52 protein-coding genes, 1 tRNA gene and 3 pseudogenes (2 of these 56 only partly in view) are annotated in these 56,669 nt (G+C 62.4%); 28 read left to right on the top strand and 28 right to left on the bottom strand.

Annotated elements, in window-relative coordinates:
* Positions 1-63: the 5' end (the start) of a hypothetical protein gene (locus tag P6U29_RS05605; RefSeq protein WP_407116682.1), read on the bottom strand. The gene continues 129 nt to the left of window position 1, outside the view; only the first 63 of its 192 coding nucleotides appear in the window; the start codon lies at positions 61-63; the stop codon falls past the left edge of the window.
* 131 nt (positions 64-194) lie between these two features.
* On the opposite strand from P6U29_RS05605, the gene P6U29_RS05600 reads away from it, so the two are divergent.
* The 6 genes from P6U29_RS05600 (at position 195) to P6U29_RS05575 (ending at position 6,746) form a co-directional block, all read left to right on the top strand.
* Positions 195-470 (top strand): hypothetical protein, encoded by a 276-nt coding sequence (locus tag P6U29_RS05600; protein ID WP_407116681.1) that lies wholly within the window; start codon positions 195-197, stop codon positions 468-470.
* Positions 471-627: 157 nt separating this feature from the next.
* Complete coding sequence (locus P6U29_RS05595) at positions 628-1,455, top strand: response regulator transcription factor (RefSeq protein WP_407116680.1); 828 nt, start codon at positions 628-630, stop codon at positions 1,453-1,455.
* A 1,040-nt stretch (positions 1,456-2,495) separates the two neighbouring features.
* The gene (locus P6U29_RS05590) at positions 2,496-4,421 is read left to right on the top strand and encodes a hypothetical protein (protein ID WP_407116679.1); all 1,926 of its coding nucleotides are present in this window, start codon (positions 2,496-2,498) and stop codon (positions 4,419-4,421) included.
* A 54-nt stretch (positions 4,422-4,475) separates the two neighbouring features.
* A complete protein-coding gene (locus P6U29_RS05585; RefSeq protein WP_407116678.1) occupies positions 4,476-5,513 on the top strand; it encodes a TAXI family TRAP transporter solute-binding subunit in 1,038 nt (345 codons plus the stop codon).
* The gene (locus P6U29_RS05580; protein ID WP_407116677.1) at positions 5,510-6,142 is read left to right on the top strand and encodes a hypothetical protein; all 633 of its coding nucleotides are present in this window, start codon (positions 5,510-5,512) and stop codon (positions 6,140-6,142) included. The genes P6U29_RS05585 and P6U29_RS05580 overlap by 4 nt, the downstream gene beginning before the upstream one ends.
* 34 nt (positions 6,143-6,176) lie before the next feature.
* A complete protein-coding gene (locus tag P6U29_RS05575; RefSeq protein ID WP_407116676.1) occupies positions 6,177-6,746 on the top strand; it encodes a hypothetical protein in 570 nt (189 codons plus the stop codon).
* Positions 6,747-6,962: 216 nt separating this feature from the next.
* Here P6U29_RS05575 and P6U29_RS05570 read toward each other — a convergent pair whose 3' ends face one another.
* Both P6U29_RS05570 and P6U29_RS05565 read right to left on the bottom strand, forming a co-directional pair.
* Positions 6,963-7,667 carry a Crp/Fnr family transcriptional regulator gene (locus tag P6U29_RS05570; protein ID WP_407116675.1) on the bottom strand — a complete coding sequence of 235 codons (705 nt, stop codon included), beginning with the start codon at positions 7,665-7,667 and terminating at the stop codon, positions 6,963-6,965.
* Between the two features lie 772 nt (positions 7,668-8,439).
* A complete protein-coding gene (locus P6U29_RS05565; protein ID WP_407119623.1) occupies positions 8,440-8,937 on the bottom strand; it encodes a hypothetical protein in 498 nt (165 codons plus the stop codon).
* Here P6U29_RS05565 and P6U29_RS05560 point away from each other — a divergent pair.
* The gene (locus tag P6U29_RS05560; protein WP_407119248.1) at positions 8,857-9,249 is read left to right on the top strand and encodes a response regulator transcription factor; all 393 of its coding nucleotides are present in this window, start codon (positions 8,857-8,859) and stop codon (positions 9,247-9,249) included. The two genes, P6U29_RS05565 and P6U29_RS05560, sit on opposite strands and share 81 nt — an antisense overlap.
* 532 nt (positions 9,250-9,781) lie before the next feature.
* Entirely contained in the window at positions 9,782-10,336 is a 555-nt protein-coding gene (locus tag P6U29_RS05555) for a hypothetical protein (RefSeq protein ID WP_407116674.1), read from the top strand.
* Between the two features lie 87 nt (positions 10,337-10,423).
* Here P6U29_RS05555 and P6U29_RS05550 read toward each other — a convergent pair.
* A pseudogene (locus tag P6U29_RS05550) lies at positions 10,424-10,555 on the bottom strand (DUF3606 domain-containing protein); the annotation flags it as partial.
* A 288-nt stretch (positions 10,556-10,843) separates the two neighbouring features.
* On the opposite strand from P6U29_RS05550, the gene P6U29_RS05545 reads away from it, so the two are divergent.
* From P6U29_RS05545 to P6U29_RS05535, 3 genes are all read left to right on the top strand, one after another.
* Positions 10,844-11,296 (top strand): (2Fe-2S)-binding protein, encoded by a 453-nt coding sequence (locus P6U29_RS05545; protein WP_027576485.1) that lies wholly within the window; start codon positions 10,844-10,846, stop codon positions 11,294-11,296.
* Position 11,297: 1 nt separating this feature from the next.
* Positions 11,298-13,613, top strand: a complete 2,316-nt coding sequence (locus tag P6U29_RS05540; RefSeq protein ID WP_407116673.1) for a molybdopterin cofactor-binding domain-containing protein — start codon at positions 11,298-11,300, stop codon at positions 13,611-13,613.
* 65 nt (positions 13,614-13,678) lie between these two features.
* On the top strand, positions 13,679-13,939 hold the full coding sequence (locus P6U29_RS05535; protein WP_407116672.1) for a hypothetical protein: 261 nt from the start codon (positions 13,679-13,681) through the stop codon (positions 13,937-13,939).
* Between the two features lie 57 nt (positions 13,940-13,996).
* Here P6U29_RS05535 and P6U29_RS05530 read toward each other — a convergent pair whose 3' ends face one another.
* The 4 genes from P6U29_RS05530 to P6U29_RS05515 form a co-directional block, all read right to left on the bottom strand.
* The gene (locus P6U29_RS05530) at positions 13,997-15,724 is read right to left on the bottom strand and encodes a methanol/ethanol family PQQ-dependent dehydrogenase (protein WP_407116671.1); all 1,728 of its coding nucleotides are present in this window, start codon (positions 15,722-15,724) and stop codon (positions 13,997-13,999) included.
* 71 nt (positions 15,725-15,795) lie between these two features.
* Positions 15,796-16,380, bottom strand: coding sequence for a ubiquinol-cytochrome c reductase iron-sulfur subunit (locus tag P6U29_RS05525; RefSeq protein WP_407116670.1), 585 nt, complete (start codon positions 16,378-16,380; stop codon positions 15,796-15,798).
* Positions 16,381-16,491: 111 nt separating this feature from the next.
* Positions 16,492-16,770, bottom strand: a complete 279-nt coding sequence (locus tag P6U29_RS05520) for a hypothetical protein (RefSeq protein ID WP_156952260.1) — start codon at positions 16,768-16,770, stop codon at positions 16,492-16,494.
* A 300-nt stretch (positions 16,771-17,070) separates the two neighbouring features.
* Complete coding sequence (locus P6U29_RS05515) at positions 17,071-18,255, bottom strand: MFS transporter (RefSeq protein ID WP_407116669.1); 1,185 nt, start codon at positions 18,253-18,255, stop codon at positions 17,071-17,073.
* A gap of 213 nt (positions 18,256-18,468) precedes the next feature.
* On the opposite strand from P6U29_RS05515, the gene P6U29_RS05510 reads away from it, so the two are divergent.
* The 4 genes and pseudogenes from P6U29_RS05510 to groL all read left to right on the top strand — a co-directional run bounded on the left by P6U29_RS05510 (position 18,469) and on the right by groL (position 21,405).
* Positions 18,469-18,702, top strand: coding sequence for a hypothetical protein (locus tag P6U29_RS05510; RefSeq protein WP_407116668.1), 234 nt, complete (start codon positions 18,469-18,471; stop codon positions 18,700-18,702).
* Between the two features lie 367 nt (positions 18,703-19,069).
* Positions 19,070-19,366, top strand: coding sequence for a sigma factor-like helix-turn-helix DNA-binding protein (locus P6U29_RS05505; protein WP_407116667.1), 297 nt, complete (start codon positions 19,070-19,072; stop codon positions 19,364-19,366).
* 39 nt (positions 19,367-19,405) lie between these two features.
* A pseudogene (locus P6U29_RS05500) lies at positions 19,406-19,732 on the top strand (GroES family chaperonin).
* A 38-nt stretch (positions 19,733-19,770) separates the two neighbouring features.
* On the top strand, positions 19,771-21,405 hold the full coding sequence (gene groL / locus P6U29_RS05495; RefSeq protein ID WP_407116666.1) for a chaperonin GroEL: 1,635 nt from the start codon (positions 19,771-19,773) through the stop codon (positions 21,403-21,405).
* A gap of 130 nt (positions 21,406-21,535) precedes the next feature.
* On the opposite strand, the gene P6U29_RS05490 is transcribed toward groL, so the two are convergent.
* From P6U29_RS05490 to cpdR, 6 genes and pseudogenes are all read right to left on the bottom strand, one after another.
* Positions 21,536-21,694 (bottom strand): hypothetical protein, encoded by a 159-nt coding sequence (locus P6U29_RS05490; protein ID WP_407116665.1) that lies wholly within the window; start codon positions 21,692-21,694, stop codon positions 21,536-21,538.
* Between the two features lie 561 nt (positions 21,695-22,255).
* A complete protein-coding gene (locus P6U29_RS05485; protein ID WP_407116664.1) occupies positions 22,256-22,615 on the bottom strand; it encodes a hypothetical protein in 360 nt (119 codons plus the stop codon).
* Positions 22,616-22,687: 72 nt separating this feature from the next.
* A complete protein-coding gene (locus tag P6U29_RS05480; protein ID WP_407116663.1) occupies positions 22,688-23,056 on the bottom strand; it encodes a VOC family protein in 369 nt (122 codons plus the stop codon).
* Positions 23,057-23,095: 39 nt separating this feature from the next.
* Positions 23,096-23,326 (bottom strand): annotated as a pseudogene (locus P6U29_RS05475) (Ku protein); the annotation flags it as partial.
* A gap of 119 nt (positions 23,327-23,445) precedes the next feature.
* Positions 23,446-23,520 (bottom strand) — tRNA-Val (locus P6U29_RS05470).
* A gap of 72 nt (positions 23,521-23,592) precedes the next feature.
* Positions 23,593-23,952: a cell cycle two-component system response regulator CpdR gene (cpdR, locus tag P6U29_RS05465; RefSeq protein ID WP_007597092.1), complete on the bottom strand. Its 360-nt coding sequence runs from the start codon at positions 23,950-23,952 to the stop codon at positions 23,593-23,595.
* A gap of 330 nt (positions 23,953-24,282) precedes the next feature.
* On the opposite strand from cpdR, the gene P6U29_RS05460 reads away from it, so the two are divergent.
* From P6U29_RS05460 to P6U29_RS05450, 3 genes are all read left to right on the top strand, one after another.
* Positions 24,283-25,173, top strand: a complete 891-nt coding sequence (locus P6U29_RS05460; RefSeq protein ID WP_407116662.1) for an N-formylglutamate amidohydrolase — start codon at positions 24,283-24,285, stop codon at positions 25,171-25,173.
* Between the two features lie 528 nt (positions 25,174-25,701).
* Entirely contained in the window at positions 25,702-26,484 is a 783-nt protein-coding gene (gene hisN, locus P6U29_RS05455) for a histidinol-phosphatase (RefSeq protein WP_407116661.1), read from the top strand.
* A 20-nt stretch (positions 26,485-26,504) separates the two neighbouring features.
* The gene (locus P6U29_RS05450) at positions 26,505-27,482 is read left to right on the top strand and encodes a Bug family tripartite tricarboxylate transporter substrate binding protein (protein WP_407116660.1); all 978 of its coding nucleotides are present in this window, start codon (positions 26,505-26,507) and stop codon (positions 27,480-27,482) included.
* A gap of 162 nt (positions 27,483-27,644) precedes the next feature.
* Here the strand turns inward: P6U29_RS05450 and P6U29_RS05445 are convergent, their stop codons facing one another.
* The gene (locus P6U29_RS05445) at positions 27,645-28,535 is read right to left on the bottom strand and encodes a LysR substrate-binding domain-containing protein (RefSeq protein WP_407116659.1); all 891 of its coding nucleotides are present in this window, start codon (positions 28,533-28,535) and stop codon (positions 27,645-27,647) included.
* Positions 28,536-28,624: 89 nt separating this feature from the next.
* On the opposite strand from P6U29_RS05445, the gene P6U29_RS05440 reads away from it, so the two are divergent.
* On the top strand, positions 28,625-29,377 hold the full coding sequence (locus tag P6U29_RS05440) for a sulfite exporter TauE/SafE family protein (protein WP_407116658.1): 753 nt from the start codon (positions 28,625-28,627) through the stop codon (positions 29,375-29,377).
* Positions 29,378-29,383: 6 nt separating this feature from the next.
* On the opposite strand, the gene P6U29_RS05435 is transcribed toward P6U29_RS05440, so the two are convergent.
* Positions 29,384-30,016, bottom strand: a complete 633-nt coding sequence (locus P6U29_RS05435) for a LysE family translocator (protein ID WP_407116657.1) — start codon at positions 30,014-30,016, stop codon at positions 29,384-29,386.
* Positions 30,017-30,232: 216 nt separating this feature from the next.
* On the opposite strand from P6U29_RS05435, the gene P6U29_RS05430 reads away from it, so the two are divergent.
* Both P6U29_RS05430 and P6U29_RS05425 read left to right on the top strand, forming a co-directional pair.
* A complete protein-coding gene (locus P6U29_RS05430; protein WP_407116656.1) occupies positions 30,233-32,029 on the top strand; it encodes an adenylate/guanylate cyclase domain-containing protein in 1,797 nt (598 codons plus the stop codon).
* 180 nt (positions 32,030-32,209) lie between these two features.
* Complete coding sequence (locus P6U29_RS05425; RefSeq protein WP_407116655.1) at positions 32,210-35,020, top strand: di-heme-cytochrome C peroxidase; 2,811 nt, start codon at positions 32,210-32,212, stop codon at positions 35,018-35,020.
* Positions 35,021-35,226: 206 nt separating this feature from the next.
* Here the strand turns inward: P6U29_RS05425 and P6U29_RS05420 are convergent, their stop codons facing one another.
* Complete coding sequence (locus P6U29_RS05420; RefSeq protein ID WP_407116654.1) at positions 35,227-36,174, bottom strand: alpha/beta fold hydrolase; 948 nt, start codon at positions 36,172-36,174, stop codon at positions 35,227-35,229.
* A 204-nt stretch (positions 36,175-36,378) separates the two neighbouring features.
* Between P6U29_RS05420 and P6U29_RS05415 the strand changes: the two genes are divergently transcribed.
* Both P6U29_RS05415 and P6U29_RS05410 read left to right on the top strand, forming a co-directional pair.
* A complete protein-coding gene (locus tag P6U29_RS05415; RefSeq protein ID WP_271545705.1) occupies positions 36,379-36,843 on the top strand; it encodes an Hsp20 family protein in 465 nt (154 codons plus the stop codon).
* Between the two features lie 149 nt (positions 36,844-36,992).
* Positions 36,993-37,763, top strand: a complete 771-nt coding sequence (locus P6U29_RS05410) for an alpha/beta fold hydrolase (protein ID WP_407116653.1) — start codon at positions 36,993-36,995, stop codon at positions 37,761-37,763.
* A gap of 92 nt (positions 37,764-37,855) precedes the next feature.
* On the opposite strand, the gene P6U29_RS05405 is transcribed toward P6U29_RS05410, so the two are convergent.
* A complete protein-coding gene (locus P6U29_RS05405) occupies positions 37,856-38,623 on the bottom strand; it encodes a hypothetical protein (RefSeq protein ID WP_407116652.1) in 768 nt (255 codons plus the stop codon).
* Between the two features lie 491 nt (positions 38,624-39,114).
* Between P6U29_RS05405 and gltB the strand changes: the two genes are divergently transcribed.
* Both gltB and P6U29_RS05395 read left to right on the top strand, forming a co-directional pair.
* Complete coding sequence (gene gltB, locus P6U29_RS05400) at positions 39,115-43,848, top strand: glutamate synthase large subunit (RefSeq protein ID WP_407116651.1); 4,734 nt, start codon at positions 39,115-39,117, stop codon at positions 43,846-43,848.
* A gap of 145 nt (positions 43,849-43,993) precedes the next feature.
* Positions 43,994-45,445 (top strand): glutamate synthase subunit beta, encoded by a 1,452-nt coding sequence (locus P6U29_RS05395; protein ID WP_407116650.1) that lies wholly within the window; start codon positions 43,994-43,996, stop codon positions 45,443-45,445.
* Between the two features lie 188 nt (positions 45,446-45,633).
* On the opposite strand, the gene P6U29_RS05390 is transcribed toward P6U29_RS05395, so the two are convergent.
* Positions 45,634-47,376, bottom strand: a complete 1,743-nt coding sequence (locus P6U29_RS05390; RefSeq protein WP_407116649.1) for an outer membrane beta-barrel protein — start codon at positions 47,374-47,376, stop codon at positions 45,634-45,636.
* 190 nt (positions 47,377-47,566) lie between these two features.
* Here P6U29_RS05390 and P6U29_RS05385 point away from each other — a divergent pair, with 190 nt between their 5' ends.
* On the top strand, positions 47,567-48,574 hold the full coding sequence (locus P6U29_RS05385; protein ID WP_407116648.1) for an SIS domain-containing protein: 1,008 nt from the start codon (positions 47,567-47,569) through the stop codon (positions 48,572-48,574).
* Positions 48,575-48,692: 118 nt separating this feature from the next.
* Here the strand turns inward: P6U29_RS05385 and P6U29_RS05380 are convergent, their stop codons facing one another.
* Entirely contained in the window at positions 48,693-49,244 is a 552-nt protein-coding gene (locus P6U29_RS05380; RefSeq protein ID WP_407116647.1) for a carboxymuconolactone decarboxylase family protein, read from the bottom strand.
* A gap of 71 nt (positions 49,245-49,315) precedes the next feature.
* Here P6U29_RS05380 and P6U29_RS05375 point away from each other — a divergent pair, with 71 nt between their 5' ends.
* The gene (locus tag P6U29_RS05375; RefSeq protein ID WP_407116646.1) at positions 49,316-49,642 is read left to right on the top strand and encodes a winged helix-turn-helix transcriptional regulator; all 327 of its coding nucleotides are present in this window, start codon (positions 49,316-49,318) and stop codon (positions 49,640-49,642) included.
* A 177-nt stretch (positions 49,643-49,819) separates the two neighbouring features.
* Here P6U29_RS05375 and P6U29_RS05370 read toward each other — a convergent pair whose 3' ends face one another.
* The 5 genes from P6U29_RS05370 to hemH all read right to left on the bottom strand — a co-directional run bounded on the left by P6U29_RS05370 (position 49,820) and on the right by hemH (position 54,255).
* Complete coding sequence (locus P6U29_RS05370) at positions 49,820-50,263, bottom strand: NfeD family protein (protein ID WP_407116645.1); 444 nt, start codon at positions 50,261-50,263, stop codon at positions 49,820-49,822.
* A gap of 26 nt (positions 50,264-50,289) precedes the next feature.
* A complete protein-coding gene (locus tag P6U29_RS05365; RefSeq protein ID WP_407116644.1) occupies positions 50,290-51,288 on the bottom strand; it encodes an SPFH domain-containing protein in 999 nt (332 codons plus the stop codon).
* Between the two features lie 219 nt (positions 51,289-51,507).
* Positions 51,508-52,209, bottom strand: a complete 702-nt coding sequence (locus P6U29_RS05360; protein WP_407116643.1) for a 2-hydroxychromene-2-carboxylate isomerase — start codon at positions 52,207-52,209, stop codon at positions 51,508-51,510.
* A gap of 26 nt (positions 52,210-52,235) precedes the next feature.
* A complete protein-coding gene (locus P6U29_RS05355; RefSeq protein ID WP_407116642.1) occupies positions 52,236-53,207 on the bottom strand; it encodes an ABC transporter substrate-binding protein in 972 nt (323 codons plus the stop codon).
* 10 nt (positions 53,208-53,217) lie between these two features.
* On the bottom strand, positions 53,218-54,255 hold the full coding sequence (hemH, locus tag P6U29_RS05350; protein WP_407116641.1) for a ferrochelatase: 1,038 nt from the start codon (positions 54,253-54,255) through the stop codon (positions 53,218-53,220).
* A gap of 83 nt (positions 54,256-54,338) precedes the next feature.
* Here hemH and P6U29_RS05345 point away from each other — a divergent pair, with 83 nt between their 5' ends.
* Positions 54,339-54,737, top strand: coding sequence for an MAPEG family protein (locus P6U29_RS05345; protein ID WP_407116640.1), 399 nt, complete (start codon positions 54,339-54,341; stop codon positions 54,735-54,737).
* On the opposite strand, the gene P6U29_RS05340 is transcribed toward P6U29_RS05345, so the two are convergent.
* From P6U29_RS05340 to P6U29_RS05330, 3 genes are all read right to left on the bottom strand, one after another.
* A complete protein-coding gene (locus P6U29_RS05340) occupies positions 54,629-55,180 on the bottom strand; it encodes an acyl-CoA thioesterase (RefSeq protein WP_407116639.1) in 552 nt (183 codons plus the stop codon). The genes P6U29_RS05345 and P6U29_RS05340 overlap by 109 nt on opposite strands.
* A 226-nt stretch (positions 55,181-55,406) precedes the next feature.
* Positions 55,407-56,537, bottom strand: coding sequence for a nickel/cobalt transporter (locus tag P6U29_RS05335; protein ID WP_407116638.1), 1,131 nt, complete (start codon positions 56,535-56,537; stop codon positions 55,407-55,409).
* Positions 56,534-56,669: the 3' portion of a DUF1007 family protein gene (locus tag P6U29_RS05330; protein ID WP_407116637.1), read on the bottom strand. It continues 503 nt past the right edge of the window; only the last 136 of its 639 coding nucleotides appear in the window; the start codon falls outside the window, past its right edge; its stop codon occupies positions 56,534-56,536. Before P6U29_RS05330 ends, P6U29_RS05335 begins: the two co-directional genes overlap by 4 nt.

The raw sequence follows: 56,669 nt of genomic DNA, 5'->3' as shown, positions 1-56,669 counted from the left end.
ACACACTGCATCCAGTTCCTTATCGGCCAACTCACGCATTCCATTGTTGCTAGTCATGGTCATTGCAGCCTCCTGTTTCAGTCGGTCTGACGCAATAGATTGCCCGTGTCGGCAGTCTTCTTGCGACACAAAACCGTACGTAGATTTCAGTGTTGCGCAACGCTGCATGAGGTGTACGACATTTGAATGGTCCAATGAGCAATATCGCCGTGTACGAGCGTTGCCTCGAGAGCGGCGATACGACCTTCGACCTAAAACCATTTTCGCTCTGTTGCGATGCGCGATCGAGTGATGACGATCCGATCAATTGCACGCTGCGCGCCGCGCTGCTGCATCGTGCGGTCGATGGCTTCGATGCGCACCGACCTGAACGCACCCGCCGCTCGCTGTCCTCACACCTGATCTGGCTGAACCTGATACGTGATCTGAAGGCGCGTCTGGCCTCGCCGCCGCCGTCACCATTCTTTTGATGGGCGCTTCATGTCTGATGGGGCTTCATATCCCATCCCTCTCTGAGGTGATGGACTCTACCCATTTTGAAGGGGATTGCGGGACTCGGGCCAATTGAGTTATCTGATTTACCAATCGCAATGTAAGTGTGTGGGGCGCAGACGCATGAGTTGCGAAATGTCTATCCCTCACGGGAAACCGCTAGTTGCGATTATAGACTCAAAAAGCCTGCGACGCGCGAGCTTGATAAGCTTCTTTCAGCATTGGGCAAACTCGGAAGATCTGAGGTTGACATCCTTCGATGTCGATCAGGCCTGCGAAGCACTTCACGCACAAACAGACATTCGGATGCTGATTGTCAACGTAGGCGGCGACTCCGTCGCTGAGCCGGGAAACTTGCAAACATTTATGATGCTGCGTGGGCAATCAGGTGATGTACCTCTAATCATTATCTCGGATAGAGATGATCCTCAAGAGATCGCTGCCGCAGTCGCCGCTGAGATAACGGGCTTTGTCCCTACCGGTATAGACGCCAATCTCGCGTGCGAGGCATTATCATTTATCCTACATGGTGGTTCGTATTTTCCACAAGCCGCTATTCGTCAGCTTCAGCGGCAATCAGCGCAAAACCAATCACAGGAAGAGAGACCGCGATCACACTGCAATGCTGACCCTGTACTGAAATCCGATCAGAACGGGCGCAGGATGAAAAACAAGCTGACGGGACGAGAAGGAGAGGTGCTTGAGCGTGTCCGCCTCGGAGACTCTAACAAGATGATCGCGCGGGAGCTCGGAATGACCGAAGCAACTGTGAAGGTATACGTAGGCCATTTGATGAGGAAATTTGGTGCAGCAAACAGGACGCAATTGGCTCTCGTTGGAAAGGCGCTTGATTGTACCGGGTTGGCTGAAGTCCCGGTCGCAGAAGAGTGTGCTAACTCGGCTGATATCGAAGAACGGAGTGTCGAACCAATGTTGCGTTTTGATAGCATTCTGACGAGGTAGGCGAAACGAGCTGATCGACGAACGACAGGCTGTATTCGATATCGCATTCGAGCGGCTTCCTCACTGTATAGCCGCAACGCTCGAGAGACGCCGAGAAGAGCGGCCGTTCGACGCGGGCAAGCCGATTGTTCCCTTCGTTTGCAGAAGCGGACGCGAGCTCCTGTTGGGGCGACGCAACGACTAGGCAGCTTCTGTAACCTGGCGTCGCGTTGCCAACAATCTTTTCGGCATTTAGGACCTTTGGGCGGATCGCTCGCGATGCCGGAACGAGAAGGTTCGGTCCTGCCCTAGGCCATCCCGAACCATGAGCACATCACCTCAATTGCCAACGGAGGCATCCCGCCTCAACGGTTTGTCGTGCACGACCCTAACCCGAAAGGATAGACAAGGGTCGGCCATCCGAGGAACAGAACAGGGAGTACGTCCCGTCCTCCATGGGAGGAATGGCGGCGCAAAGGTGCGAAGAGTACCGTTAGGCATCGCAGCAGGGGCGGTTCGCCATGCGGAAGTGGATTAGGTATGCTCCGGCAAAAGAGCAGAATGATCTTCTAAAGGACGCAAACGCTTGCGCAACATCGCGTGGCTCCGCCGAGCCACCTATTCTTTTTGCACAACCGCCGGTGCGCCCGCTTTTCCCTCATGGGCGAGCGGTGGTCCTCATTGCCGTAAGTGCCCTAGCGACCACATCAGGGGCGGAAACGCGCGCGTCTTCGGAGTCCCTGCAGGCACGACGACCCGTCTCCGCCGGTTCCCTCATTGCGGGTGCGCGATCATCCAATGTCGGCGACGCGTCGACCCGGCTTACGCAAGCGGCGGCAAACAATCCAATCTCGCGGGAGGCGCCGGAAGAAAGCCACGGAGCGGAGCTCCTACCGCCTGAGTTCGGCACCGCAAAGGGCTCTTATCTCTCTAGTCGGCGCAGCAGCGAAAGAATAATGCATATTTCGCAAGCTGCCGTCAGCGATATAGGCCAATCTCCGGAACACCACTCCGCGGAGAGACGGTCCTGCGAACTCACCGTTGGAACGCGCGCTCTCGGATTGCTGCAACCTCTCGAGTCGAGCCATCGCAGGGCTGATTCGCTGGAGCAGGAGTTCACCGGAAATCAGCGCGAAAGTGAGTTCCAAACAGCACTAACAGCCAAGGGGGCGGAAGGTGCGGCGCGAGCGCACGTCACGGACAGTGGCGCGGCCGAGTTGCGAACACTACTGCAGCAGGAACGCGAACGAGCCTCGCAACTCGAACAGGAGCTGGCATCGGCCCAGCGCGATGTCGAGACGCAAGCGGCCCTGGCAACTAAGGCAAACGAGGAAACCAGCCGACTGAAGCAGGCTGCAGAGAGTGATGCGACGCAGTTGAAGCGATCGCTACAGCAGGAGCATGACAAAGCGGAGGCGCTGGCAAAGGAGCTTTCAACCGCGCGCACCCGGACATACGCGCACGAGGCGCAGGCACGTAAAACCGATGAGCAACTGGAAGACCTCAAGAAGAGAGCATCGGACACCGGCGCGGCCGAGTTGCGAGCATCCCTGCAGCAGGAACGCAAACGAGGCTCGCGGCTCGAACAGGATCTGGCATCGGTCAAGCGCGACGTCGAGACGCAAACGGCCTTGCTGACTAAGGCACAGGACGAAATCAGCCGACTGAAGCAGGCTGCAGAGAGTGACGCGACGCAGTTGAAGCGATCGCTACAGGAGGAGCATGATAAGGCGGAGGCGCTGGCGAAAGAGCTTTCAATTGCGCGCACGCAGACATATGCCTACGAGGCGCAGGCACGTGAAACTGATGAGCAATTGGAAGACCTCAAGAAGAGAGCATCGGACACCGGCGCGGCCGAGTTGCGAGAATCCCTACAGCAGGAACGCGAACGAGGCTCGCGGCTCGAACAGGATCTGGCATCGGTCAAGCGCGACGTCGAGACGCAAACGGCATTGCTGGCTAAGGCACAGGACGAAACCAGTCGACTGAAGCAGGCCGCAGAGAGTGACGCGACGCAGTTGAAGCGATCGCTACAGGAGGAGCATGACAAGGCGGAGGCGCTGGCGAAAGAGCTTTCAATTGCGCGCACGCAGACATATGCCTACGAGGCGCAGGCACGTAAAACTGATGAGCAATTGGAAGATCTCAAGAAGAGGGCAGCGGACAGTGGCGCAGCCGAGTTGCGACAATCCCTACAGCAGGAACGCGAACGAGCTTCGCGGCTCGAACAGGATCTGGCATCGGCCAAGCGCGAGCTCGAGACGCAAACGGCCCTGGTAACTAAGGCCCAGGACGAAACCAGCCGACTGAAGCAGGCTGCAGAGAGTGATGCGACGCAGTTGAAGCGATCGCTACAGCAGGAGCATGACAACGCGGAGGCACCGGCGAAAGAGTTCCAGGCGGCGCACGCCACGAGAGATGAATACGAGGCCCGGGCTCGCAATGAGAGCGGGCAAAGTGAGCAGCTGAAGAAGGTGGCGGAAACGGACGCTACGGAGCCGCGCAAGTCGCTGCAACAAGAACAAGCAGGCGTGAAGCAAGCCGATCCCGGGTCCGAACGCAGGAACATGCACGCGCTTACCGCCGTAGTGGTAGCGAACGCGCGCCCGATTGCAAGCGCTAGCAATGAGCCTGAGATTGACAAGGCAAAATCCCTCCAAACAGACCAGATCAAGTCAGCACGTGTCCGAGGCCAACGGCCCGACAGTGCCGATGAGGGTGCGGCCGCGGGAAGATTGGTAGCACGTGCGGGGATGTTGCTTGAGCAGGGCGATATAGGCGCTGCTCGGATTGTGCTTGAGCGCGCGGCCGAAAGAGGCAGCGCACAGGCAGTCTTCGCACTAGCGGAGACCTACGACCCCCACGTGCTTCCCAAATGGTCAACAGTTGGGACGCTTGGGGACGTGACAAAGGCGCGAGAGCTTTACGCAAAGGCCGAGGCGGTCGGCAACACGCAAGCGAAACAGCGATTGGAAGCGCTTCAGTAGAGGAACTGTGGCGCTGCGACAAGCGGGGCATTCTCACACGAAAAGGAGTACCGAATGCAAAAGTTCTTTCGACCGCAGCTGTTGCTCGCTGCACTCGCTCCTTTGTTGCTGCTGCAGCCTTCCAGCCTGGACGCGCGGACAAAAGGTGCCAAGATGAATACTGCCGCCTCAGCGAACGCAACCGATCACCCTGAACCGAGAGTGACGATGAATGCCTGGACCGTCGGCCTTGCCGGAGGCCTCCTCGAGGGCGCGCCTATCCGTCTTGCCGCAGAGATCGCTCGTGTTACGGACGACGGCGACAATCTTCATGTATTGCCTATCGTGACGCGAGGAGCCGCCGAAAACGTCAACTCACTGCTCTATTTGCGCGGCATCGATGCAGCCATTATCAATGCTGACGTGCTCGACGAGTACAAGAGGCAAGTGCCGGACATCCAGCGTCGCCTCGCCTACGTGCTGAATCTCTTTCCCTCAGAATTGCATGTTTTCGTTCGGCCGGAGATTCACAGTCTGACAGACCTGGTCGGGAAGAAGGTAAATTTCAACAATCAAGGTACGGCCGCAGCCTATTCTGGGCCGCTGATCTTCAGCCGTCTCGGAATTGACGTGCAGCAGACCTTCATTCCGCATCAGGTTGCGTTGGAACAAATGCGCAAGGGCGATATCGCTGCGGTCGTGTTCATCACGTCGAAGCCGGTCGAGCCCTTCGTGCGCGGACGCTGGGAGCCTGGATTTAAGTTCCTGCCGGTACCGTACGAAAGCAGGCTGGAGGATTACTATCTCCCTGCATCTCTCGAAGCGTCCGATTATCCCGGCCTAATCAAAGAAGGCGAACACGTCGACACGATCGCCGTGCCGACCGCGTTGGTCGCCTACAATTGGCGAAATAAAAATAACACCTATCGCTATGAGCGTGTCGCTCGCTTCGTCGATCATCTGTTCTCCCGCATCAACAGACTGCAGGAGCCCGGATTTGATCGAAAATGGAAATCAATCAATCTAGGCGCGACGGTGCCCGGCCTTACCCGCTTTCCAGCGGCGCAGGCGTGGCTGGATAACCATTCTCGCGCTACGCAGGCATCGCAATGAACCGCGCGATCTTTACCGCGGCTTCCGCGCTCGCTGTCGTTACAGGAGGGGCACCCGCGCTGGGCGCCGAGGATCCGCTGACACAACTTCGTACTTGTAGTCTGATGCAGCGGGACGAGCGGGTGGAATGTCTGGACAAGCTCGCGCGAAGTGTCGGGCCGCCAACCGGGCCCACAGCAGCGGTAAACGAGTGGGTCATCGGTCAGACGACTTCGCCCGTGGATTATACGCCGATCGCCACCGCGACGACCTCGTCGCGCGAGGCCGAAGGCGGCTCACCGCTGCAGCTCACCATGCGTTGCCGAGGTGGACGGAGCGAACTCGCTGTCTCCGGTCCCGCGATCTCAGGGCGGGCTGAGGATTACGTCATCTCCTACGGCGCCAAAGGTGGCCAGCCCATCCAAATCGCTGCGGCGACTCCTGCATTCGGGACCGGTATTGCGTTCAAGGCCGATCCGAGCGCCTTATTTCGGTCGCTCCCAAACGATGGCGAACTTGTCGTGTACATTGCTTCCCGCCTGGGGGCCTCTCAACATGGAACGTTCTCCTTGGTCGGACTTGAGGCGGTGCGCACCAAGATAGCCACAGCATGCAAATGGCCTGCCGCTATCGCAAAGCCGAACAGCTGATATTGGCACAAGGCAAATCTAATGGGAGGTGGTCATGTTACGGCACATTGCGCTAAAGGGAACAACAAGCCTGGCTATGCTTCTCGTGGCGGTATCTTTGTCTACGGGGCAGGAAGCTGCGCGACAGGTCGACCGAGCCCCGGAGTCCGTTCTGCGAAAAGAAAAAGCGGTGGTAGCGACGAAAAAACACGTGCGCCGCTTATCCAGCTCAGGGAATCAACCCACGGCAAAGAACAAAGAACATCGCCTCATCTTGCAGGTGAATAGCAACGATGCGGCGGCGATGAATCTGACCCTGAACAACGCTACAAACGTGGTGCAACATTATAAAGACATGGGCGAGACGGTTAAGATCGAAGTGATCACCTTCGGGCCCGGCTTGCACATGCTCCGCACCGATACCTCGCCGGTGAAGGACCGAATTGAAACAATGTCAGTGAGCACGCCGGAGGTCATGTTCAAAGCGTGCGGCAACACGCGGGAGAACATGCGCAAGCACGAGAACAAGGAGATACAGCTCATTCCAGAGGCTCAAGTCGTCAACTCCGGCGTCGTACGCATTATGGAGAGGGAGGAGCAGGGCTGGACTTACGTCAAGCCCTGAGCGTGTTACCGCCAAGGCATTGCGAGCCCTGCTGCGTACATACATACAATTGAAGGCCGCAGGACCAGATTTTGGTTCAGCGACGTACAGAATCGGCGCGCGTGCTGCCGAGACCCGGCAAGCCGGATTGGCGAGTTTGTTTCAGAGCTGCTTAGGAATGCTCTCGCGGGGGCCTGGGTCATGTTAGCGCTCGCTCGCAACTCCGTCGCGATGGCCTCACGCATACGTCAGGGGTAGCAGTCGCCGATATGTCGTTCGAATGACCCCATAGCACTCGCAACTCGCATTCTCGAGTCCCGAACGATCCAGCACTCGGATCCTCCCATAGGACGTCTCGATAAGCCCATCGTTTTGAAGCTTCTTGAGAGCCAACGACACGGTCGGTCGCACCGTACCAAGCATTTCTCCCAAGAATTCATGCGTGAGATGGACAACGTCACCCTCAGTTCGGTCAAGCCCCATGAGGATCCAGCGCGCGCATCGCGAGAGCACATCATGGGCTGCATTACACGCAACTTGCTGCAGAACGTGTGCGGCAAAGGCCTGTTGAAAGTGACCGACGAGCATACGGATTCCTTCGCTCTCGGAAACTGCCTTCTTCATCCGATTGAGCTTGACCACGGAACAACGTCCCGGAATCTGCACAATCGACCGTGTTAGAGCAATGCCATCGCCATGAATCGCAAAAGACCCAACAATCCCTTCACAACCGATTGTACCCGTTTCAATCGTCCCGCCCTCTTTCAGGTGGGTCAAAAGCGATACAAGCGCTGTATGAGGGAAGTAAATCCGGTCGACCCGACCATGCCAGTCGAACAGGACATCACCGCGCGAGAACTCGGCTTCCTCCGGTCTGAGAAGCTCAACCTCGGCAGGCGACATGGCGGCAAGCACCTTATTTTTAGCCAGCTGCCTTATCATCGTAAGTCTATCCTGGAAAACGAATATCAGTATTGGCATTCGCCGCCGATAAGATCCGATGGCGAATACCTCGCGACCGGGCCGGTCTGCTTGCACAAGCTTTGAGCAGCGACCGCATCCGCGCAAGTACATCCTTTGGACTACTCCATAGCGATCAGCGATCCTAACGTCGTTCAAGAAGTCGCTTGGCCGCGTAAGACCGTCCTGCCGCAGCGAGGTTAGTTGATGTTTGATCTGCACCCCCACCCAATCCTCGTATTTCGAGCAGGTGCGCCCGGGAGCTTGCCTCCGATTTCGGTTCCACTTTGGTTCAGCGCGAAATAAAGTGGTAAACTGTATTGAGCAATACAGACTCTCACGTGGTCTTTATGCGACTGCCTCTGCAGTAGTGGCTGCGTACACAGAGTGCGTGCTCGGCCCACGATGTGGTCGCGCTACGCTACATGAGCGCAGTGCTGCGGGCCTAAGCTGCGGCGATTTCGCGTTTCATCGGTATCTTGCCCGCAATGGCGCTTCTCAATCGTAGGCAAAGGGGCCTCCGATTCGCGAGATGCAGGTTCAGCCAGACCGCCTGGAATATAACTATACCAATAAGTGCCACCGACCGGCATCCTGTCGTTTGCGAGATTTGAATTGCCTGCAGGAGATCAAGATGAGTAGGAGATCTATCAGGAGGAAACGCTCTCTAACAACCATAGTCATTGGAGGAAACAGCTTACGAAAAGATGCTCTTGCTGAATTCCTACGTTCTGCGGATTTTGGCACAGTGAGTTCAGTGACATGCGCTGATCAATTGTACGCAAGTAGATTCGAACAGGGTCAGAAGCTGTTTGTCCTCGTACATACCGGCGACGATTTCCAGATTGCTCGCGAGCAAATCGAACCCCTTAGGCGCGGTCACCCAGATGCGCGCGTAGTTGTGGTTGCCGATCGATACCGGCCAGATGAAGTGGCCGCAACATTTCAGGCCGGTGCTAATGGGTATTTCGTTGACCTCATGAGCCGTGACGTATTCACCAGATCGATCGAACTCGTGATCATGGGCGAAACAGTGTTTCCTCCGGCTTTCCTGCCCTTGGCCCTCGATCGCAAGGATGGACACAATGATCGCGCAAGCGCGCGCAAGGACCTGACAGTCACGCCAGACGAACGCAGTTCCCAACAGCTTTCTCCGCGGCAAAAGTCGATTTTGCGCTGCGTCGTCGAAGGCGATTCGAATAAATGCATTGCACGGAAGATCGATATCGCGGAGTCGACCGTTAAGGTCCATGTAAAGGCGATCCTTCGCAAAATCGGCGTGCACAATCGGACGCAAGCCGCCATTTGGGGCATCAACAACGAGCTTAGCGAAAACGCGGACTCCCCGCCCGTAGCGCCAAATTTGCTGGTCCCGCACTCTGTCCAAGCAGGAGCCGCAGTCAAACGAAGCGACGCATCTCTGATAGCAAACGTAGTCGAGAACAAGGAACGCAACTTGAACGCCACACATGCAGAAGGCGCCGCTCAACTCCGCAGTCGTTCAGCTTCTCAAGGCAGAGTTGTAAGCTTCAGCGGCACATCGAGAATGCCCTCGAAAGGTTGAAGGACTTCCACGGCGAGGCTAGTGACATTTGCGCTGAAGGCGATGAACTTGCTCGCTCGTTGCGAACAGGTTGCGAAGATCGACGCTGGCCTGCCACCGCCGAGCCCTACATCCTCCAGCGAACGTTTCAAAGAGAACCGCGAAGGCATGCGGTCCGCTGGCCTGCTGCGCTCCGCGTCTGACAGAATAGTCTTTCCTTGTTTCTTCAAACACCGTCCATCTCCAGACGCGGCCGGCGCAGAACACGCTTTATGGCGCCGCTTTGCTCATAAGCTTGTTGCAAACGTGAAGCAGGGATCTCGAGCGCAGCTCCGGCCACGTAGGCAGTAGCTGTGACTGGCGAGTACGATGGACTTAGAACAGAGAGAGCGCCGACCGCTCCTTCCGAGCCCATGAGAGTGGACGCGACAATGTGTCCGTCCGACATCTCAACCCGGAACGCTAAGACCTGCTAATGGGGGAAGTAGACTTCTTTGAGCTCATCACCTGTTCGCACCAGCACCGCATCAGACTCGAACGGTAATTTCTGAAAGTGAAGCTCAAGCAGGTTGAGATCCGCTGGTGGCAAGGCCGCCAAAAGTCCATTCCCGAGGCTAGTCTGGAGCGCCATCGCGGATGTCCCTTTAGGGTACGCGGAAACAACCAAAGCCTCAACCAGCGTTGCGGGGGCACGTTCCAAAGCCGCAAGCTGATCGAGCTCGCAAAAAACGTCAATGCAGTCCAGCACGGAGGCATCCACATCGAGAAGATCAACGCACCGCTTCTTCGCAAGCTCAAAACCGGCGCTACAGAGTTCAGAGCCGGCATCAAGTCCGGTCGAACAGGGTTGGCTCGACCTGCACGAGAGCGGAACTTATGTGCGGCTGCAGGAAAGAAAAGGCTCGCTTTCCGGAGTGGACTATATGGCCCCAGCCTGGAGGTTTCTCCGGATCGAAAAACGAGCTGGGACCGAGGCGTCTGCCGCTGTCTGATCGGCAAACGCCGCTTCATCCCGCAAAATCATCCCTTTGGGATTCAAATTTCTGAATGCGTGCAAAAGAAACGCTCCAGCCCGCCGGGGGAGGAGCTGAAGCTTAGTTCGCAATAGGTCTCGCGAAAGATGGACACGCAAGACTGATCATTGAACTGGCTACGGGGGTGGTCGGTCGAATCGATGGCCTAAAAGTCACGCCCCTCATCGGCCCAAGCGCCGCTCAACCGTATTACGGCTGTGCCCACCTTCCTGACCGCGTTCTTCACGGCGGAAAGCCGAGCGGCGAGTCTTCTTGGCCTCATAAGGAACCTCGTAATCTTGTCCGCCCGCCATAAAGTCCAAGCAGGCGCGACGGTCTGAAAATGCAACAGCCAACAAGTCGTTGTGAACCCTACGCCCTGCGGCTTTGTGGTAGTTTCATGAACGTCCATACCTTGAACACAGCAAAATCAATACAGGAGGATGGACGCCAGACACATACATTTAAATCAGCCTTCCACGGTGCCGTCCTTCAGCGAGCTCAGTCGTTTCGCGCTGACCGTAAGGAACCTCAGGAAAGCTCTTCTCGCTCATCTCGATGAGACGCTCCAGGCGGTTCCGTACCAAGAGGGAGAGATCATCATGATCAAGCTGAAGATTAATGGCCAAGAACAGAACTGGGGTGGCGATCCCGATCTGCCGCTACTCTGGTTCATCCGGGACGAGATCGGACTGACGGGCACGAAGTTCGGCTGCGGCCAGGCCCTCTGCGGCTCATGCACCGTCATCGTTGATAAGCAGGCGGTGCGTGCCTGTGTCACCTCGGTGTCCGACGTCAGAGATCGCGAGGTCACGACCATCGAGGGCCTTCACCCAACCGGCGATCATCCCGTTCAAAAGGCGTGGCGGCAGCTTAACGTCCCGCAATGCGGCTTCTGCCAGACCGGTCAAATCATGCAGGCTGCGGCGCTGCTGATGGGAAATCCCAAGCCGTCGCATGACCAAATTCGCGAATCCCTGTCCGGGAATATCTGTCGGTGCGGCTGCTACCAGCGCATCGAAAACGCCGTCCATCTCGCGTCAACGGGGGTGTGACATGAACATGCTCAACCATCCCAGCAAGCTTCGCGGTTTTGAGAAGCACATCAAGATCGAGAACGTTTCGCGCCGCAGCATCCTCAAGGGGCTTGGCCTCGCCAGCGGCTTTGTGCTCGCCGCTCCCGTTATGATGCGGCCGGCCTTGGCATACGAGACCGGCGCCAGTCAGATGCCGCACGGCACCGTGGTCGATCCGCGCGTGTTCGTGTCGATCGCGCCGGACGGCATTGTGACCATCCTCGCGCACCGCGCGGAGATGGGCACCGGCGTGCGGACCAGCCTGCCCATGATCGTCGCCGAAGAGATGGAAGCCGACTGGAGGCGGGTGCGCGTCCAGCAGGCGCATGGCGACGAGGCCAAGTTCGGCAACCAGGACACCGACGGCTCGCGCAGCACGCGGCACTATCTGATGCCCATGCGTCAGATCGGCGCGTCCGCGCGCACCATGCTCGAGCAGGCCGCGGCAAAGCGCTGGGGCGTGCCAGCCACCGAGGTGAAAGCCTCCAACCACGAGGTTGTCCATGGCGCGAGCGGGCGCAAGCTCGGCTTTGGCGAGCTGGCCGCCGATGCCGCCAAACAATCAGTGCCAAGCGTCGAAGGCTTGAAGCTGAAGGACCCAAAGGATTTCCGCTATCTCGGCAAAGGCGAGATCGGGATCGTCGACCTGCACGACATTACCACGGGGGCCGCACGCTACGGAGCCGACGTGCGGCTACCCGGCATGAAATACGCCGTAATCGCACGACCGCCGGTCACGGGCGGCAAGCTCGTCTCGTTTGACGGGTCCGAAGCCATGAAGGTCTCGGGCGTCGAGAAGGTGATGGAGGTCAAGGGGTGGCCGTGGCCGTCCAAATTCCAGCCGCTCGGCGGCGTGGCCGTGATCGCCCGGAACACGGGGGCAGCGATCAAGGGGCGCGATGCGCTGAAGATCGTCTGGGACGACGGTCCGAACGGCAAATACGAGTCGAGCGCCTATCGCAAGGAGCTCGAAGAGGCCGCGCGCAAGCCGGGCCTCGTGGTACGCAAGGAAGGCGATGTGGAAGCCGCGCTGAAGGGCGCCGACAAGGTGATCGTGGGCGAGTACTTTCTGCCGCACCTTGCTCACGTCGCCATGGAGACACCAGTCGCGGTCGCTGACGTCAAAGGCGACAAGGCCGAGATCTGGGCGCCGGTGCAAAGCGCCGGTGGAACACGTGAAGACGTGGCCAAGACATTGGACATCCCCCAGGAGAACGTCACCGTCAACGTCACGCTGCTCGGCGGCGGTTTCGGCCGCAAATCGAAATGCGACTTTGCCCTCGAAGCCGCGCTGCTTTCGAAGGAGCTCGGCGCACCGGTCAAGGTGCAATGGACGCGGGAAGATGACATCCATAACGGCTTCCTGCATACCGTATCCGTGGAACGGATCGAGGCAGGGCTCGATAAGAGCGGCAAGGTGACCGCTTGGCGCCATCGCAGCGTAGCGCCCAGCATCGCGTCGACCTTTGCCGCCGGAACGGTGCATCAGGCCCCGTTCGAGCTCGGCATGGGGCTCGTCGACATGCCGTTCGAGATCGCCAACGTCAGCTGCGAGAACCCGGAAGCGGCCGCGCACACCCGGATCGGCTGGTTCCGATCGGTGTCGAACATCCCGCGTGCCTTCGCGGTGCAGTCGATGGTCGGAGAGATCGCGCATGCGACCGGCCGCGACCAGAAGGAGATGCTGCTCGAGCTGATCGGCTCGCCCCGCATCCTCAAGCTCGACTCGGTGAAGGACCTCTGGAACTATGGCGAGCCCTATGACAGCTACCCGATCGATACCGCACGGCTTCGCAGAGTGGTCGAGCTGGTCGCCGAGAAGGGCGAATGGGGCCGCCAGGTGCCGAAGGGCCACGGCCTGGGCATAGCCGCGCACCGCAGCTTCGTCAGCTACATCGCGACCATCGTCGAGGTGGCCGTCGACGACAAGGGCAAGCTGACGGTGCCAAGGGTCGACACGGCGATCGATTGCGGCACCTACGTCAACCCCGAGCGCATCCAATCCCAGATTGAGGGTGCTGCGATCATGGGCCTCAGCCTCGCCAAATATGGCGAGATCACCTTCAAGGACGGCAAGGTTCAGCAGAAGAACTTTGACGACTGCCCGGTGATCCGAATCGATGAGTCTCCGGCGGTGACCAACGTCCACATCGTGCCGCCGGGTCCCGAGACGCCCCCGAGTGGCGTCGGCGAGCCGGGCGTGCCGCCCTTTGCGCCGGCCCTGATCAACGCGATTTTCGCCGCAACGGGGAAACGCATCCGGGCGCTGCCGATCGGTAAGCAACTGGAGACATGAGGCGGAACGTTAGTGTACGGCCCGTTTCATCAATCTGAATAGTAAACTGAACAGGAGACGGACAAATGAAAGCCACCCCAGCGGTACTTGTGGCATCGCTATTGTCGGGCGCCCTTCTTCTGAGTGCTCAGGCGGCGAGCGCGCAGACAAATCCGCCGCCCGCCACCGCCACCCGGCCGGAAGCGAATCCGGCCGGTCAAACCTCCGTGCCCAGCAACGCTCCGCCCGCCACCACGACCCAGACCACCGGCGAGGCCAGCCGCGATCCGATGGTAAAGAAGATGAACGAGGACGAGAAAGCCAAGGTTGAGACCAAGGGTAAATAGACATGGAAGCGGCGGACCTTTTTAGTCCGCCGCTTCTCGCCTCGCGGCTTTACGCGGCTATTTCTGCACGGCGAACACCCAGACCACGCCGCCCTGCGGCACGTTGTTTTCCACCCCGATGTTTTGGGTCACGAGCGCATCCTGGATGCGTTGCCCGTCGACGCCCCAGCCGGACTGGATTGCGATATATTGCGTGCCGTCCACCTCATAGGACACCGGCATTCCCATGATGCCTGAGTTGGTCTTCAACTCCCACAAGAGTTCGCCGCTCTTCGCATCGAAAGCGCGGAAGTTGCGATCGTTGGTCCCACCGACGAAGACGAGATCGCCGGCGGTCGCGAGCACAGAACCGAACAGTTGCGACTTCGGGAACGTGTGCGACCAGACTTTCTTGCCCGTTGCAGGATCCCAGGCCTGCAATTCACCGATGTGTTTGGCGCCGGGACGGATCGTCAGACCGATATCCTCAGGCTTGGTGCCGAGCCACAATTCGCCGGGCTTCAGCGCAACCTTCTCGCCGGTGAAGCCGCCGCAGGTGTTCTCGTTGGCCGGCACGTAGACATATTTTGTCCTTTGGCTGTAGGCCGCCGACGGCCAGTCCTTGCCGCCCCACAGCGACGGGCAGAACTCGACCCGCTTGCCGAGCACCGGCTTGTGCGCAGGGTCGACAATCGGCTTACCGGTCTCGGGCTCGATGCCTTTCCAAACGTCGGTATGAACATAGGGCCAACCGGCTACGTAGCTGATCTTGTCCGGCTTACGCTCCAAGATCCAGAAGATCGCGTTGCGCCCCGGATGAATCAGGCTCTTGACCGTGCGGCCATCTCTTTGCAGGTCGACCAGTATCGGTGCCTCTACTTCGTCCCAGTCCCAGGAGTCGTTCTGATGGTACTGGAAATATGTCTTGATCTTACCGGTATCGGGATCGAGGCCGAGCACGGAGGTCGTATAGAGATTGTCACCCGGGTGTGCGTCCCCTGGCCACGGCGCAGCATTACCAACGCCCCAGTAGATGGTCTTGGTGTCCTTGTCGTAATTGCCGGTCATCCAAGCCGATCCGCCGCCGGTCTTCCAGTCGTCGCCCGTCCACGTTTCGCTGCCGGGTTCACCCGGCGCTGGAATGGTGAAGGTGCGCCACAGCTCCTTGCCGCTATCCGCGTCAAAGGCCACGACGTAACCACGGACGCCGAACTCACCGCCAGAGCCGCCGACGATGACTTTACCGTCGATGACGAGGGGCATCAGGGTGAGATACTGACCTTTCTTATAGTCCTGAACTTTGGTGTCCCAGACCACCTTGCCGGTCTTCGCATCGAGGGCAACCACGTGATCATCGGTTGTGGCCAGATAGAGCTTGTCCTGCCACAGACCGACGCCGCGATTGGTCGGATGCAGCTGGAACAAATCATCCGGTAGCTGGCGCTTGTAGCGCCAATACTCTTCGCCGGTCTTGGCGTTCAGCGCGATCACCTGCCCCATCGGGGTGGTGACGAACATCACCCCGTTGTTGACGATCGGCGGCGCCTCGTGGCCCTCGATCACGCCAGTGGAGAAAGTCCACACCGGCTTGAGATTCTTGACGTTTGAGGTGTTGATCTGCTCGAGTGGACTGTAGCCCTGCCCGTCGTAGGTGCGTCGGTACAGCATCCAGTTACTAGGTTCCGGATTTTCCAGCCGGGCTTGTGTCACCGGGCTGTAATTTTCGATCGGACCGCCAAATGCAGCGGTTGACAAAAAGGTCGTGCACGCAACACAACCCGACAATAGCCATTGCCTTTTGGTCATGGACGTCATCTCCCTAAGCTATTTCTCTTGCCCACCATTAATATGGCACGGGAATCCGGTGCGACTACTCGTCACCCTCCTTGTTGAGCACCTACCTTTCCAACGAATGTTGCAGCTATGGTGAGTGAGCCGTCGGCTATTGCAAGCGGCAGCGGCGCCAGACGCCGGGGCGCTGGCCCGAACACGACTTGCGCGCTTTCCCGGGGATTGAACTCGGAATTGTGACAAAAGCACTTGAGAACGTCTTTGTCGCCTACGTCGGACTTCAGCCAGCCGGTGACAGAACATCCCGCATGAGTACAAATCGCGGAATAGGCTACAATGCCCTCAGCGGAGCGCGAGCGCGTCTCCTCATCCATCTCCCCGGGATCAAGCCTTATGAGAAGGATTTCGTTCAGCCGCGAGCCGTTGCGGACGACCGAAGTCTTTGCGTCCTTTGGCCAGGCATGCAGCGGCGCTTCACCGAGCTTCACGTCATCGGGCACGATGAGGGCGCCGGCGCGGTCACCCTCTGAGATCACAAGAAGATCGCCTTTCCTCGGCCGGTCGCTGCTGCCGGGCTGATCTTCCTGCGCCGCAGCGAACCTCCTCGCTGTCAGAAACGCTCCGAGCGTAACGAAAAAAAGCGAGCGTCGCGTTTGCTTCGGACTTCGCATTGTCCGTCTCCAGCCCCGCTGCAGCCAGCACGTGTGGCTTCTCGAGCGAGGCGCAAGAGCAATGGACTACACGCCAGGCGCGCGGTTGGGCGTGCCTAGGCGAGGCTCAGCTCACCTCTGCTTTTCGCCGCTACCCGGCGCCCCCGTGGAGGTGCCACTGGTCGAGCCGGTCGTCGGCGGAGCAGTGTCAGTCTTTCCAGGAGGATGAGCAGAAGCACCTGGCTTTTCCTGCTCGCCGACATAGCCTGACTCGCCGGACTGGCGGGTCTTGAGGCCCTTGTCCGCCTCCTCCTGCATCTGCGGGTTCGGTGCCGTCTGCTGCTGCGCCAGCGTCGGCAAGGCGAACGTAGTTCCAACAGCTATAAGCATTGCAACGATTGTGGATCGCATGGCAGTCCTCCCCATCGCAGCGCGCACTTTGTACGACAACGAACGCACCCGCCCGCAAAAGTTTCCTCACTCATCATCCATATTTGCGAAAGACGATCCCGCACAACGCGCGGCGGCCAGACACGGCTCAGGTCGCCAGACAGTACACGCTCGATCCGAAGACCAGCCGGAGAACCCGAAGCAAGCGGCCGCCACGCAGACCACTCATGCAGCGGTTGGGGATCGACCTCAACCGGGCTGGATCGTTCATTGCCGCCGTTTGGAACAGCGGCGATCCGAGCGAACCTAGCAAAGCTTCTATTAGAGAGCAGCGGTAGAGCGATCATTTGTTTCTGCTAAGCCCACCCAGGCCAACGGGAGTGCTACGGCGCAGAGTGTTGCCATCGGGAAGAATGCAGCTCCGGCATATGAGGCGTACAGAACGCCGGATAGGAAAGTCAGCGTCGCAGTCACCAAGCCTGAGCCAAACGCGTACAAGGCTTGCGCGGTTGCGGCGACGTTCCTCGGGACCAGATTGCCCATTATGCGCATGCACGCGAGATGAAGCAGAGCGAAGGTCAGTCCATGTAGTGGCTGTATCAGCGCAAGGACCAGCACGGAGGTCGTCACGCCGGCAATAGACCAACGCAGGGTCCCGGCCAAAGCAGCCAAAACAGCTGCACCGCGGGCGCCAAACCGATCAAGGAATGCCGGGCCGAGGAGCCAAAAAACGAGCACTTCCGCAATCACCGCTTCTGACCACAGGAAGCTGATCGCTGAGGGGCTCATGCCAGCATCGGTCCACCGAATCACGGCAAATGCATCGTGCATTGCGTGGCTGCCGTAGACCAAAGCTGAGATACAGATCACGAGTCGAAACCGCGGGATAGCAAGTACTGCGCCGACCCGAGACATGCCAGACGATGGCGCACGCTGCCGTGCGGCTCTACTGGTCCCATCGGGGATCAATGCCGTGGCGCCGGCCGCCGCGATCAGCAGGCCGGCATTCATCCAGATGACCGGAGAGAAATCGGTGGGGCTAATGAGCTGCCCAACGCTTAGCGTTCCCAGAATAAAGGCCGCCGACGCGGATCCTCTTATCCAGCCGTACTCAAACGTCCTTTCCGCTATCCGTGGCCTCGACACGTTGACCGCCAACGCATCGGCAATCGACGTCGTGGGAGCAAGAACAGCGGCCTGGACCAATGCGATCAGAAGCAAGGATGGGAACGTATCGGCCCACATCAATGCGACGGCGGTTGCTGCGGCCAGGGCGGCACAGGTTGCGAGCACGAGGCGCAACGATCCCAAGAAATCAGCGAGAAACGCAACTAGCGGTGCAGAGACGAGCCGCGTTAGCATGGCAGCGGCCAGCAGCAAGCCGATCTGCTGGGGGACCAGGGTTTTCGTTTCATAAAGCTTTGGCCAGAAAGGAGATGCGACACCGAACGCTGCGTACAAGGCGCCGTAGAGGAGAATATAGGCGATTGGTCCAGGAATGCGCACCGGCTCAAGCCCTAGGGTTTTGGCAGCGCCATTGGCGGCACCGCCTGTGAGGCTTTGAGCCGGCGTCGCCAGCCAGTTTTGGACTCTGTTTCATCTTCATCGGACCAGATGGACGCTGATGCGGCCCGCCATCAGTTTGCGAACAAACAGCCAGCGTCCAAGTTATATCGGGGCCGACCTCCCAACCGCAGTGTCGCTTACCAAAGCATCGCCATGTGGACCAACTACAGTCTGCACCCAGTCAGTGAAGAGGAACGGAATTACCTTGAATCGCTGATCCGGGAGGATTTCGAGCGATGCCACCCCGGTGACACGCTGGACCATCTCAAGCGGCGGGCCTCCTTTTCAAGAGAGGACAAGGGACTGCTGCGGGACTGGATGGCGATCGCCGCCAGACGCGCCGCGGTCGATAGAGCCAAGGCGCCGCGGCTGACTTCAGCAGCCTAGGCCCTCGCTGGAACCATTTCTCGCCTCCCAACAGGGCGTCGGTCCAAGAATATATCCTGCGGTCATGGTCATTGGTGAAAATGGGCACCACGGCTGCCCGGAAAAAGCTGTTCTTCAAGCTCGGCCGCCTCAAGAACAGGATCGCAGCCGGTGACGAAACCGATCTCCGCCCGGACCAGGTCAGCTACATCGCCGAAGACCTCAAGGTGACCCCACCGGAGGTGGTCGAGATGAACCGGCGCATCCGCGGGGATGCTTCGCTTAACCTGACGATCAGTGATGACGAGACGACGGAAGAATGGCAGGATCGATTACTAGACCCTTTGCCCGATCCAGAGAGCGCTCTGACGGATGCTGACGAGTCTCGGTGTCGTCAGGCTGCGCTGTCAGAGGCACTCAATGCGCTGTCTATACGCGAACGCGCAATCCTCGAAGCTCGCGATATCTCGCCGATGAGCCGAAGACGCTCGATGACCTTGCGCAACAATTTCATGTCTCGCGGGAGCGCATCCGCCAGATCGAGCAGCGCGCTTTCGAGCGCGTCAAGCGCGCGGTCCGTGCCCGGATTGCCGATGGTGCTGCTCCGGATCTCGCCAGTCTAGGGGCTACACAACTCGCGGCGGGGAGCCAGTCCTTGAAAATCGCAGCTATCAAACCTAGTTGATTTAGCGGCTGGGTCTCTCCAGTCACAGCAGCTAGACAACTGGAGGCGGGAGGAAGACGCCATGGGTTTCGTCCGCTGCATGACCGTGTGCTCGTTAAGCGCATCGAAGCCGACGAGAAGTGGCCTGGCGGAATTTTCATTCCCGACACCGCGCGCGAGAAACCGCAACAGGCCGAAGTGGTCGCCGTGGGTCCGGGACCAATCCGGAAAGCTCACGCCCATCGATATCGAGGTCGGTGATCGCATTCTCTTCGACAAATGGTCCGGAACGGAGATCAAGCTCGACGGGATAGAGTACCTGATCATCACGGAGAGTGATGTCTTGGCGTGCTGACAGGAGATGCAAGCGCAAGGAAGGCCGCGTAATCACGGTGAAAAATAGGATTCTTCGGGAGGAAGGAACTATGAGTGCAAAGGAGGTTCGATTTTCAACTGACGCCCGAGAGAAAATGCTCCGCGGCGTCGATATTCTCGCCAATGCCGTCAAAGTGACACTGGGGCCGAAGGGCCGCAACGTCGTGCTCGAAAAGAGCTTCGGCGCCCCCCGCATCACCAAGGACGGGGTGACGGTAGCAAAGGAGATCGAGCTTGAAGACAAGTTCGAGAATATGGGTGCCCAGATGGTCCGTGAGGTCGCATCAAAGACTTCGAACCAGGCGGGTGACGGCACGACGACTGCTACCGTGCTCGCGCACGCGATTGTACGCGAAGGTGCGAAGGCGGTTGCGGCCGGCATGAATCCGATGGACCTCAAGCGGGGCATTGATCTCGCCGTCGACGCCGTCGTTGAGGAGCTGAAGAAAAACTCGAAGAAGCTGACTTCAAACGAGGAGATCGCGCAGGTCGCCACCATCTCTGCCAACGGTGACAGCGAGATCGGCCGCTTTCTGGCTGATGCAATGAAGAAGGTCGGAAATGAAGGCGTCATCACCGCCGAAGAAGCCAAATCGCTACAGACCGAACTCGAGGTCGTCGAGGGGATGCAGTTCGATCGCGGCTATATCTCCCCATATTTCGTGACCAATACCGAGAAAATGCGGGTCGAGCTCGAGGATTCTTACATCCTGATTCACGAAAAGAAGCTCTCGGGGCTACAGCCCCTGTTGCCCTTGTTGGAGGCAGCAGCCCAGAGCGGCAAGCCGCTGCTGATCATCGCCGAGGATGTGGAAGGCGAGGCATTGGCTACGCTCGTCGTCAACCGGCTGCGCGGCGGCTTGAAAGTTGCTGCAGTGAAGGCGCCAGGTTTTGGCGACCGTCGCAAGGCGATGCTGCAGGACATCGCGATTCTCACCGGCGGCAATTTCATCAGTGAGGACCTTGGCACCAAGCTTGAGAAAGTGACCCTCCAGATGCTTGGACGTGCCAAGAAGGTCATGATCGACAAGGACAACACGACGATCGTGAGTGGCGCCGGTAAGAAATCCGAAATCGAAGCGCGGGTCAAACAGATTAAGACCGAGATTGAAGATACCACCTCGGACTACGACCGCGAGAAGCTACAGGAGCGCTTGGCTAAGCTTGCAGGAGGCGTCGCTGTGATCCGGGTGGGCGGCGCGACCGAAATCGAGGTCAAAGAGCGCAAGGATCGCGTCGATGATGCCATGCACGCGACACGCGCAGCGGTCGAAGAAGGTATCCTCCCCGGCGGCGGGGTTGCGCTGCTGCGGGCTACTTCTGCATTGTCGAAGCTGAAGCCGGCCAACGAGGACCAGCAGCATGGTGTGGAAACGGTGAAGCGGGCAATCACTTGGCCTGCGCGGCAGATTGCAGAGAACGCGGGCGAAGAAGCATCGCTCGTGCTCGGCAAAATCCTGGAGAACAAGGAGTACGCCTGGGGCTTCGATGCACAGACCGGAGAATATGGCAACTTGTTCGGCAAAGGGATCATCGATCCGACCAAGGTCGTCAGATCGGCGCTACAGGATGCAGCATCCATCGCAGCTCTGTTGATTACGACAGAGGCAATGGTCGCGGATGCGCCCAAGAAAAATGGAGCGGGCGGCGGCGCTTCTGCTGGCGCCAGTGAGATCGCCGCTTAAGACCGAGAAGATGGCTTCCGCGGCCGGCCGGGATCTCACCCGAAGATGCAGTTGCTGAGGTCGGTGACGTGCTTAATTGGATCGGCGACGTGTGCCCGGAGTGTCCACCGAATTGTGACTAGGCCGCCTCTTAGGTGCCGGCGCCGAACAGCGAGGGCTGCCGCATGCGAGCGATTTCCTGCCAGGCCATCGCGAGGCCGATCCAGTGTTGCCGCTCCAATCCACCAGTCGCTGCGGCTAACTTGATCGCCGCTTCGGCTTCGCGCTCGGGGTTATAGTCGCTGTCCATCAAGCTGGAATTTAAGCCGAAATCGTAAAGAATCACGCGAAGGGAGGCCCGTAGCAATCCGGTGCTTCGCGCGCTACCGCGCGCACTCCGGATGCCGGGGTGGTCGCGCCAGCCGCCTCAGTCGAAGCGCTCAGAAGATTCCGAGAAGAGCGAACACTGCGACCTCGCCGAGGAAGGCAAGAATCATGATCGCCACTGTGAGAAACACATGACCTATTGGCATGAGGGGCATCGGGCCTCGCGTGTCGTGCGCCCCTGCCGTGAACACATGGCGGCATGAAAAAGTTGCGGTTCCGCTGGTCGAGTTCCCGATATAGCGTCCGGGGCAGGGCAGGCCCTTCAACCGGGGCAGGTTATGCGAGTCCTCGAGGTGTCATGCTGGTGCGTGACCGCGACGGGTCTGGTCGTGGTGGTCGCGGTCCTGGCGCTGCTCTGAATTCCGGTCCAGTCGCCTGGCGGTGGTCGGGCGGGCTCCGTCCCCAAGCCGCGAGGCGGCGGTGATCAGTTGCGCCGTCGCGGACGGCCATCTCATGCGCCCGCACTCCGACACGCAGCCCCGCTCTAGCCGCTCATAAGCGAATTAGCCCCCAAGCTGCTGAGACCTGGTGGACGATGCGCCTCCAACGTCCGGATCGACAATGCAGGATCGGGGGGGAGCAATTCGTTCGAAGCGCCAAGGTGCACGATGGGCGGCTCAAGCTCCCTGGCCATGCGTTCGATGAGGCCGACATCCGCCGAGAGGAACAGCGCCGAAAGTACGGACGGCGCGCGGATCGCTTTCATGATCGCTGCCGCCTTGTGAACCGGCAACTCGCGAGGGAAAGCGCCATCGCCGACAAGCACGCCGATATGGTCCACGCCGATTGCGGATATCGCCTCAGCTTCGGCGGGCGTAGCGACTTCGTAGATCTGCGTCAGCATTGTTCTGCACCGGCTCCCCTTCGAACATGCCGCCCGGCTCACTCTGAGGAAGCGCCCCGCCTGTCAACTCGCTCACTGAGGCACGGTCATGAGTTCGAGCACGTGGCCATCAGGGTCACGAAAATAGACGCCGCGGCCCCCGTTCCAGTCGTTGAGCTTGCCATCCTCGAGACTCCAAGGTGCGCTGCCATACGCGAGGTTCGCCTCGCGAACGCGACCGAAGATGGAATCGAACTCGGCATCGCTGACGTGCAAGGCGTAGTGATGGCTCTCGAACTCCTCCTGATCCTCGAAAAGGAGCGTGAGCGTGTCGTTGATACGTACCGGCGCGAAATGGCCGTCTTTCACATCCGGATGAAGGCAAAAAATGCGCGCAAAAAATTGCGCCGCTGCCCTCTTGTCGCGGGCAGGGACAATGGTGTGGTTCAGATTGATGGTCATCGGAGGACCTCTCGCTAACGAACGCGCCTTTAACACGCCCTAAGCCGATTTCCGCTGCGGCCTGGCCGCCGACTTTTTTGCCGCTGCTTCCTTGGCCGGCTTCTTGCCGGCAATCGGCATCAGCATTTCCTTCTGCCGGGCCACCGCCTTCCTCCCCTTCTTGGCCGGCTTTTTTGGAGTCTTGGTCTCGGCGGCCTCGCCGCCCACGCCCCGACGTAGCGCCTCCATGAGATCGACGACGTTGCCCGCCCGCGGTTGTTCCTTCGGCGTGAACCATGTTTGGCATCTACAGACGAGTTGGTGCGCCCCCGACGAGCTTGCCAGCCGGCTCCGCGTGGAAACCACCTCTTCAGGCCTCAGGCGCGGGGCGCCTAAGTCATTGAAGAAGATGGTGGGCACGACAGGGATCGAACCTGTGACCCCTACCATGTCAAGGTAGTGCTCTCCCGCTGAGCTACGTGCCCTAGAGGTCATTTCATCGGTGGGGTCCCTATAACGGCTCAGGGGACCCGGCGCAAGGACGGAAGGGGGCCGATTTAGGCCGCCAGCATCTTGTTCACTTCACTGACCAATTCGCGCAGGTGCACGGGCTTGGACAGCACCTTGGCGTTCTTGGGGGCGTCCGAATCCGAGTTCAGGGCGACCGCGGCGAAGCCGGTGATGAACATGATCTTGATGTCGGGGTCGAGTTCCGAGGCCCGGCGGGCGAGCTCAATGCCGTCCATCTCCGGCATCACGATGTCGGTGAGCAGCATCTCGAACGGCTCTTCCCGCAACCGCTGATAGGCGGCCATGCCGTTGTCGTGGGACGAGACCTGAAAACCGGCGTTTTCCAGCGCCTTGACCAGGAAACGGCGCATGTCATTGTCGTCTTCGGCGAGCAGGATCTTTGGCATGGCAGGAAACGTCGAATCCCCAGAGGATATCAGCAGAGGTCACTAAGCCCGACGGAGGGTAAATTTGGGGTGAAAATCTTTACCTTGGGCCGGCTGCGCTGCCGGCTCTTTGTGAACCGGAATGGGCTGCGAATCAATCGAGCCGGATCGACTGATCCCCGCTGCGACGCCTGCACAGTTAAGACGTGTTCCAGCGTCCTTCGCATCTTTTCGCTTGGCAGAATGGTTGCGATTCCGGACAATGACGACACATAAGAGCCGCTCGATCGGCCGAATCGATGCGATCTGGTCCCTGCCAGATCCCGGCACGAAGGGACGAAGCCTGAGAAGATGACCCGGTTTGACGGCGACATGTCGCCAGCCTTCGAGATCTTCGAGCCCGCCGAATGGCGCGCGCCTGTCATCTTCAACTCGCCCCATTCCGGCTCGACCTATCCGGACGAATTCCTGGCGGCGTCGCGGATCGACCTGCCGACGCTGCGGCGCTCGGAAGACTCGTTCATGGACGAGCTGATCGGCCATTTGAGCGAGCGCGGCTTTCCGACGGTGCGGGTCAACTTTCCCCGCTCCTATGTCGACGTCAACCGCGAGCCCTATGAGCTCGACCCCCGCATGTTCACCGGACGGCTGCCGAGCTTCGCCAATACCCGTTCGATGCGGGTCGCCGGTGGCCTCGGCACCATTCCGCGCGTGGTCGGCGACGGCCAGGAGATCTATCGCGACCGCATTCTGGTCGACGACGCGCTGGGGCGGATCGAAATGCTCTACAAGCCCTACCATCGCGCGCTGCGCCGGCTCATCAACAAGGTGCACCAGATGTTCGGCACCGTGGTGCTGGTCGACTGCCACTCGATGCCCTCGGTCGGCGTCAGCAGGGACGAGCCGCGCCGGCCCGACATCGTGATCGGCGACCGCTACGGCACGAGCTGTACGCCGCTGCTTCCCGATCGCGTCGAGGAGACCTTGTCAGGCCTCGGCTATTCGATCGGCCGCAACAAGCCCTATGCCGGCGGCTTCATCACCGAACATTACGGCAATCCCGCAAGCGGCTTGCACGCGGTACAGCTCGAGCTCAATCGCGCGATCTACATGGACGAGCGGCGGCGCGAGCGGAGTGCGCGCTTTGCGCAAGTGGCCTCCGACTTCGGCATTCTCGCCGACGTGCTGGCAACCACGATTCCGTTCGCCGATCTCGGCCCGTTCCAGGCCGCGGCGGAATAGGCGCCGGGCTTTTCCTTCGATCCATGTTGTCTGCGATTGGCGCGATCGCGTCTTCGCTTTGCAAGCTTGCGCGCCTTGAAGTGAAAATAGAGGGCCAAGAAAAAAGGGCCGCTTCTGATGAAGAAGCGGCCCAAGTCTAGGGAGGAAACGCCCAAGGAGGGCAGCGGTAACGCCAAGCGCTACCGCACCGCAACAATATGAGACCGCGCCGCACAAAGTGCAAGGGCTTTTGAGCCGTTTCCCATGCAATTCGCACATGGCTCAGTTGCTTCTATGGAAACCCAGATTCAGTTTCTTTGATAAGGAAATTCAATGGGTTGATAGTCATTTGCATACGAACAAGGCAACCTCGGAACTAAGTTTTCAACTCTGTGATCGATATTTGGCCAGGAGATGACTGGGATGAGGCAGCGCGCCCCGGCATCCAAAATACCAGGGAGCAAAATCAAGACAGCGCTGCACGCGGCAGGCGAATTGAGCTAGGCAGGAGGCGCGCTTCATCCAACCTTCGCTTCGAGGATTCGGCCTGTGACGGTGATCGACTTCTCCGCCTTTATCGGACGGCTCGCCACCGTCTCCGGCGAAACCATCCTGCCGTTCTTCCGCACCTCGCTGTCGATCGACGACAAGAGCAAGACCAAGGATTTCGATCCGGTGACGGAGGCCGACCGCGCCGCCGAGGCGGTGATGCGGCGGCTGATCAAGGCCAACTTTCCCCAGCACGGCATCGTCGGCGAGGAATTCGGCAACGAGCGTGAGGACGCCGACTACGTCTGGGTGCTCGACCCCATCGACGGCACCAAATCCTTCATCGGCGGTTTTCCGATCTGGGGCACGCTGATCGCGTTGCTGCACAAGGGCACGCCGGTATTCGGCATGATGCACCAGCCCTTCATCGGCGAGCGCTTTTCCGGCGACAATGGTTCGGCCCACTACAAAGGGCCCTCCGGCGAGCGCCGGCTCCAGGTCCGCCGCTGCGCGTCGCTGTCGGAAGCCACGACCTATACCACCAGCCCCCTCCTGATGAACGAGAGCGACCGCGCCATCTTCGGCCGCATCGAGCGGGGCGCGCGGCTGTCGCGCTATGGCGGCGACTGCTACTCCTATTGCATGCTCGCGGCCGGGCACGTCGACCTCGTGGTCGAGACCGAGCTGAAGTCCTACGACATCGCAGCGCTGATTCCGATCGTGACCGGCGCGGGCGGCGTCGTCACCACCTGGGAAGGCAAGCCGGCCCAGGGCGGCGGCCGCATCATCGCGGCCTGCGACCCGCGGGTTCACGAAGAAGCCTTGAGGCTTTTGAACCAATAACAAGCGAGCGGAGGGCTTGCATGACCGTCTTACGCAGGCTGCTCGTTGAACTGTTCTTGGGATTGCTTCTGCTGCTGCCGTCATTGGCATCGGCGCAGAATTTTCCGGCCAAGCCAATCAAGCTGATCGTGCCGTTCCCGGCCGGCGGGCCCAACGACATCATCGCCCGGGTGATCGGCCAGCGTATGTCCGAGCTGTCCGGACAGCCGGTTGTGATCGACAATCGCGGCGGCCAGGGCGGCGTGCTCGGCACCGATGCGGTTTCGAAGGCCCCGCCTGACGGCTACACCATTGCGATCTCCTCAGCCGGCGCGCTCGCGATCAGCCCGAGCATGGAGAAGGTCGCCTATGATACGCAGGCCGACCTCACGCCGGTGACGCTGGTTGCGACCGTGCCGGAAATGCTTGTGGTGGCCACCAACGTGCCCGCAAAAGACATCGGCGAATTGATCGCGCTGGCCAAGGCGCAGCCGGGAAAGCTCAACTTCGCCTCCTCCGGTCCCGGCAGCCTGCCGCACCTCGCCGGCGAATTGTTCAAGCTGACGGCGAAGATCGACATCGTGCACGTGCCCTATCGCGGCGCCGCGCCCGCAGTGAACGATCTGTTGGGCCAGCAGGTGCAGATGACCTTCCTCGACCTGCCGGTGCTCCTGCCGCAGGTCAAGGCCGGCGCCTTGCGGCCGATCGCGATGGGCTCGGCCGAACGCGCACCGACCGCGCCTGACGTGCCGACCACCGCGGAAGCGGGCTTTCCTGATCTCCGCATCGAGAACTGGTACGGCATGGTGGCGCCGAAGGGCACGCCGAAGGAGATCGTCACCGCGCTGCATGCTCTCGCGACCAAGGCCATGGCGGATCCGGCGGTGAAGGAGAAGCTTGCCGCACAGGGCGCGACGCTGATCGGCGACGAGCCGGAGCATTTTCGCCAGTTTATCGCGGACGAGACCAGGAAGTGGGCGAAGGTGATCAAGGACGCGGGCGTCGAGACGGCGAAGTAGGTGGTTCTTCACCTCTCCCGCTCGCGGGAGAGGTCGGCGCGAAGCGCCGGGTGAGGGCTCTTTCTTGGGGATTCTTCCTAGCCGAGACACCCTTTCCCCACCCCTCTCCCGCAAGCGGGAGAGGGAGTCCACCGCCCGTGTGGTGGGACATGGCATCCATCCTCACACCGCCTCCGCCCGCAAATGCTCCACCAGCATCTTGGCCGGCCTTGCCAGCGCCTTGAAGTTTAGCGCGCAGATCACGAGGCGACGGTTGGCCCAATTGTCACGCAGGCGGACCATGGCGAGCGGCATGGTCTTGGCGCAGCGGCGTGCAGCGGCTTCGGGGACGAGGGCCACGCCGACATCGGCTGCGACCATCTGGCAGATCGCGTCGAAATCGCGCAGGCGCGCGCGGAAATGCGGGCGCATGCCGAGCCGCGCGGCGTGCTTCGAAATATGCATCTGGAGCGCGGTGGCGCTGGTAAGCCCGACGAACTCGCAGGCGCCCGCCTCCTGGAAATCGATCTGGCGGCGGCCGGCGAACGGGCCACGGCGCGAGGTCACCAGCGTCAGGCGATCCTCGCTGAAGGGGAAGCGTTCGATATGCTCCGGCAGCGCGTGCTCGGCGGCAAAGCCGAGATCGGCGGCACCGGCGGTGATCGCCGCAGCGATATCGGTGCTCTCGCGCTCCTCGATGTCGATGGCGACGTCGCGATGCTCGCGCAGGAAACTCGCGAGCGCCTTCGGCAGATGCTCGGACAGGCCCGAGGTGTTGGCGAGGAAATGCACACTGGCGCGCACGCCAGAGGCAAAGCCGGCGAGATCGCCGCGCATGGCGTCGATCTGGTGGATGACCAGCCGCGCATGATCGAGCAGGCTCTCGCCGGCCGCGGTCAACTCCACGCCGCGGCGCCCGCGCTTGAGCAGCGCGACGCCGAGCGCATCCTCGAGCCCCTTGATGCGTGCACTGGCCGAGGCCAGAGCGAGATGCGACCGCTCCGCACCGCGGGTGATGCTGCGCTGGTCGGCGACCGCGATGAAGAGCTGGAGGTCCACGAGGTCGAATCGCATGGCGGTTCTCCTTAGCCTTCGTTTACAGCGAAGGCTCACTCCGTAACCTCCAGATTGTGCCTGATCGCGACTTCGGTCAATGTGCGGATATGATCGACCCGCTGCTCATCCTCATCGCCGCCGTCTTCCTGCTTGCCGGAGTCGTCAAGGGCGTGATCGGACTCGGCCTGCCGACGGTGTCCATGGGCCTGCTCGCCGTGAGCATGGCCCCGAGCCGCGCCATCGCCATCGTGATCGTGCCGGCCATCATCACCAATATCTGGCAGACCTTCGTCGGTCCTTACTTGCGCGACATCTTGCGGCGGCTGTGGCCGCTGATGATCGGCACCGTGATCGGCTGCTGGCTCAATGCCGGCGCGCTGACCGGGCCCCATGCGCGCTACGGCACCATCGTGCTCGGCATCCTGCTCGTTGTTTACGCCATCATCGGGCTGAGCAAATTCCACTTCCGCGTCGCGCCGCAGAACGAGAAATGGGTCGGCGGCGTAGTCGGCCTCGTCACCGGGGTGATTTCGGCCTCAACCGGCGTGCAGGTCATCCCCTCGATGCCATTCATGCAGGCGATCGGCATGGAGAAAGACGAATTGGTGCAGGCACTCGGCGTGTTCTTCACCACCGCGACGTTAGCGCTCGCGTTCAACCTGACCGCCGGCGGATTGCTGACCCCCGCCAATGCCGTGCCTGGAGCCATCGCCATGGCGATGGCCTTTGCCGGCATGTATATCGGCCAGTCAGTGCGCGCGCGGATGCCGGCCGAAGCGTTTCGGCGCTGGTTCCTGATCGCGATGATCTTGCTCGGCCTGTATCTCGCCGGCAGCGCGCTGGCGAAGGAATTCGCGTGAAGGAAGTTACCGCGTCTCGAGCATGGCAACGCGGACGCCGAGATAGATGAAGAGACCGCCGAGCGCGCGGTTGATCCAGGCGATCGCGCCCTCGGACTGACGCAGCCGGTTGGCGGCCTTGGCCGCGAACGCGGCGAGCACCAGGCACCACAGTGTCCCGGTAAAGATGAAGATCAGGCCGAGCGTCAGGAAGGCGAGCGGCTTGTGCGGCGCATCGGCTGCGACGAATTGCGGCAGGAAGGCCAGGAAGAACAGCGCGACCTTGGGATTGAGCGCGTTGGTGAAGACGCCTTGGAGGAAGACCCGCCGCAATGAGCTCCGCACCGGCTCGTCGATCGCCGACGCCAGCACCGGGCGCGACCACAGCATCTGAAGCCCGGTCACGACGAGATAGGCCGCGCCGACCAGCTTCAGGATCGAGAACGCGGTGGACGATGCCATCAGCAGGGCCGAAAGCCCGATCGCCGCGCCCGCGACATGGAAAAAGCAGCCGCAACTGATGCCCAAGGCGGCGGCGGCCCCGCCCCGCCAGCCCATCTGCATGCTGCGGCCGATCACATAGACCGAATCCGGCCCCGGCGTGATGTTGAGCAGCACGCCCGACAGGATGAAAAGACCGATTTCGTGAATACCCAGCATGCAAGCTGCCTCCCGCCGCCCCGTCCGGGTTCCGCTTAGTCGGTTCGCCCGGCCCCGTCCACCGCCGTAATTGCCTAGGATTTAGCTCGAATTTGCAATGCGGATCATGCTTCCGCTTGGCCGCATCTGCTTTATAAAGGCAGGGTTCTTGAAATGCGGGATTCGAGGCGACTGCCACGCCGTGGCCGGTCCCCTATCCCCTGGAGCTTTGCGGATATGGAAAGACGTCTGGCTGCCATCGTCTGCGCCGATGTCGCCGGCTATTCGCGCATGATGGGCAGCGACGAGGCCGGCACCCATGCCGCCTTCAAGGCCCATCGCAGCGCGATCCATCCGATCATCCTCAATCACGGCGGTCGCGTCGTGAAGAACACCGGCGACGGCTTCCTGCTCGAGTTCCCCTCGATCGTCAGCGCGACTGAAGCTGCGGTCGCGATGCAGACGCTGATGGCCGAACGCAATCGCCATCTGCCGGCCGACCGCGCCATGCAGTTCCGGCTCGGCATCCACATGGGCGACGTCATCGCCGACGAGGACGAGGTCTTCGGCGATGATGTCAACATCGCCGTCCGCCTCGAATCCGTGGCGAGCCCCGGCGGTTTCGCGATCTCGGCCAAGGCCTACCGTGAGGCGAGCAAGCATCTCGCCGTGCCGCTGACCGATGCCGGCAACCACCGCTTCAAGAACATCAAGGATGCGATCGGGGTCTTTACCTGGACGCCCGAGGGCGCGCCGCCGCTTGCACCCGAGCTCCGGGAGGCTTCGGCACTGTCGCAGCAGTACCGCACCGCGATCGTCGGCGTGCTGCCCTTTGCCAATCTCAGCGACGCCCAGGATGAATATTTCTCCGATGGCCTCACCGAGGATCTGATCCACGCGCTGTCGCTGCAATCCTTTTATCGGGTGCTGAGCCGCAACTCGACCTTCGCCTTCAAGGGCAAGAACACGAGCACGCGGCTGATCGCGCGCGAGATCGACGCCACCTATCTGATCCAGGGCTCGGTGCGGCGCGCCGGCGCCAAGATCCGCGTCACGGCCGAGCTGATCGCACCGGAAACCGGCGAGCAGCTCTGGACCGGTCGCTACGACCGCGACATCGGCGACCTCTTCGCGATGCAGGACGAGATCACGACCAACCTGTCCGCCGCCATCGCCACCGAGATCGTCCGTGCCGAGGCTTCGGCGCCGGCGCGGCTCTCGACCGACGTGAGCGCCTGGGATCGCTTCCTCAAGGGACTGTCCCATTACTACCGGCAGACCAAGGAAGATCTGGCCGCCGCCGTCGACCTGTTCCGGGAGGCCATCCGGCTCGATCCCAAGCTGTCGATCGCGCATGCCTATCTCGCCACGATCCAGATCCAGAGCATCCAGTTCGGCTGGGTCAAGGGCACGCGCGAGATGTGGGCCGAGGCGATGCATCTCGCCGAGACCAGCGTCCGGCTCGACCCGCGGTCCTCCTTCGCGTTCTCGATCCTGTCCTGGGCTCACGGCATGGAAGGCCACTATGAGGCCGCGATGGATGCCGCCAAGCGCGCGGTCGCTCTCAACCCCTACGACAACGGCGCGCGCGGGGTCCTCGGCATCTGCCATTTCATCATCGGCGAGCACCGCGAGGCGATCGAGCTGTTCTCGATGGCCTCGCAGCGCGACAACAGCGACCCGCGCTACCAATGGGCGGCGCTGAACGCCTTCAGTCATTACCTTCTGCGCCAATATGACGCGACGCTGTCATGGGCCCGCGAGCAGCTCTACATCAACCCGAACCACATGCAGGCGCTAGCGATCCGCGCCGCGGCGCTGGCGCAACTGGGCCGGAGCAGCGAGGCGGCCGAGGCTACCTCCGTGCTCATGGGCAACTACCCGACCCTGAACGTCGATCGTCACCTGCGCAATTTCCACTGGAAGCGGCCCGAGGACATTGCCCATTACCGCGACGGACTGCTGAAGGCGGGCGTGCCGCTCGGCAAGCTGACCCTGGTTCAGAGCGAGCTCAAACGCGTCGCCGAGTCCTGACGAGCCGCGATCCCGCCCTTCGCGGCAAGCTGCGCACGCCCGCTGTTGTTGACACGACCGTGAAATCAGCCACACTTCGTTGCACGCTGAAGTAGTATAGTTTGCTGTCGGTTTGTTAGGACTTTCCGCGCTTGATCGGCGCGTCTTTTTTTGCGATTCGCCGTTTTCAGGATTTGGGCCATGCATGACCGCGCTTCGAAGCCGCCCTTCGACCCCTCGATCCAGGTCTCGCCGAACAATCCCTGTCCGTTCCTGCGCGGCCTCGTCGGCGAAGGCTTCGTCGATGGCGGGACCGTCCCGCTCCGGACGCTGTCACAGACCATCGCAAATGCAAGCGGCAAGGCGGGGCTGAAGAAGGTTTCGGCCCGCATCCAGGTGCGCGGCGTCGCGCTGATCGCCAACGGCGCCTGTCACATCCTGCAGAGCATCTTCTGGGGCGCGCAGCTCGATAGGCTGCGCGGCGGCCCGCTCGACAAGCTTGGTGCCGGCTCGCGCATCCTCGGCGTCGACGGACGCGTCAACGAGGACGAGATTGCGCGTCTCGCCAGCTTCGGCGGCACCTATACCGATCCCGATGGCGGCGGCACCGAGACCGGCCTCAACGCCTCGCAAATCCAGACCTTCATGAAGGACAATCTCAAGCGCGCCGGCAAGCAAGCGCGCTGGTACTACCCGATCCTGATGAAGTTCGAATGGCCGATCCTGCTCAAGATCATGGGCAAGGGTCAGGGTGATGACCGCTATCTCAGCGTGGCCGAGGTGAGGACATTGTTCAACGAGCGCAAATTCCCTGACAGGATCACCCAGCGAGTCGCCAGCCAGCCGGTCACCCCGCCCTCGCTGATCTTGCGCGCTGCCGGCGGACTCGTCGCCGCGCTCCTCGTCCTTGGCGTCGTGGCGCTGCGCTTTCCGGATCAATTCCAGCCGATGCTGCCAGGCATCCTCGGCGACCTGGTGGCGCCGCCATTGCCAGAGCACGTCGAACCCCGGGCCGCGTACTGGCTCGAGCAGAACTGGGCGCTGGAGGACCGGCACTGGTTTCATCACGCCAGCCAGGGCACCGCGACCTTCCCGGTGCCCTATCGCTGGTTCATGGCGCTCGAGCAGCCGCGGCTTCATTTCTTCGCAAAGCCCGGCATGCTGCATGATAGCGACCATCTGCAGCGCTTCGGCTTCATCCCGAGCCCGCAGACGATCGACACCGACGATGCCACGCTGCGCCGGTTCGGCTATGCCAACGTCTACGACAAGACGAAGCCGGTGCCGGCGCGGCTCTGGGATCCGCCGGTGAACTGGGGTCGCCAGGCCGAAAACGTCGACGGCCTGCCCGTTGGCTTCGCGCGCATGACCGGCGTCCCCGATCCTGCGACCGGCCAGATCGGCGAGGACCGGATCGGCCTGACCTGCGCCGCCTGCCACACCGGCCAGATCCATTACAAAGGCATCGACATCCGTTTTGACGGCGGCCCGGCGATGACCGATCTGAGGAAGCTCGAGGTCACGACCGGCCTGTCGATCGCCTACACGCTGCTCGTGCCCGGCCGCTTCACGCGCTTCGCCGACCGCGTGCTCGGCGCCTCCGCCAGCGATGCCGATCGCGACGCGCTGAAGCAGAAGCTGCGTGCGATCAGCACATTCCTGATCGACTGGGAGAAGACCTACGCGAAAACCATCGAGGGCAAGACGAGGTTCAACGAGAAGACGAAGCGGCAAGAGCCACAGCAGGACACGGAGGAAGGATACGGCCGTCTCGACGCGCTCAACCGCATTGGCAATCAGGTGTTCGCCCAGGACATGGCGCTCAGCGGCCTCAGCGGCTTCGAAAAGAATCTGCACGCCAAGGACGCGCCGGTCAGCTTCCCGCCGATCTGGACCGTACCTTGGCTCAAATACGCGCAATATGACGCGTCCATCGAACAGCCGCTGATCCGTAACGCCGGCGAAGCGCTGGGCGTGACCGCGCTGCTCAATCTGTCCGACACTACGCCCAAGGACAGGCTGTTCCGCTCGTCGATGGATATCAAGAATCTGAACTGGATCGAGGATCTGCTGAAGGGGTCGCCGCCCTATCCGAAGAAGCAGCTCACCGGACTGACATCACCGAAATGGCCGTCTGACATCTTCGGTGATGATGCCTGGAAGATCGACGGTGACCGCGTCAAGAATGGCCGCAAGCTCTACGCGCAACTCTGTGCCGAATGCCATCTCGGGCCAGTCAACGATCCCGTGTTCGACGCCGAGTTTCCAGATCAAAGCATCTGGTCCTCGCCGCGCTGGGAGACCATCGGCGCCGACAAATTCCTGAACGAGGTCCAGAAAAGCGTCAAAGGTATGGGGACCGATCCCGCTCAGGCCAGCGTGCTGGAGACGCGGACGGTTCAGGTACCGGGCTTTCTCAAGCTCGATCCCTCGCAGAAACTCAATGCCTGGTGGAGCTGTAATCTGCCGGATGTTTCTTCGACCGACATGCCATACTCGCTTGGGCTGATGGTGCTCGTCGACATCGTCGCCCGCAAGGCGATGGACGATGCGAAGATCGACCCGAAGGTTCAGCAGGCCTGGTGGGGTGAGCGCAAGAACTGCCCCAATCCCGGTCCGCAGCCGCCCGACAAGAAGGAGCCGCGGCCCTGGTATCGGGCGCGCCCGCTCAACGGGGTCTGGGCCACCGCGCCTTACCTGCACAACGGATCGGTGCCCTCGCTCTACTGGATGTTGAGCCCAGCGGCCGAGCGCCCCAAATCTTTCTGCATGGGCGGTGGTCGCGACTACGATCCGAAGCAGGTCGGCTTCGCGGTCTCCGACGGCGAGAGCTGCAAGACCGGGCAGTCGCGCTTCTCGACGCGGGCGTCTGATGGCACCGAGTTGTTCGGCAACAGCAATGCCGGCCACTCGTTCGACGGCACACCAGGCCCCGGCAAGGACGGCACCATCGGCCGCGTGCTCAAGGAGCAAGAGCGTTACGATTTGATCGAGTATCTGAAGACGCTGTGAATGATCTTCACCTCTCCCCGCTCCTGTCCGCCGAAGCTTCAGCGAAGGCGGATGCGGGGAGAGGTGAATTCGATCGCAGATCGAATTCGGGTGAGGGCGACTCTCCGCGAATCCAATTCTCACCGTCCTTGCGGAAACAGCCCCTCACCCAACCCTCTCCCCGTAAGAACGGGGCGAGGGAGCGCACCGCCCTCGCGGCAACACCTCTACTTGAACAGCGGCGTGCCCGGCACGAAGGCGTCGAAGGCGGCCCAGAACTGGGAGCGGTAGCGGTCTTGCTCCTGGAGGATCTCGTGCTTGGAGCCGGCGATCACGAGATGAGAGCCGGCGCGCAAGTGATAGGCGAACTCCTCGATCGCCGCGGTCGAGACCACGGTGTCGTTGGACGCCGCCAGCATCAGTATCGGCTGGCGGATCTGAGAGGGGTAGTTCACGCGCTTGAAAGTGTGCATCGCGCGGAAGGCGGTATCGGCCCAGGCGACCGTCGGTGACGCCAGTCCGAGCGTCGGATCTTCCTCCAGGATCGCGGCATTGCGCGCATAGCGCACCGGGTCGCTGGTCAGGGGATTGTTGATGAAGGGATCGAGCCCGGTGAGGCGGTCGCCGCCGCCGGGAACGTAGCGGCCGCCCTGCCCGAGCAGGCGCATCGTCTTGAGCAGCGCACGCACCGGGAACGAGGTGGTGCGCCCGGGCAGGTCGATCATCGGCGCCGACAGCACCATGCGGTCGAACCAGCGCTTGCCGGCATGCGCCACCCGCAGCAGCACCGTGCCGCCCATCGAGTGGGCGAGCGCGAAGAAGGGCGGCGGGCAATCCGGGAGCACCACCTGCTGCACGAAGGTCTCGACGTCGATTTCGAAATCGGAGAAGTCGCGCACATAGCCCTTGCGCGGATCGCGCAGACGGCGCGACGAGTGGCCCTGCCCGCGCCAGTCGATCATCGCCACCGCAAAGCCGCGATCGCGCAGGTCGCGCACCGTCTCGAAATATTTCTCGATCTGCTCGCTGCGCCCGGTGAAGACGCAGACGGTGCCCTTGCGGTTCGCCGGCGGCGCCCATCGCGCAAAGCGCAGCTCGGCGCCATCGGGTGTCTTGATGGTGCCGCTGACGACGTTTTCGGGGACGGGATTGGACGGGATCGAGACCAGCGTCATGATTGGAAGTGCTAGAAATCAAGGGGTGGGAGCGCCGAAAAGGCGCCTATCCCGCCCTCTTGAACGCCGTCTCGTTCCACCCATATCACCTTCGTGCAGGCCGCTACAGTGTTTCGGAACCGGAACATCAGGCTGCACACAGACGAAAGCCCGGCCCGATGGCGGGCGGGTTACCTGAACAGTCGCTCAATGGAGGACTTGACCATGCGTACCTATGATCTCACCCCGTTTTATCGTTCCACCGTCGGCTTCGACCGTCTCTTCAACCTGCTCGACCAGACCAGCTCGGACGGCAGCCCCGGCTACCCCCCTTACAACATCGAGCGTACCGGCGAGAACGCCTACCGCATCACCGTTGCGGTCTCGGGCTTCGCCAAGGATGAGCTCTCCATCGTCGCGAAGGAAAACACGCTGACGATCAAGGGCGAGAAAGTCGCCAACGAGAACTCTAAATCCGAAGTGCTCTACCGCGGCATCGCCGCGCGTGCCTTCGAGCGCGCCTTCCAGCTTGCCGACTTCGTGCAAGTGAAGGACGCTTCTCTCGAGAACGGGCTGCTTCACGTTGACCTCGTCCGCGAGATTCCCGAGGCCAAGAAGCCGCGCCAGATCGCGATCAATGCCGGCGCGAAGGCGCAGGTGATCGAGAACTCGGCCGCGCAAGCCGCCTAAGCCAAGCGACTTTCAAGTTGCGAAAGCGCCCCGGTGCCCCGGGGCGCTTTTTCGTTGTGCATTGCATCACAGGGCGGTGAAGACGCGTAACGGTGCCATCTCTCCCTCCGTCCTTTGGGCATCGAACCCAAAATGAGACGGAGAAGATCATGTCACTCTGGCGCAGCCTTTTCGTCGCCGCGAGCCTTTTAGCGGCGCCCCTCGGCCTTGCTCATGCGCAGACACCGCAGACGGTGAAGGCGAAAAACGTCGTGCTGGTGCACGGCGCCTGGGCCGACGGCTCGAGCTGGTCGGAGGTGATCCCGATCCTGCAGGCGGCAGGCCTGCATGTCACCGCCGTGCAGAATCCGCTGTCGTCGCTTGCCGACTCCGTAGAGGCGACCAAGCGCGTGTTGGCCGAGCAGGACGGACCGACCGTGCTGGCCGCGCATTCCTGGGGCGGCACCGTGATCAGCCAGGTCGGCACCGACCCGAAGGTCACCGGGCTCGTCTACATCGCCGCACGCGCGCCCGATGCGGACGAGGATTTCGTGGCACTGTCGAAGCAGTTTCCGACCGGGCCCGCGCGCGCCGGCATCGTCGAACGCGACGGCTACACCAAGCTGTCGGAAGAGGCCTTCCTGAAGTACTTCGCCAATGGCGTGAAGCCGGAGCAGGCCAGGGAGCTCTACGCCGTGCAATGGCCGACGGCAGCTTCGATCTTCGCCGGCCGCACCACGGAGGCGGCGTGGCACTCCAAGCCGAGCTGGTACGCGGTGTCGAAGAACGACTACACCATCAACCCCGATTTCGAGCGCTTTCTCGCCAAGCGCATGAACGCCACCACGGTGGAGCTCGATGCCGGCCACCTATCGCTGGTGTCGCATCCGAAGGAAGTTGCGAATCTGATCCTGGAAGCCGCGGGGTATGGGCGGAGCTGAGCGGCGATCGTTTTGATGCAAAAAGCGCCTGAAGGGTTCAGGCGCTTTTTGTTTTGCTCAGATCTCCCCGCCTAGCCTAAAGCCATTCCGCTTTAGTCCAGACCCTGCGCGGCCGGCATCTCCTGAGTAGGCAAGATCGTCGCTGACGGCTTGGCCTGAACGACGGTCGGCGCGGCGGCTTGCGGTGCGGCCTCGGCCGGCTTGGCCTGCACGGCAGCGGCTTGCTGCGCGGGCCGGGCCTGCGCTGCTTGAGTCTGCTGCGCCGACGGCTCGGCCGGCTTCGCCGCAGCGATGGGCGTCTCGGCGCGTCGCGGGACGGCCTTGGGCAGCGGCACGGCGCGGCTTGCCACATGCGGGATCGATGCCGGCGGGCGCGGCGGGCCGCTGCGGATCACGGTCGGCGGCGGCAGCGCGCTTTGCGGGCCGTAAGGCGCGACCGTACGCTCGTCATAGGCGGGTGCCATGCCAAAGGCGTCACTGGCCGGCAGGAAGCGGATGATCCGCCCATCGCGGGCGTCAATCACCAGCCGGCCATCATCGCCGCGATGGTCGATCACCGCGATGGTGTAGACGCTGCCGCGCAGGCGCGGGATGCCGAGCGGCGAGAAGCCGTTTTCGCGCAGCACCGCGTAAACCTCCGTTGACGGCAACAATGCCGGCGCCGGACCGCGCTCCTCGTAGTCGTAGCCATAACCGTAACGCGGCGGCGGGCCGGCCTCCGGCGGCGCATAGGGCCCGTCGAAATCCGACACCGCGATAACGGCCGCCCTCTCGATACCGCTCGGGGGAACCTCGGCGTGCCCCGCACTTGCTGCCAGCGCCAGCGCGGCGGCCGCCACACATCCTGTGAAAAACTTCATGGTCGAGACGCTCCTGTCAGGCCCTCCGATGGCCGCCCTCTTTCGCTTCTTGCGGCGGGGCGCGCCTTCCGAAGGGTTGATCCGAAGCTTCATTCGGGATTCCGGCGTCCGCGGGGCCGGATCAGGGCGCGTTTGCTTCAAAACCGGGGCTGCGCAACTTTCGGAAAGCGATTGATTGACATATCGGGAATCGGGACTTCCGCACGCTTGTGTGCTAGACAAAAATTTGGCAAGGTGATGGTTAGGACAGGAAGACTGTCTCAATTTTGCTGGCGGTTCCGGCACAGGGATTGCAGCGAAAACCGGTGCTCTCGAGCGTCGGCAAGGTACCAGGCAAAGCCGTTCTCGGGGACGAAGAACGCCTAGGCCTGAATTTAAGAAAATGCGGCTCGCAACGGACGAGCGGTGACCCAGAGGCGGGTGCCGCGGAACGCCCAAGGTGCGCCGAAGATGGCGGTGAGGCAGCTTGCCGCACGGAGAGGACAGGAACAATGAACGGGTCGCAATTCGAGCGCGCAAACATCGTGGCAGAAGAGCTGTCGGCGACGGTCGCCTCGAAAACGACCGACCCGATTCAGGAGCACAATTCGCGCCCCAAAGCCGAGGGACTGTACGACCCGAGCCTGGAGAAGGATTCCTGCGGCGTCGGCTTCATCGCCAATATCAAGGGCAAGAGGTCGCACGCGATCGTCGCGGACGCGCTGAGCATTCTCTGCAACCTCGAGCATCGCGGCGCCGTCGGCGCCGACCCGCGCGCCGGTGACGGCGCCGGCATCCTGGTGCAGATCCCGCACGCCTTCTTCAGCCGCAAGGCCAAGGAGCTCGGCTTTGCGCTGCCGGCGCCCGGCGAATACGCCATCGGCGCACTGTTCATGCCGCGCGATGCCGCCTGGCGCAACGTCATCAAGAGCATCATCGCCGACCAGATCAAGGAAGAGGGTCTGACCCTGCTCGGCTGGCGCGACGTGCCGACCGACAATTCCTCGCTCGGCGTCACCGTGAAGCCGACCGAGCCCGCCTGCATGCAGGTGTTCATCGGCCGCAACGGCACCGCCAAGACCGAGGACGAGTTCGAGCGCCGGCTCTACATCCTGCGCAAGTCGATCTCGCAGGCGATCTACCAGCGCCGCGACCGCGGCCTCGCCGGCTATTACCCGTGCTCGATGTCCTGCCGCACCGTGATCTACAAGGGCATGTTCCTCGCCGACCAGCTCGGCAAGTATTATCCCGACCTGCACGAGAAGGATTTCGAGAGCGCGCTCGCGCTGGTGCATCAGCGCTTCTCGACCAACACATTCCCGGCCTGGTCGCTGGCGCACCCCTACCGCATGATCGCGCACAACGGCGAAATCAACACGCTGCGCGGCAACACCAACTGGATGGCGGCGCGGCAGGCCTCGGTCAGCTCCGAGCTGTACGGCAAGGACATCAACCGGCTGTGGCCGATCTCCTATGAGGGACAGTCGGACACCGCCTGCTTCGACAACGCGCTCGAATTCCTCGTGCAGGGCGGCTACTCGCTGCCGCACGCCGTCATGATGATGATTCCGGAGGCGTGGGCCGGCAATCCCTTGATGGATGAGAAGCGCCGCGCCTTCTACGAATATCATGCCGCGCTGATGGAGCCGTGGGACGGCCCCGCCGCGATCGCCTTCACCGACGGCCGCCAGATCGGCGCCACGCTCGACCGCAACGGATTGCGGCCGGCGCGCTATCTCGTGACCAAGGACGACCGCATCGTGATGGCGTCCGAGATGGGGGTGCTGACGATCCCCGAGGACCAGATCATCACCAAGTGGCGCTTGCAGCCTGGCAAGATGCTGCTGGTCGATCTCGAGCAGGGCCGCCTGATCCCCGACGACGAGATCAAGGCCACGCTCGCCGCCAGCCATCCCTACAAGGAGTGGCTGGAGCGGACGCAGATCGTGCTCGAAGACCTGCCGAAGGTACCGACCACCGGCGTGCGCTCGAACCTGTCGCTGCTCGATCGCCAGCAGGCGTTCGGCTACAGCCAGGAAGACATCACCGTCCTGATGACGCCGATGGCCGCCACCGGCGAAGAAGCCGCGGGCTCGATGGGCAACGACACGCCGATCTCGGCGCTGTCGGACAAGGCCAAGCCGCTGTTCACCTACTTCAAGCAGAACTTCGCGCAGGTCACCAACCCGCCGATCGACCCGATCCGCGAGGAGCTGGTGATGAGCCTCGTCTCCATCATCGGACCGCGGCCGAACCTGTTCGACCTGCAGGGCATGGCCACGACCAAGCGCCTCGAAGTGCGCCAACCGATCCTGACCGACGCGGACCTGGAAAAGATCCGCTCGATCTCGGAGGTGGCCGACACACACTTCAAGTCTCGCACGCTGGACACGACCTTCCACGCCGGGCTTGGGGCTGCCGGCATGGACCAGGTGCTGGACGAGCTCTGCGCGCGCGCTGAAAGCGCGGTGCGCGAGGGCGTCAACATCATCATCCTGTCGGACCGCATGGTCGGCACCGACCGCGTGCCGATCCCGGCACTGCTGGCCTGCGCCGCCGTGCATCATCATCTGATCCGCGTCGGACTGCGCACCTCGGTCGGTCTCGTCGTCGAATCCGGCGAGCCGCGCGAAGTGCATCACTTCGCGTGCCTGGCCGGCTACGGCGCCGAAGCGATCAATCCGTACCTCGCGTTCGAAACCATCATCGCGATGAAGGACCGCCTGCCCGGCTCGCTCGACGACTACGAGATCGTCAAGCGCTACATCAAATCGATCGGCAAGGGCCTGCTCAAGGTGATGTCCAAGATGGGCATCTCGACCTACCAGTCCTATTGCGGCGCACAGATTTTTGACGCCGTCGGTCTGAAGGCTGATTTCGTCGCCAAATTCTTCGCCGGCACGCACACCCGCGTCGAGGGCGTGGGCCTTGCCGAGATCGCCGAGGAAGCCGTGCGCCGCCATGCCGACGCGTTCGGCGAAGCGCAGGTCTACAAGAGCGCGCTCGATGTCGGCGGCGAATATGCCTATCGCAGCCGCGGCGAGGACCATGCCTGGACCGCCGAGTCGGTGTCGCTGCTGCAGCACGCCGCGCGCGGCAATTCGCAGGAGCGCTACCGCGCCTTCGCAAAGATCCTCAACGAGCAGTCGGAGCGCCTTTTGACGCTGCGCGGCCTGTTCCGGATCAAGAACGCCGAGGAAGAGAAGCGCAAGCCTGTGCCGCTCGACCAGGTCGAGCCGGCCAAGGACATCGTCAAGCGTTTCGCCACGGGTGCGATGAGCTTCGGCTCGATCTCGCGCGAGGCGCACACCACGCTCGCGATTGCCATGAACCGGATCGGGGGCAAGTCGAACACCGGTGAAGGCGGCGAGGAAGCCGACCGCTTCAAGCCGATGCCAAACGGCGATTCGATGCGCTCGGCGATCAAGCAGGTCGCCTCGGGCCGCTTCGGCGTCACCACGGAGTATCTCGTCAACTCCGACATGATGCAGATCAAGATGGCGCAGGGCGCCAAGCCCGGCGAAGGCGGCCAGCTGCCCGGCCACAAGGTCGATGCGACCATCGCCAGGGTCCGGCATTCGACGCCGGGCGTCGGCCTGATCTCGCCGCCGCCGCACCACGACATCTACTCGATCGAGGACCTGGCGCAGCTGATCTACGACCTCAAGAACGTCAACCCGACGGGCGACGTGTCGGTCAAGCTCGTCTCCGAGATCGGCGTCGGCACGGTGGCCGCGGGCGTCGCCAAGGCGCGCGCCGATCATGTCACCATCGCGGGCTTCGAGGGCGGCACTGGCGCTTCGCCGCTGACCTCGATCAAGCACGCAGGCAGCCCGTGGGAGATCGGCCTTGCCGAAACTCACCAGACCCTGGTGCGCGAGCGGCTGCGCAGCCGCATCGTGGTCCAGGTCGACGGCGGTTTCCGCACCGGCCGTGACGTCGTGATCGGCGCACTCTTGGGCGCTGACGAGTTCGGCTTCGCCACCGCGCCGCTGATCGCGGCCGGCTGCATCATGATGCGCAAGTGCCATCTCAACACTTGCCCGGTCGGCGTCGCGACGCAGGACCCGGTGCTGCGCAAGCGCTTCACCGGCCAGCCCGAGCACGTGATCAACTACTTCTTTTTCGTCGCCGAGGAAGTGCGGGAGATCATGGCCTCGCTCGGCTTCCGCACCTTCAACGAGATGGTCGGCCAGGTGCAGCTGCTCGACCAGACCAAGCTCGTCGCGCACTGGAAGGCCAAGGGCCTCGACTTCTCCAAGCTGTTCGTCAAGCAGAAGGAAGAGAAGGGCCAGAAGATCTATCACTCCGAGCGCCAGAACCATCATCTGGAAGCGGTGCTCGACCGCACGCTGATCGAGCAGGCGACGCCTGCACTCGACCGCGGCGCACCGGTGAAGATCGAAGCTGCGATAAACAGCACCAACCGCTCAGCGGGTGCGATGCTGTCGGGCGCGGTCGCCAAGATCTACGGCCATGCCGGCCTGCCGCACGACACCATCCATGTCAGCCTCAAGGGCACCGCCGGCCAGGCGTTCGGCGCGTGGCTCGCCCACGGCGTCACCTTCGAGCTCGAGGGTGAAGGCAACGACTATGTCGGCAAGGGCCTCTCGGGCGGCAAGATCATCGTCAAGCCGCCGAGGAACTCCGCGATCGTGCCGGAAGAGAGCATCATCGTCGGCAACACCGTGATGTACGGCGCGATCGAGGGCGAATGCTACTTCCGCGGCATCGCCGGCGAACGTTTTGCCGTGCGCAATTCCGGAGCCGTGGCGGTGGTCGAGGGCGCGGGCGATCATTGCTGCGAATACATGACCGGCGGCATCGTGGTCGTGCTCGGCAAGACCGGGCGCAACTTCGCGGCCGGCATGTCCGGCGGCATCGCCTATGTGCTGGACGAGGCCGGCGACTTCGACAAGCTGTGCAACCTCAGCATGGTCGAGCTCGAACCCGTGCTGTCGGAGGAGATGATCAACGCCGACACCTATCACGCCTCCGGCGACCTCGAAGCGCACGGCCGGGTCGACGTGTTCAAGAACCTGCTCGCCTCCGACGTCGAGCGGTTGCACGTGCTGATCACGCGCCATGCCAAGGCAACCGGCTCCAAGCGCGCCGCCGACATCCTCGCCAATTGGAAGGAATGGCTACCGAAGTTCCGCAAGGTGATGCCGGTCGAGTACCGGCGCGCGCTGCGCGAACTGGCGGCCAACGCGGACGCCGAGCCGAAAATCGCGATCGGGGCGTAACAATATCAGCGCCCGTCATTGCGAGCGCAGCGAAGCAATCCAGACTTTCTCCTCAGGTGCGGACTGGATTGCTTCGTCGCTTCGCTCCTCGCAATGACGGTTGAAGAAGCAACAAACGAATTAAGCGGCAGGGACTTCGGGTTTAATGGGCAAGATCACGGGTTTTCTGGAAATCGAACGGCACGACCGCAAGTACTCCCCGGTCGCCGAGCGCGTGAAGCATTACAAGGAATTCGTCGTTCCGCTCTCCGAGAAGGAGGTGCGCGAGCAGGCCGCGCGCTGCATGAACTGCGGCATTCCCTATTGCCACGGCACCGGCTCGGTCGCGCCCGGCACGCCCGGCTGCCCGGTCAACAACCAGATCCCCGACTGGAACGACCTCGTCTACCAGGGCAATTGGGAAGAAGCCTCGCGCAATCTGCACTCGACGAACAATTTCCCGGAGTTCACGGGGCGCATTTGCCCGGCGCCGTGCGAAGCGTCCTGCACGCTCAACATCGACGACAACCCCGTCACCATCAAGACCATCGAATGCGCGATCGTTGATCGCGCCTGGGACAATGGCTGGCTGAAGCCGGAATTGGCCGCAGAGAAGACCGGCAAGAAAGTCGCGGTGATCGGCTCCGGTCCGGCCGGCATGGCCTGCGCGCAGCAGCTCGCGCGCGCCGGCCACGACGTGCATGTCTACGAGAAGTACGCCAAGGCCGGCGGCCTGCTGCGCTACGGCATCCCCGACTTCAAGATGGAAAAGGGTGTCATCGACCGCCGCATCAAGCAGATGGAAGCCGAAGGCGTCACCTTCCACTACAACAGCCATGTCGGCGCAGCCGGCAATGTCGATCCGCGCGAGCTGCTCAACGAATATGACGCCGTGGCGCTGACCGGCGGCGCGGAAGCCCCGCGCGACCTGCCGATCCCCGGCCGCGAACTCGCCGGCATTCACTACGCCATGGACTTCCTGCCGCAGCAGAACCGCCGCGTCTCCGAGGAGCCGCTCGGCGGCGTCCAGGAGATTTTGGCCGGCGGCAAGCATGTCGTCGTCATCGGCGGCGGCGATACCGGCTCGGACTGCATCGGCACCTCGCTGCGCCAGGGCGCTCTGTCGGTGACCCAGCTCGAGATCATGCCCGCTCCGCCCGAGCGCGAGAACAAGGGCCTGACCTGGCCGAACTGGCCGCTGAAGATGCGCACCTCCTCCAGCCAGGCCGAAGGCGCGATCCGCGAATACGCCGTGCTGACCCAGAAGTTCTCGGGCGAGAACGGCAAGGTCAAGAAGCTGCATTGCGTGCGCGTCGACGACAAGTTCAAGCCGATTGCCGGCACCGAGTTCGAGCTCGATGCCGAGCTCGTCCTGCTCGCGATGGGCTTCGTCCATCCCGTGCACGAGGGCCTCCTGAAGATGCTCGCGGTCGAGCTCGACCCGCGCGGCAACGTCAAGGCCAACACGCTCGACTACCAGACCTCGCGCCCGAACGTGTTCACGGCCGGCGACATGCGCCGCGGCCAATCGCTGGTGGTGTGGGCGATCCGCGAGGGCCGGCTGTGTGCCAGGTCGATCGATACGTTTTTGATGGGGAAGACGGATCTGCCGCGGTGAGTGCGGCTCGCGTCCCCATCAAAATTTGAAGGTGTCATCGCCCGCGAAAGCGGGCGATCCAGTATTCCAGAGACGTCAAACGTATACGGATGGGCCGCGGCGTACTGGATGCCCCGGTCAAGGCCGGGGCATGACAGCGGAGCAAAGAGGCAAGGCTGCGCGTCAATCTACGCGCACTCACGTCCTGATCAATTCTGCAACCTCACCCCGACCATCACCACCGTCCCCTGCGAGCTCGATCCCGCCTGATTCGAATCCAGGATGTCGTGGCGCAGCGTGCCCTTGATCCAGATGTTGCGGTTGAGCTTGTAGATCAGATTGCCTTCGAGCGAGTAGGTCTTGTCGTTGCGGTTCTGGCCCTGGTAGTCGAGCGTGCCGTAGGTGAACTTGCCGACGGCGGTGAGCCAACGGCGGAAGTCGTGGTCGACTTCGGCAGAGTAAGTGCGCACCAGCACGCCCGAGGAGCCGGCGACCGTGGTCTCCGCGATCTGCGTGTCGGTGAAGAATTTCACTGTGGTGAGGCCGCTGGCGTTCCAGATCAGCGAGCCCGTGGTGAGGAATCCGGAGAGCTGGCTGAGGCGCGGATCGGTGTAGCTGCGCGCGGAATAGCCGACCGAGATCTCGCCGGTGAGGATGCGCGAGAACTCGAAAGACGAGCCGACCTTGGCATAGCCGCCGTTCGAATCGCGGAAGTAGCCGTTGCGGTCGGCGGCCTGGTCGTGGACGCGGGTGTCGCCCTGGATCTCGACGAAGGGCTTCAGGCCCGGCTTCAGATCGTAGGAGAAGCGTCCGACGCCGCCATACTGGTTGAAGTCGCGATCATTGTTGCTGAAGGTCGAGCCATCGGTGAGTTTCGAATCCGTGTAGGCCGTGCGATCGACCGTGGCGCCGGCGGCGACCTGGAAGCGATTGAAGGTCTGGTCGAAGCCGACGGTCGCGCCATAGGCGGCGTAAACAGGATATTTCTGCAGGCCGGCCTGCACGTTCGGGCTGCCGGGATTGTCGGTGGCGAGCCGCAGGCGCAGCTGCGAGGTCAGCTTGAAATCGCGGTCGACATCGACGCGACCATCGACATGGCCGGTGAAGTCGGGGCGGTCGATCTCGACCGGCGAGGGCGAGGCGAAGCCGTTGATCGTCGCCGGCATGTTGTTGGTGTAGCCCGAGAACGAGCCGCGCAAATCCGCGACCAGCGCGTGGCGCTCCCAATCGGACACCACGAGGAGATCGGGCGCGACCACATAGACCGGCGAGCCGACCGGCTTGTTCAGACGCGCAGGATTGGTGTCGTAGCCGGTGGAGAGCTCGAGCCCGCCCTTGATCAGGAAGCTGCCGGCATAGTCGCCGACCGCGCCGAACGGATCCTCATCGAGCTTGAGGCGGCGGCGCAGCGGCTGACCGGGCACGTTGCCCGCCATTGCCGGGGCTACCGGCGCCTTGTGCGCGGTCTCGGACGGCGGCGGCGCGATGCGCGGCGGGCCCAGCGTCGTGACCGGCGTTGCGGGTGGCGGCGGCGAGCCGGGACCGGCGGCGCGCTTCGGCTTCGGCTGGCCCGGATAGAGCTTTGGCTGCTGCCGTTTGCGGTTGAGCGAGTCGTAGCCGGAGCTGCTCGCACCGGTGGCGGCGGGCAGGCCGTAGGTCGGGACCTGACCGACGCGCGAGGTCGCCAGCGTCTGCTGACGCTTGCGCAGATCTGCATTGGGATCGGGCAGCGCCGGCAATGCATCCGACGGCGCCTGCGGCACGCCCGCCGTGCGGCGCGTCGGCAGCGTGTCGGGCGAGACAAAGCCGCCGCGGTTGGGATTGAACAGGTCGGGTGTGAGGCTCTGGGCGACCGCAGGGCCGCTTCCGAGGACCGTCAGCGCCAGACATGGCAAAGCCGCGCGCAGGAAATGCGCGCGTTTGCTCCGGCCCCTGCCTGGAGACGACCCCACGATGGAATAACCCCAACGAAATCAAACACTTTCACGATCGCTCCGCCGGCTGGCGGGAACCATCGTTAATGGAGTTAAAACAATTATGGTTAATGACCCGTTGAGGGTGTCGGCGCTCTCGTCGCCTCGCTGGCCCGGGCGTGCTAAGCAGGCGCCAACGGGCGAACGCCCCTCCTCCCTGGACCAGACCATGCCGAGCTCGAAACCGCTGATGACCGCATCATCCGGCCCCATTCCGACAAGCGTCGAATCCGCGCTCCGCACGCTGGAGACGGAGAGCGGCGGCATCAACGCGCTCGCCGCTGCCCTGCGCGGCCCCTTGGGTGCGACCTTCGCCAAGGCGGTCGAGCTGATCCGGCAGGCCAAGGGCCGCGTCATCGTCACCGGGCTCGGCAAATCCGGCCATATGGGGCGCAAGATCGCGGCGACGCTGGCCTCGACCGGCACGCCCGCCTTCTTCGTGCACGCCGCCGAAGCCGGCCATGGCGATCTCGGCATGATCACCACCGACGATGTCATCATGGCGCTGTCCTGGTCCGGCGAGCAGCCGGAGATGAAGAACCTCGTGAACTATTCGGCGCGGTTCGCGATTCCCATGATCGCGGTGACGTCGAACGCAGCCTCCTCGCTCGGCCAGGCCGCCGACCTCGTGATCGAGCTGCCGAAGGCGCGCGAGGCCTGCCCGCACAATCTGGCGCCGACCACCTCGACGCTGATGCAGGCCGCGATCGGCGACGCGCTTGCGATCGCACTGCTCGAGGGGCGCGGCTTCACAGCGCTGGAGTTCGCGCATTTCCACCCCGGCGGCAAGCTGGGCGCCATGCTGAAATTCGTGCGCGACTACATGCGCACCGGCGCGGAGATCCCGGTCAAGCCCGAAGGCACCAAGATGTCCGAGGCCGTGGTCGAGATGTCGGCCAAAGGGCTCGGCTGCGTCTGCATCGTCAACGATGCGGACGAGGCCGTCGGCATCATCACCGACGGCGATCTGCGCCGCCACATGCGGCCTGACCTTTTGGCGGTGACCGTCGATGAGATCATGACGAAGCAGCCCAAGACCGTCCCGCCCTCGATGCTCGCGACTGAGATGATCGAGGTGCTGAACACCCGCAAGATCACGACGCTGCTCGTGACGGAAGCGAACAAGGTGGTGGGCATCGTGCATCTGCACGATCTGCTGCGCGCAGGCGTGGCTTAAAGCACACACACTCTCTCCACTCGTTATTGCGAGCGCAGCGAAGCAATCCAGACTGCCTCCGCAGAGACAGCCTGGATTGCTTCGTCGCAAGGGCTCCCCGCAATGACAGTGGAGAGACCTATCCCGGAAACCGCGCGGCGTTCTCCTCCAGCGGCAGCTTCAGCCCGTTCGCCAGATACGACACCGTGCGATAGGAGCCGCACAGGAGCATGATTTCCAGGATCTGCGCCTCGTCGTAATGCGCCGAAAGCGCTGCGAACTCCTCGTCCGTGAATGTCGCGCGATGATGCAACGCGTCGACGGCTGCGATCAGCGCCTGCTCGGCCGACGACCAGCATGTTGATGCTGAATCGCCCTGCACCGTCGCCCGCACTTCGTCCTCGGTGAGCTTTGCCGGCCCGGCAAAAATCGCGACGTGCACGCCCCATTCATATTCGCATCTGTTCAGCGCGCAGGTGCGGTCGATGACGATCTCGCGGTCGCGGAGCGACAGCGGCCCGGGATCGAGCAGTCCGCCGGCGCGGAACTTGTCCCAGGCGCGGCCGTGGCCCGCCATCACCCGGAACAACGCCAGCGGCGGCGCGCCGCGCATGATGCGGTCGAACTGCGCCTGAATCTGCGGGGGATAAGGCGGGGTGAGCGGTGCGATGCGCGGCGAGGCCTGAGACAAGAGCGGTCTCCGGTGCTACAATAATCGTAGCGGTACGCTACATTATCCGTAGCATGATGCAAGAGGCGACGATGGCGAAACAGGCTGGCACGATGACACGCAGCGTCCGCGGCTCGCGCACGGGCCGGCCGATCATGGTGCTGCTCGACCTGCTCGGCCGGCGCTGGAGCCTGCGGATTCTCTGGGAGCTACGCGGAGAGCCCCTCACCTCGCGCGCCCTGCGCACCGCCTGTGACGAAGCCTCGCCCACGGTGCTGCAAGCGCGCCTGACCGAACTGCGCGAGGCCGGATTCGTGGAGTTGGGTGACGGCGGAGGTTACGGACTGACACCGCTAGGGCGCGAGCTGTGCGAGACGTTCATGCCGCTGCACAGGTTTGCGGAAAGGTGGAAGAGATAAGGCGCCTCTTACCCTCCCGTGGAGGGGGAGGGTCGGCTCACATGTAGCGTAGCGAAATGTGAGACGGGGTGGGGTGACGGTCTCTCCACATCCAGCGGTGCCCGAGTGGAGAGATCACCCCACCCCGCTCGCGCTGCGCGCGATCGACCCTCCGCCTCCAGGGAAGGGTAAGCGAAGCTACGCCGCGGCGACCGTCAGATTCGCACCGTCCACCTGCACCACTTTCACCCGCGTCCCCGCCGGCGTATCCGGGCCCGCAACACGCCATACTGTGTCGCCGATGCGCACTGTGCCTGAACCGTCGATGATCGGCTTCTCCAGCGTGAACTCACGGCCGAGCAAGGCCTCGGCGCGCTTGTTGAGGAATGAGCTCGTGCTCGCATCCGGCTTCGGCCTGGCGAGGCGGCGCCAGATCGGCACGGCCGCAGCGGCGAAGATCGCAAACATGACGAGCTGGATCTGCCAGGAGATGGCGACGGCGAATGAGATCAGGCCGACGAGCAGCGCAGCAAGGCCAAGCCAGAACAGGAAGATGCCCGGCGCAAGCACCTCCAGGGCCATCAGGATGAAGCCGAAGATCAGCCAATTCCAGTTGCCCAGCGATGCGAATATGTCGGTCATGACACGACCTCTGTAAGAGAGCCCTGTTACTGCGGCGGCACCGCGGGCGGCGTCGGGCCCGACGACGGGACCGATCCGCCGCGGCGTGCGGCAGCCGCTGCGGATGCGGCACTCTCGCCGAACGTTGCCTTGGCGATCTCGCCGATGCCGGCGAGCGAGCCCAGCATGCTCACGGCTTCCACCGGCAACATGATGATCTTCTGGTTCGGCGCATCCGCGAACTGGCCGAACGCCTTGATATACTTATCGGCGATAAAATAGTTCAACGCGGCGACGTCGCCCTTGGAAATGGCCTCCGACACTGCCTGGGTCGCTTTCGCCTCGGCTTCGGCCAGACGCTCGCGCGCCTCGGCGTCGCGGAAGGCGGCCTCGCGGCGGCCTTCGGCCTGGAGGATCTGGCCCTGCTTGGCTCCCTCGGCGCGCAGGATCTCCGACTGGCGCTGGCCTTCGGCGGCGAGGATGTCGGCGCGCTTGACGCGCTCGGCCTTCATCTGCCGGCCCATGGCCTCGACGAGGTCGGCAGGCGGCACGATGTCCTTGATCTCGATGCGGTTGACCTTGACGCCCCAGGGCGAGACCGCAGCGTCGACGACGCGCAAGAGGCGCTCGTTGATCTCGTCGCGGTGCGACAGCACCTGGTCGAGGTCCATAGAACCCATTACCGACCGGATGTTGGTCATGGTGAGGACCGTGATTGCCTGGTTCAGGTTGGCGACCTCGTAGCTCGCCTTCGCAGCGTCGAACACCTGATAAAAGGCGACGCCGTCCACCGTCACGGTGGCGTTGTCCTTGGTGATGACCTCCTGCTCGGGGATGTCGATCACCTGCTCCATCATGTTGATCTTGCGTCCGACGCGATCGAAATACGGCACGATCAGATTGAGTCCGGGGCTGAGCGTCTGGGTGTACTTGCCGAACCGTTCGATCGTCCAGTCATAGCCCTGCGGCACCGTCTTCACGCCGGCCACCAGCGTGACGATGACGAGCAATACCAGAACAATCGCGAAAATGTCGAAACCGCTCATATGTCCTCCAAGCCGGGAAAAAGGCCCTTTCCGGCGCTGTCATTGGTCGGGATCACGACCCTACCGGTTCAGTGGTCGCAATTCACGTCGGTATAGGCGCAGTTCTGCACAAGACGTCGAGGGGAGAGAACGATTGCGATATGTATTTGCGAGCGGCTCTTGAAAGCGCGCGGCGCAGACCTAGCGGCGAACGTCGAGGTTTTCGTGTCCCCTTTTACGTTACCGTTCGGCGGCCGCGCGGTTCACGTTCCAGGCCAGGACTTCCAGTCGATCCGCACCGAAGAAGATTTCGCCATTCCAGACGAACGTGGGCGTGCCGAACACCCCGTTCGCATAAGCTTCCACCGTGCGCCTCGTTAAGGCGTCGCGAACGCCGGGATCGTTGGCTTGCTCCACGATTGCCGGATCACCACCCGCGTGGGCGACGGCTTCTCTCAACACCACTGGGGCGGAGATGTCGCGCTGCTCATGCCAAAGGCCATCGAAGATGGTGCTTCGGAAACCCTGCTCAACCCGACCTGACAGCAGAGACGCAACGCACAATGCGGGAATTTGATTAGGCCGGTTGGGCCACTTCCACGATGGCTTGAAGGGCGCCCCGTAAAATCTCGCCATGCGGCGGATGTCCGCCATCAGATAGGCCCGTTTGGGAGGGATGAGGGTGTCGACGTAAGGCGCCCATAGCTCGCGGCCAGACTGGAGGTTGAGGATCACGTCGATGAAGATTGGACGGCCGACCCATTCAACCTCGGCCGTCAGGCCGAGTTCGGCGTTGCGGATCCTGAAATCGGCGAAATATGCGTAGGGCGATCTGAAGTCGTAATAGGTTTCGATCTTGACGGTCATGGTCCGGAATTTCCAACGTTCAGAGATTTCTAAGATCCAGACACGGCTCCCGTCCATATCGGAAACCAGCATCATCCGAGATTTCCGACCACCTTCCGTTCCTATTCGATCACGTCATTCGCAATTGCGAGCAGACCTGGGGAAAGTGTGACGCCGAGCGCCCTGGCCGTCTTGAGGTTGAGCGCGAGCTCGAACTTGGTGGGGTTCTGGACCGGGAGATCGGCTGCGTGCGCGCCCTTCAGAATGCGATCGATGTAGGAAGCCGCACGCCGGAGCTGCTCGGCGCTGTCGGTGCTGTAGGACATCAGCCCACCCTCGTCGACGAAGGTCCGGCTCCAGAACACCGCGGGGACGCGCGCCTGTGCGATCGCCGAGAGCATTTGCGCGCGGTTGGCCATGGTGAAGAAGTCCGGCAGGACCAGGATGGCGCCGTCTTTCCGCGAAGCCAGCGCCCCGATCGCGGCGGGGTCATGGAGGGGCGCGGGCTCGACCGTCACATGCAGCGTCCGTGCGGCATCTTCGATCGTGCGCAGCATCAGGGGCGCGAACGGCGCGGTGGCGGGATTGTAGACGACGAGCACGCGGCGGACGGGCGGCGTGACCTGGGTCAGCATCTCCAGCCATTTGCCGGCGAGCGGACCGTCATAATCGGTGAAGCCGGTGATGTTGCCACCGGGATGCGCGAGATTTTCAACAAAACCCTGGCTGACGGGATCGGTGACGACGGCAAACACGATCGGGATCGTCGTGGTGCGCCGGCGCAGCTCCTCCACCGAGGGCGTGCCGACCGCGAGCAGGATGTCGGGCTTGAGCGCGATCAGCTCGTCCGCAAGCTGAGCGATGCGCCCGCGGTCACCTCCACCGCTGCGCCAATCGATCTTGAGGTTGTCGCGCTCCTTCCAACCCTGGCCGGCGAGCGCCTCGACAAGGATTGTGCTGCGCGCCTGCCCGATCGCGTCATCGGCGGCCGTGACCGAGAGCACGCCGAGCCGCCGCGCAGGCTGCTGCGCCAGCACCGAGGACGGCAGCGCCACGATGGTCCCGAGAAGCGCCAGGCACTCGCGGCGATTCATGGGGCGTCCATCAGATCCAGCCCTGAAGCTCGCGCAGCACCAGGGTGCGGATCACGTCCATGCCTGATACGCTGTCATTGAGGCACGGGATCGCGGAAAACTGCTCGCCGCCATTGTGCTTGAAGATCTCGGCATTCTCCTGCGCGATCTCCTCCAGCGTCTCAAGGCAGTCGGCAGAGAAGCCCGGCGTCACCACCGCGATCCGCCGCACGCCTTCCTTGGCGAGCCGCTCCATCGTCTTGTCGGTATAAGGCTGGAGCCACTCGTCATTGCCGAAGCGGGACTGGAAGGTCAGCAGCAGCTTTGTCTCGTCCGAGCCGAGCCGGCGCCGCAGCGCCTCTGTCGTCGCGATGCAGTGTTGCTGATAGGGATCGCCCTTGTCGACATAGGATTTCGGCATGCCGTGAAATGACGCCACGATCAGCTCCGGCTTGAACGGCAGCGTCGCCAGATGCGCCTCGATCGAGGTCGCGAGCGCCTCGATATAGGCCACGTCGTCATAATAGGGCGGCGTCACCCGCAGCGTCGGCTGGTTACGCAGCTGCGCGAGCACGCGGAACACCTCATCGCAGACCGTCGCCGAGGTCGAAGCGGAATATTGCGGATAGAGCGGGACCGCGAGGATGCGCTCGCAGCCTTTCGCAATCAGCGCGTCGATGCCCGATTTGATCGAGGGATTGCCGTAGCGCATCGCCCAATCGACAACGATATGGTCGCGGTCCGACAAGGCGGCTGCGAGCTTGTCGCTTTGCGAGCGCGTGATGGTTTTCAGTGGCGACTCGTTCCGCTCATTGTTCCAGATCTTCTGGTAATCGAGCGCCTTGGTGCGGGGACGGCTGCGCAGGATGATCCCGTTCAGCACCAGCTTCCAGATCAGGCCCTGGTCCTCGATGACGCGGGCGTCACTGAGGAACTCCTTGAGATAGATCCGCACACCCGGCGCATCGGCGGTGTCAGGCGTTCCGAGATTGATCAGGAGCACGCCGACGCGTGGCAGGGCGGATCCGGTGGCCGGGTTCGCTGTCTCGAGAGGGACGACGCTGTTCATGGCTGGTTGGGTCGCGCGTTGGTCCGAACTTGTCAAGATGAGGGCGGTTTCGCTAGGGTCGCACCCAAGCGGGGGGAGGGAAGATGACGCTCGCGGAATGGTGCGTATTGGGAGCGCTGCTGCTGTATCTGTCCACGATCGGCTCGATCAAATGGATCAGGTTTCGCAGCTTCGACAATTCCCGGCCGCGCGATCCTGCCTTCTATGAGGACGCCATCGCGCAGCGCGCGCTGGGCGCCCACCAGAACGGCATCGAAACCTTCCCGTTCTTCGCCTTCGCGGTGCTGCTCGCCGAATACAGGGACTCGCCGCAGCGGCTGATCGACGAACTCGCCGCGCTGTTCCTGATCGTGCGGATCGCCTATGTGCTGACCTATCTCGGCAATCGCCCGACGCTGCGCTCGATCCTCTGGAGCATCGGCTTTGCGATCAATCTCGGGATCTTCTTCATGCCGGCCTTGAAGCGGTTTCTGCCGGTGTGAGGCAGCCTCACGGCGCCAGATGACGCTCCCGTGTCGCGATCAGCGCCCGCATCGATGCCGGGATCGTGACCGGACGATGGGTTCTGGTCAGTGTAGACCCACACGATCTCGCCGGTCACCAGCGCGTCGGTGCCGCCCTTCAGGAAGATGGCAAGCTCGAAGACGAGGCTCGAATTGCCGATCCGCGCCACGCGCACGCCGACGTCGAGCTCCCAGTCGAACCGGACCGGCGCCTTGTACTCGATGACCGACTTGACGATGTGAAAATCGATGCCGCTCGCCTGCGCGTCGGCATATTGGTCGAAGCCGAGCGCGCGGAAATATTCGGTGATGGCAGTGTCGAAATAGGTCAGGTAATGCGCATTGAAGACGACGCCCTGGCCGTCGATCTCGGAATAGCGCACCCGGAACGGATGGAAGAACCAGAATTGTTCGCGCGACATCGAATTCCCCCGACCGTTCTTGTTGGTCTTGGTACCTGAATAGCTGACCGGAGGGAGTTCGCAAAGGCGCGGCTCTCGTGTCCCGGACGCGGTGTAGCGCTCTTGCGCTGCTCCGCAGAGCCGGGACCCAGAAGGCCCCCACGCGGCCATGCGGAGACATGGGCCCCGGCTCTGCAGCGCAGCGTCGAAGGGGCGCTGCGCTGCGTCCGGGGCGAGAGAGTTCGGGTCAAAAACACGTCGTCCGTTCAGCCGCGATGTAGCCGAACAAGAGGCCGACCCCGAACAGCAGGACCAGGCCGGCGGCACCGAATTCGATGCCGCGCATGAACAGCGCGCCGCCGCCGTCGCGGCCGGCGCTGAGGCGAGCAGCGACGTCCTTGGCGGAAACGGCGACGACGGCGATGGCCGCGACCGTGATCGCCGTACCGAGCCCCATCAGGAAGGTCGCAGCGATGCCGGCCCAGAACAGGCCCTGGGCCAGCGCGAACACTAAGACCAGGATCGCGCCCGAGCAGGGGCGGATGCCGACGGTCAGGATCGCAGCGAAACCGCGCCGCCAGCCGCCGGGGCCGGCGAGCTCGCTGGGGGCGGGGCCGTGGGAGTGACCGCAATGCTCGTCATGAACGTGGTCATGCGCATGATGGTGATGGGCATGAGCATGACCGTGGTGATGATGATCGTGGTCGTGATGATCATGCGCATCATGATGATGGTCAGGATGATGGTGATGGCCGTGATCATGATGGTCATGCGGCACGCCCGCGATCGCCGGCACCGGCTGAGCCGCCTGCAGCGCCCGGATGAAGGCGCCGCCCTTGACCCAGACGAGGCGCAGGCCGAACAGCGCGATCAGGGCGTAGCTCGCGATCTCGATCACCCCTTCCGCCTTGCACATGGTCTTGGCGGTCGCATTCAGGATCCAGGCCGAGATGCCGACGATGAGGATCGCCACCAGCGACTGCATCAGGGCGGAGGCAAACGACAGCGCGATGCCGCGCCGGGCGGTCTCGCGGTTGGCGACGAGATAGGAGGCGATCACCGCCTTGCCATGGCCGGGGCCGGCGGCATGGAAGATGCCGTAGGCAAACGAGATGAGCAGCAGCGTCCAGACCGCCGAGCCGTCGGATTTCGCGGCGCGGATGGTCGCCGACATCTGCCGATAGAATTCCGACTGCTTTGCCAACAGCCAGCCGACGAGGCCGCTGGCCTCGGGCTCGACCGGCTGCGCGGGCCGCGGCGCGCCAAAGGGATTTTGTGCGAGGAGATCGTGAAGCGCGGCGTCCGTCACGATCGCGACCAGCACAACAGCGGCGCAGGCGATCAGCCCGCGCGCCAGCGGGGAGAGGTGCTGCTTCAAGGGCAATCCACCGTGATCTTGTTGGCGAACATCATGCCGAAATTGCTGTTCTCGCCATTCAGGAAAGTCTGTTCGTTGAGCTTCTGGGCGGTGGCCGAGCCGTCGCTCGGACGGTCGAGCTTTATCTGGCAG

The sequence above is a fragment of the Bradyrhizobium sp. LMG 9283 genome (assembly GCF_045571415.1).
In the GTDB taxonomy this organism is placed as follows: domain Bacteria; phylum Pseudomonadota; class Alphaproteobacteria; order Rhizobiales; family Xanthobacteraceae; genus Bradyrhizobium.
Note: the sequence above shows the minus strand (reverse complement) of the source record. Positions and strands in the feature narration are given on the sequence as shown.

What these genes read in the sequence shown, in the direction of transcription:
- P6U29_RS05480 (WP_407116663.1), bottom strand. Translation starts at nt 23,056, where the DNA reads ATGACCATCAATCTGAACCACACCATTGTCCCTGCCCGCGACAAGAGG.
- P6U29_RS05525 (WP_407116670.1), bottom strand. Translation starts at nt 16,380, where the DNA reads ATGCGAAGTCCGAAGCAAACGCGACGCTCGCTTTTTTTCGTTACGCTC.
- P6U29_RS05440 (WP_407116658.1), top strand. Translation starts at nt 28,625, where the DNA reads ATGATCGACCCGCTGCTCATCCTCATCGCCGCCGTCTTCCTGCTTGCC.
- cpdR (WP_007597092.1), bottom strand. Translation starts at nt 23,952, where the DNA reads ATGCCAAAGATCCTGCTCGCCGAAGACGACAATGACATGCGCCGTTTC.
- P6U29_RS05450 (WP_407116660.1), top strand. Translation starts at nt 26,505, where the DNA reads ATGACCGTCTTACGCAGGCTGCTCGTTGAACTGTTCTTGGGATTGCTT.
- P6U29_RS05360 (WP_407116643.1), bottom strand. Translation starts at nt 52,209, where the DNA reads ATGATGCTGGTTTCCGATATGGACGGGAGCCGTGTCTGGATCTTAGAA.
- P6U29_RS05520 (WP_156952260.1), bottom strand. Translation starts at nt 16,770, where the DNA reads ATGCGATCCACAATCGTTGCAATGCTTATAGCTGTTGGAACTACGTTC.
- P6U29_RS05395 (WP_407116650.1), top strand. Translation starts at nt 43,994, where the DNA reads ATGGGCAAGATCACGGGTTTTCTGGAAATCGAACGGCACGACCGCAAG.
- P6U29_RS05370 (WP_407116645.1), bottom strand. Translation starts at nt 50,263, where the DNA reads ATGACCGACATATTCGCATCGCTGGGCAACTGGAATTGGCTGATCTTC.
- groL (WP_407116666.1), top strand. Translation starts at nt 19,771, where the DNA reads ATGAGTGCAAAGGAGGTTCGATTTTCAACTGACGCCCGAGAGAAAATG.
- P6U29_RS05580 (WP_407116677.1), top strand. Translation starts at nt 5,510, where the DNA reads ATGAACCGCGCGATCTTTACCGCGGCTTCCGCGCTCGCTGTCGTTACA.
- P6U29_RS05385 (WP_407116648.1), top strand. Translation starts at nt 47,567, where the DNA reads ATGCCGAGCTCGAAACCGCTGATGACCGCATCATCCGGCCCCATTCCG.
- hemH (WP_407116641.1), bottom strand. Translation starts at nt 54,255, where the DNA reads ATGAACAGCGTCGTCCCTCTCGAGACAGCGAACCCGGCCACCGGATCC.
- P6U29_RS05415 (WP_271545705.1), top strand. Translation starts at nt 36,379, where the DNA reads ATGCGTACCTATGATCTCACCCCGTTTTATCGTTCCACCGTCGGCTTC.
- P6U29_RS05530 (WP_407116671.1), bottom strand. Translation starts at nt 15,724, where the DNA reads ATGACCAAAAGGCAATGGCTATTGTCGGGTTGTGTTGCGTGCACGACC.
- P6U29_RS05490 (WP_407116665.1), bottom strand. Translation starts at nt 21,694, where the DNA reads ATGGACAGCGACTATAACCCCGAGCGCGAAGCCGAAGCGGCGATCAAG.
- P6U29_RS05565 (WP_407119623.1), bottom strand. Translation starts at nt 8,937, where the DNA reads ATGGACCTTAACGGTCGACTCCGCGATATCGATCTTCCGTGCAATGCA.
- P6U29_RS05445 (WP_407116659.1), bottom strand. Translation starts at nt 28,535, where the DNA reads ATGCGATTCGACCTCGTGGACCTCCAGCTCTTCATCGCGGTCGCCGAC.
- P6U29_RS05345 (WP_407116640.1), top strand. Translation starts at nt 54,339, where the DNA reads ATGACGCTCGCGGAATGGTGCGTATTGGGAGCGCTGCTGCTGTATCTG.
- P6U29_RS05510 (WP_407116668.1), top strand. Translation starts at nt 18,469, where the DNA reads ATGTGGACCAACTACAGTCTGCACCCAGTCAGTGAAGAGGAACGGAAT.
- P6U29_RS05595 (WP_407116680.1), top strand. Translation starts at nt 628, where the DNA reads ATGTCTATCCCTCACGGGAAACCGCTAGTTGCGATTATAGACTCAAAA.
- P6U29_RS05405 (WP_407116652.1), bottom strand. Translation starts at nt 38,623, where the DNA reads ATGAAGTTTTTCACAGGATGTGTGGCGGCCGCCGCGCTGGCGCTGGCA.
- P6U29_RS05535 (WP_407116672.1), top strand. Translation starts at nt 13,679, where the DNA reads ATGAAAGCCACCCCAGCGGTACTTGTGGCATCGCTATTGTCGGGCGCC.
- P6U29_RS05355 (WP_407116642.1), bottom strand. Translation starts at nt 53,207, where the DNA reads ATGAATCGCCGCGAGTGCCTGGCGCTTCTCGGGACCATCGTGGCGCTG.
- P6U29_RS05585 (WP_407116678.1), top strand. Translation starts at nt 4,476, where the DNA reads ATGCAAAAGTTCTTTCGACCGCAGCTGTTGCTCGCTGCACTCGCTCCT.
- P6U29_RS05545 (WP_027576485.1), top strand. Translation starts at nt 10,844, where the DNA reads ATGATCAAGCTGAAGATTAATGGCCAAGAACAGAACTGGGGTGGCGAT.
- P6U29_RS05540 (WP_407116673.1), top strand. Translation starts at nt 11,298, where the DNA reads ATGAACATGCTCAACCATCCCAGCAAGCTTCGCGGTTTTGAGAAGCAC.
- P6U29_RS05575 (WP_407116676.1), top strand. Translation starts at nt 6,177, where the DNA reads ATGTTACGGCACATTGCGCTAAAGGGAACAACAAGCCTGGCTATGCTT.
- P6U29_RS05340 (WP_407116639.1), bottom strand. Translation starts at nt 55,180, where the DNA reads ATGTCGCGCGAACAATTCTGGTTCTTCCATCCGTTCCGGGTGCGCTAT.
- P6U29_RS05365 (WP_407116644.1), bottom strand. Translation starts at nt 51,288, where the DNA reads ATGAGCGGTTTCGACATTTTCGCGATTGTTCTGGTATTGCTCGTCATC.
- P6U29_RS05425 (WP_407116655.1), top strand. Translation starts at nt 32,210, where the DNA reads ATGCATGACCGCGCTTCGAAGCCGCCCTTCGACCCCTCGATCCAGGTC.
- P6U29_RS05430 (WP_407116656.1), top strand. Translation starts at nt 30,233, where the DNA reads ATGGAAAGACGTCTGGCTGCCATCGTCTGCGCCGATGTCGCCGGCTAT.
- gltB (WP_407116651.1), top strand. Translation starts at nt 39,115, where the DNA reads ATGAACGGGTCGCAATTCGAGCGCGCAAACATCGTGGCAGAAGAGCTG.
- P6U29_RS05420 (WP_407116654.1), bottom strand. Translation starts at nt 36,174, where the DNA reads ATGACGCTGGTCTCGATCCCGTCCAATCCCGTCCCCGAAAACGTCGTC.
- P6U29_RS05570 (WP_407116675.1), bottom strand. Translation starts at nt 7,667, where the DNA reads ATGATAAGGCAGCTGGCTAAAAATAAGGTGCTTGCCGCCATGTCGCCT.
- P6U29_RS05485 (WP_407116664.1), bottom strand. Translation starts at nt 22,615, where the DNA reads ATGCTGACGCAGATCTACGAAGTCGCTACGCCCGCCGAAGCTGAGGCG.
- P6U29_RS05600 (WP_407116681.1), top strand. Translation starts at nt 195, where the DNA reads ATGAGCAATATCGCCGTGTACGAGCGTTGCCTCGAGAGCGGCGATACG.
- P6U29_RS05410 (WP_407116653.1), top strand. Translation starts at nt 36,993, where the DNA reads ATGTCACTCTGGCGCAGCCTTTTCGTCGCCGCGAGCCTTTTAGCGGCG.
- P6U29_RS05460 (WP_407116662.1), top strand. Translation starts at nt 24,283, where the DNA reads ATGACCCGGTTTGACGGCGACATGTCGCCAGCCTTCGAGATCTTCGAG.
- P6U29_RS05375 (WP_407116646.1), top strand. Translation starts at nt 49,316, where the DNA reads ATGGCGAAACAGGCTGGCACGATGACACGCAGCGTCCGCGGCTCGCGC.
- P6U29_RS05435 (WP_407116657.1), bottom strand. Translation starts at nt 30,016, where the DNA reads ATGCTGGGTATTCACGAAATCGGTCTTTTCATCCTGTCGGGCGTGCTG.